This is a genomic window from Nonomuraea sp. 10N515B, assembly GCF_052245915.1.
Taxonomy (GTDB): Bacteria; Actinomycetota; Actinomycetes; order Streptosporangiales; family Streptosporangiaceae; genus Nonomuraea.
The window spans coordinates 1-56,866 of the sequence record NZ_JBQQBQ010000040.1 but is presented as its reverse complement, the minus strand read 5'-3'; the positions used below and the strand labels follow the sequence as shown (position 1 = coordinate 56,866).

Here is a 56,866-nt window from a genome sequence, read left to right as displayed (position 1 = left end):
CGGGTCTTCGACACGACGCTCGTGATCGTGCTCTCCCTCCCGACGGTCGCGGCCGCCATCGCCATGGTCGTCCAGGGGATGGCCGTCCAGGGGGAGGTCCCGTCGCCGCCCCTGATCGTGGCGCTCTACCAGTTGAGCGTCCTGCCCCTGCTCGTGCGGCGCCGGCGGCCCCTCGTGACCGCCGCTCTGGTGACCGTGCTCGACTGCGTGGGCATCGTGGCGCAGTCCGTCCTGTTCGTCACGGCACCCTCGGCCATCGCGTTCTACAGCGTGGGCCGCTACACCACCGGCCGGCCGACCGCGATCGTCTCAGTGGCCGGTTTCGCCGCCTACGCGACGACCATGGAGCTGTTCTGGCGGGCGCAGGGCGGCTGGCTGGCGGCGCTGATCGGGGTGGGCGTCCCGGTCGGTGTCGGGCAGTTGGTCCGGCTCAGGGCCGAGCTGAACGAGCGCAGCAGGCGGGAGGCCACCGAGGCCGCCGTACGCGCGGAGCGGCGGCGCATCGCCAGGGAGCTGCACGACGTGGTCGCCCACCACATCACGGTGATCAACGCCCTGGTCGGCGGCGCGCGGGCCACGCTCCCGCCCGAGCAGGAGGTCACCAGGAACGCGCTGGAGAGCGCGGAGCAGACCGCCCGTCAGGCGATGTCGGAGATGCGCCGCCTGCTGGACGTGCTCAGGGCCGACGGCGGGGACGGCCCCGGCGCCGCGACGGGCGTGGGCGCGGCGCGACTGCCCGTGCTGATCAAGGAGGCGAAGTCGGCGGGCCTGCCGGCCAGCCTGACGGTGGCGGGCGAGCCCGTCGAGCTGCCCGCGACCGTGGACCACGCCGTCTACCGCATCGTGCAGGAGGCGCTGACCAACACCCGCAAGCACGCGGTCAGCGCCAGGGCCAGCGTGCGCTTGGCGTACGAGCCGGGCGCGGTGGAGGTCGAGGTGGTCGACGACGGTCTGGCGAAGCAGGACGGCGCGCCGGGGTTCGGACTCGGCGGCATGGCCGAGCGCGTGGCATTATGCGGCGGCCAGTTGTCCACGGGCCCGCGTCCAGAAGGCGGTTTCCGGGTGCACGCCCGCATCCCACTGGAGGGAGCATGATCAGGATCCTGCTCGTCGACGACCACGAGCTGGTGCGCAAGGGGTTCAGACTCATGCTCGACGCCCAGTCCGACCTGAGCGTGGTCGGCGAGGCCGCCGACGGCGCGGAGGCGGTGGACCTGAGCAGGCGGCTCACCCCCGATGTGGTGCTGATGGACCTCCACATGCCGAATCTGGACGGCGTGCGCGCGACCGAGCTGATCACCGCGGAGCTGCCCGAGGTGCGGGTGCTCGCGCTGAGCACGTTCGACCTGGACGAGAACGTGGTCGCGGCGCTCCGGGCGGGCGCCGACGGGTTCCTGCCCAAGGACGTCTCCCCCGAGGAGCTGATCGAGGGCGTGCGCGTGGTGCACCGCGGCGAGTCGGCCGTCGCGCCGCGCCTGCTGACCCGGCTGATCGGCACCTTCGTCCGCGCCTCCCGGCCGCGGGCGCTGCCCGCCCGGCTGGCCGGGCTGACCGACAGGGAGCGGGAGATCCTCGTCCTGATCGCCCGCGGCCGGTCGAACCAGGAGATCGCCGCCGACCTGTCCGTCTCCCCCTCGACCGTCAAGAACCACGTGACGAGCCTGTTCGCCAAGATCGGTGTCAGGGACCGGGCGCAGGCCGTGATCGTCGCCTACGAGGCGGCGTTGATCCACCCTGGAGAGTAGGACCAGGGTCCTAGAGACCCCCGCCGAGAACGGTCCCCAGGCAGGACGAAACCGGCCGCCCGCGACGGCACCCTGGGATCATGACCGCGATTCGAGCAACGAACCTGAGCAAGCGCTACGGCGGCACCGTCGCGGTGGCGGACCTGTCGTTCGACGTCGAGCCCGGTCAGGTGACCGGCTTCCTCGGGCCCAACGGGGCAGGCAAGTCCACGACCATGCGGATGATCCTGGGCCTCGACCGGCCTTCCGGCGGCTCCGTGCTCGTGGACGGGCGGCCTTACCACGAGCTGCGGCACCCGTTACACAAAGTGGGGGCCCTGCTGGACGCCAAGGCGGTGCACGGCGGGCGCAGCGCCCGCAACCACCTGCTGGCCATCGCGCAGAGCAACGGCATCCCGGCGAGCCGGGTGAGCGAGGTGCTGGAGACGGTGGGACTGGCGGAGGTGGCCAAGCGGCGGGTCGGCGGGTTCTCGCTGGGCATGTCGCAGCGGCTGGGCATCGCCGCGGCGCTGCTCGGCGACCCGGAGATCCTGCTCTTCGACGAGCCCGTCAACGGGCTCGACCCGGACGGCATCCTGTGGATCCGCACGTTCATGCGCAAGCTGGCGGCAGAGGGGCGGACGGTGTTCGTCTCCAGCCACCTCATGAGCGAGATGGCGCAGACCGCCGACCACCTGATCGTGATCGGTAAGGGCGCGCTCATCGCCGACACGAGCGTGGAGGAGTTCATCGGGCGCAGCTCGCAGGGCTACGTACGGGTGCGCTCGCCTCGGCTCGCCGAGGTGGCCGAGCTGATCAAGGTGGGTGAGCTGCATCCCGACCACCTGCGGGTGACCGCGATGACCACGCTCGAGATCGGCACGCTCACGACGCGGGCCGGCATCCCGCTGGAGGAGCTGACGTCTGTGCAGCCCTCACTCGAAGCGGCCTACATGGAGCTCACCAAGGACAGCCTGGAGTTCACGTCATGATCGACATTCTCAGGTCCGAATGGACCAAGATCCGCTCCGTACGCTCGACGGTGTGGACGCTGGCCGTCACTGTCGTGCTGATGGCGGGCCTGTCCGCGCTCGTCACCGCGGCTTCCAAGAACAACTCCGGCGGGCCGCCCTCCGGGGAGGACGCGATCATCATGAGCCTGCTCGGCATCATGTTCGCGCAGCTGTCCATGGCCACGCTGGGCGTGCTGGTGATCTCTAGCGAATACCGCACGGGCGGCATCCGCACCTCGCTGATGGCCGTGCCCAGGCGCATGATGCTGCTGACCGGCAAGATCGTGGTCTTCACCGCGACGTCGCTGATCGTCTCCGCGGTGGCGTCGGCCTCCGCGATCGCCATCGGACTGGCCATCATTCAGCCGCCGACGGTCGGGATGGGCGACGTGGCGCAGGCCGTGCTTGGGGCCACCCTCTACCTCACCGCGTGCGGCGTGTTCGGACTCGGCCTCGGCACGCTCATCAGGCACACGCCGGGTGCGCTCGTGTCGGCCATCGCGCTGATGCTGGTGCTGCCCACGGTGGCGAATCAGCTGCCCGGGCAGTGGGGCAAGACCGTGGCCGAATACTTCACGACCAACGCCGGCATGCTGATCGTGACCGATCAGGGCCAGGGCTCGCTGGGCCCGTGGAGTGGGTTCGGCGTGTACATGGTCTGGGTCGTCGTCGCCATGATCGCGGGCGCCATGCTGATGCAGCGCCGCGACGCGTAGGCCACCCCGACGCGACGGCTCTCGCCCGCTGACCAGGTGCAGCAGCCGGCTCACTCGGCGCGAAGGGCGATGACCGGGTCCAGCCTGCCCGCCCTCCGCGCCGGCGCCACGCCGAAGAACACGCCGACTGCCGCCGACACGCCGAAGGCCAGTGCGATCGACCACCATGTGATCGACGCCGGCACCTCCGTGAACGCGGCGATGGCCAGCGAGCCGCCGACCCCGAGCAGGATCCCGATGAGCCCACCGATCGTGGTCAGCAGCACCGCCTCGATAAGAAACTGGGCCAGGATGTCGCGCTGCCTGGCCCCCAGCGCCTTGCGCAGCCCGATCTCGCGGGTGCGCTCGCGCACGCTGACGAGCATGATGTTCGACACGCCGACCCCGCCGACCAGCAGCGAGATGCCCGCGATGGCGGCCAGCACGCCGGTGAGCATGCCGAGCACGCTGCCGATCGTGCCGAGCAACGCGGTCTGCGTGACTGCGGAAAACTGCTCGCCCGGATAACGGGACCGCAGCGCGGCCGTCACCTTGTCCGACAGCGCGTCGATCTCGTCCGGCCCGGAGGCGCCGACGGCCATCCCGTTGATCCGCTCGAGCCCGAACAACCGCTGCGCCGTGGTCACCGGGATGTGGATCTCCTGGTCGCGGGAGAGCCCGAACGTCTGCCCGACCTCGGCGTACACCCCCACCACCCGGAACCTGGCCCCGGAGATCGTCACCTGCCGGCCGATCGGGTCGAGGTCGCCGAACATGCGGTCGGCCACCTCCGAGCCGAGGACGGCCACCCTGCGGCGGGTGTCGACGTCGGTCTCGCTCAGCGGGCGGCCCTTCTCGACCGGCCGATCGAAGATGTTGACGAGATTCTGGTCGGTGCCGACCACCGTGACGAACGCCTCCGTCCGGCCGACGCGCACGGTCTCGCCCGACTGCAGCGAGACGGTCACCTTCGACGGGTCGCCGACCACGCGCCGCACGTACGCCACGTCGGCCAGGTTGAGCTTGCTCTGCGTCGGCGCCGCGCCCAGGCTGATGCGCCCGGGGACCACCAGGATGATGTTGGTGCCGAGGCCCGAGATCTGCTTCTCGATCTCGTCCTTGGCGCCGGTGCCGATGGCCACGAGGATCACCACGGCGAGCACGCCGATGACGACGCCGAGCATGGTCAGCACGCTACGCAGCCGGTTGACCCGCAGCGCCTCCAGCGCCATCGCCAGCGCTTCACCCGTCCTCACGCGGTGTCCTTCTCGATCAGCCCATCCCGTACGTGGATCTGCCGCCGGGCGTGGGCGGCGACCTCCGGCTCGTGCGTGACCAGCACCACGGCCACGCCCCGGTCGCTGTTGAGCCGGTCGAGTATGCCCATCACCTCCGCGCCGTTGGCGGTGTCGAGGTTGCCGGTGGGCTCGTCGGCCAGCAGCACCTTGGGCTCCCCGACCAGCGCCCTGGCGATGGCGACGCGTTGCTGCTCGCCTCCGGACATCTGGGACGGCCGATGCCCCATGCGGTGCCCGAGCCCGACGGACTCCAGCGCCGCCTTGGCCCTGGCCCGCCGCTCGGACCTGCCGACGCCCCGATAGACCAGCGGCAGGGCCACGTTGTCCAGCGCGGTGGTCCGGCCCAGCAGGTGGAAGGACTGGAAGACGAAGCCGATCGTCTTGTTCCGCAGGTCCGCCAGGGCAGTGTCCGACAAACCCGACATCTCCACCCCGTTGATCCTGAGCGTCCCCGAGGTGGGCCGGTCCAGACAACCGAGCAGGTGCATGAGCGTGGACTTGCCGGATCCCGACGGGCCCAGGATCGCGGCGAACTCGCCCTGCCCGATCGTCAGCGAGACACCGCGGAGCGCCTCCACGGCCACGCCGTCGAGCTGGTATCGCCGGGTGAGGTCCACCGCCTCCATGGCCGGCGTCATGGCAGGCGCTGCCCTTGCCGTACGGAGTCCGCCCCTCTGACCACGATCCGGTCGCCCACGGTCAGCCCGCTCAGCACCTCGACCACCGCGTCGCCCTGCGCGCCGAGCTTGACGACGCGCCGCTCGGCGACACCGTTCCTGATGACCCAGACCACGCTCTCACGCCCGCTGGAGACGATGGCGGAGGCCGGGGCCGAGACCGCGGACGGCGACTCGCGCACGGTCAGCCGGGTGACGGCGCTCATCCCCGGTTTGGGGGTGGGCGCCTGCGAGCCGTCGTCGAACGTGCCGGCGCCGAGCGTGAGCCGTACCGGATAGCTGACGCCGCCCGTGGTGCCCTCCTTAGGGGTGACCCCGATGCCGGTGACCACGGCGGTGTACGTGGCCCCGGGAACGGCGTCCAGCTCGACCGCGGCCTTCACGCCCTTCTTGACCAGCAACACGTCGGTCTCGTCGACATCGGCGTCCAGCAGGAGCGTGGAGACGTCGGTGACGGTGGCGATCGTGTCGCCCGCCGAAACGGGCACCCCCGTCGCCACCGGCGTTCCGCCCGAGGAGCCCCCCGAGGGCATGGACGGCAGCTGCTGCCCGCCTCCGCCGGGGATCTGGCTGAGCAGGCTCTCGACGCCGCCCCCTCCACCGCCGCCCGACACTCGGCCCAGCGTGACGATCCCGCCGAACGGCGCCTTGATCGTGAGCGACTTGACCGTGCTCTCCGCCGCCTTGACCGCGGCCTTGGCCTGGGACGTCGAGGCCGCCTGGAGCGAGGCCATGGAGCTCGACAGGCCGCTGGTCACGCCGGACAGGATGCCGTTGATCGAGCGGTTGAGCTGGACGGTGATCGTGGCCAGGGCCTTGGTCTGCGCCTTGTGCTGGTCCTGGGCCAGGTCGATGGCCTGGAGCAGTTGCTTGCGCGCCCTGGCGTCCTCGACCTTCTTCGCCTCCTTGCGGGCCTTGGCGAAGTGCGCGGCGACCTTGCGGTCGAACGCCCTGGTGTCGAGCGACGGCAGGCGCACGCTCGGCATGGCGACGCCTGCCGGGGCGGCCATCTTGGAGGCCTGGCGGGCCTGTTCGAGCTGGCTCTGGGCCTGAGGCGAGCGGATCTTGGCCAGGATGTCGCCCTTGCGGACGCGGTCGCCCTCGCGGACGTAGAGCTTGGCGATCGTGCCCTGGGCCGGAGAGCGCAGCGTGGCCGAGGCCCGCGCGCCCACCGTGGCGGGAGCCTCGACGACCTCGGTGACCGGGGCCCGCCGGACGTCCCCGACCTGGACGTTCGACGGCTCCTCGGACGTGCAGCCGGTCAGTGTTAAGAGGACGAGCAGCGGCGCGACGCCGCGACGTAACGTCACCCGAGACATCGTATGAGCCGGTGCCGCCGGGCCGCCGACCGGCTCTCAGCGAGCTCTCAGGCTCTCAGCCCTTTCAGCCGGAGCCGAGCTGGCGGCCGCGGTCGCGGGCGGCCTCGATGGCGGCCAGGAAGGCCGCACGCACGCTGTGCCGCTCCAGCTCGGCGATCGCGGCGATCGTCGTGCCGCCCGGCGAGGTGACGGCCTCGCGCAGGATGACCGGGTGCTCGCCCGAGTCGCGCAACATCACGGCCGCGCCGACGATGGACTGGGTGACCATGTCGAGCGCGGCGGCCCGCGGCATGCCGAGCAGGATGCCCGCGTCCACCATGGCCTCCACCAGGTAGAAGAAGTAGGCGGGGCCGCTGCCGGACAGCGCCGTGGCGGCGTCCTGCTGGGACTCCGGGATGCGCAGCACCTTGCCGACGGGCTTGAGCAGGTTTTCCGTCAGCTTCAGGTGCTCCTCCCCCGCGTGCGCGCCCGCCGAGATCACACTCATCGCCTCGTCGAACCTGATGGGCGTGTTGGACATCACCCGCACCACGGGCACGTCGACGCCCAGCCGCTGCTCGACGAAGGACGTCGTGATGCCGGCCGCCGCGCTGATCACCAGGCGGTCCGCAGGGACGTAGGGCGCTATCTCGGCCAGGAGCGTGGCCATGTCCTGCGGCTTGACCGCCAGGATCAGCGTGTCGGCCGCCTTGGCAGCCTCGGAGTTGGAGACGGTGCGCACGCCATAGGTCTCGCGCAGCGCCTGCGCCCGCTCGGCCCGGCGGGAGGTCGCCATGATGTCGCCCGGCTTGAAGCCCGCGCGCAGCAGGCCAGACAGCAGGGCCTCGCCCATCTTGCCCGTGCCCAGAATCGCAATCACGCTGGCAGCCTACTAACACCCCTCCGGTGTTCGGTTGCGGCCGTGGCCTATCCGCGGGAGAGCAGCGACCTGAGAAAGAAGGTCAGGTTGCGGGGGCGCTCGGCGAGGCGGCGCATGAGGTAGGCGTACCAGTCGGAGCCGTACGGGACGTAGACGCGCATCTGGGCGCCGAGGCCGGCCAGACGGGCCTGCTCGTCGGGGCGGACCCCGTACAACATCTGGTATTCGAAGCCCGTCGCGTCGCGCCCGGAGAGCACCGCCAGCGTGGAGGCGATGCGCACCAGCCTGGGGTCGTGCGTGGCGACCATGGGGTAGCCGGTGCCGGCCATGAGGATCTTCAGGCAGCGGACGAACGAGCGGTCGATGTCGGCGGGCCGGGTGTAGGCGCCGGGAGCGGTGTAGGCGCCCTTGCACAGGCGCACCCGGGCGCCGCCCAGCTTCTCGCAGCGTTCCAGCGCCTCCGGCAGGTAGGCCTGCACCACCACGCCCACGTCCGGATGGTCCCTGCGCAGCGCGGTGTGCACGGAGTGCAGTCCCGGGATCGTGTCGTGCTCCTCGGCGTCGAGCGTCACCGTGACCTTCCTGGCCGCGGCGGCCCGGCAGATGGCGGCGGCGTGGTCGAGCGCGAGCTGCTCTGACAGCCGCAGCCCGAGCGCGGTGAGCTTGACCGACACGTCGGCGCCCGCGGGCAGCAGGTCGAGCAGCGACAGGTATTCGCGCACGGTGTCGCCGGCCTGCGCGGGATCCGTCACCTCCTCGCCGAGGTGATCGACCGTGACGAGCAGCCCACTGCGGGTCAGCTCGTCGATCACGGGGCCGACGTCGTCGGCGACATAGCGCCTGACGACGTCCCTGGTCAGCGGGGAGGTGGAGATGACGCGCTCGGCGCGTTCGCTCTTGGAGACGGCGAGCAGAGCCTGACGGAGCACGGGAACCACACTAACTCCGGTATGACGCTGAACCGGGAACGAGCCTTGTCCGTCGTATGAGTATGCGCACAATGACGAAAGCGACTCTTCTGGCCGGGTCCCTGGTGCTCGCGACGAGTTGTGCCACGGCGCCGCCCCCTAATCAGGCCGCGTCCTCCACGCCCGACGCCCCGGTCGCCGTGAGCCCGGTCACCACCGCCCCCACGAAGGGACCGGAGCCGGTCAAGCCGACGGGCAACGCCATCAACGTCCACAAGGTCCGCTGGACCAAGGCCACGCCGGTCGCCAAGGGCAAGAAGATCCAGCTCATCTGGTCGTCCGGCGTCGCGCCGTGCACCGTGCTGCACAAGGTCAAGGTCAAGGAGACGAAGAAGAGGGTCACGATCACCCTGTACGAGGGCACCGCGCCCAAGGCCAGGAACGTGTCCTGCATCATGATCGCGGTGGAGAAGACCACGACCGTGACGCTGAAGAAGGCGCTCGGCAAGCGCAAGATCGTGGACGGCTCCAAAATGTGACATGTCCACATACGTACAACCCCGGTGACGACTGATCGCGGACGACCCGTGCCCCTCTCCGCCGGCAGGCCTCGACGGCGCCCTGAGGCTGAGAGCCGTCATCAATGCGGACCCCCGGCGCACACCCACCGCCGGGGGTCCGCTTTGTCGTGCAGAATCTGGAATACAGCGACGCTCATAAGGGTTGAGTCGAGTAGGCTCAAGTCGTTTGACAAAGACGACAGGCATCCGTAACTTGAGTCCGACCGACTCAACTTTGACTACAAGGACGTACTCATGGCACGTGCGGTAGGTATCGACCTTGGGACGACCAACTCCGTCGTCTCGATCCTCGAGGGCGGTGAGCCCACCGTCATCGCCAACGCGCAGGGCTCGCGGACCACGCCGTCCGTGGTCGCCTTCGCGAAGAACGGCGAGGTCCTGGTCGGTGAGGTCGCCAAGCGGCAGGCCGTCACCAATGTGGACCGGACGATCCGCTCGGTCAAGCGGGAGATGGGCACCAACTGGTCCAAGGAGATCGACGGCAAGAAGTTCTCCCCGCAGCAGATCAGCGCCTTCGTGCTGCAGAAGCTGAAGCAGGACGCGGAGGCCTACCTCGGTGAGAAGATCACCGACGCGGTGGTCACCGTCCCGGCCTACTTCAACGACGCCCAGCGCCAGGCCACCAAGGAGGCCGGCACGGTCGCGGGCCTCAACGTGCTCCGCATCATCAACGAGCCCACCGCGGCGGCCCTCGCCTACGGGCTCGACAAGGAGCAGGACCAGACCATCCTGGTCTTCGACCTCGGTGGCGGCACCTTCGACGTGTCGCTGCTCGACGTCGGCCAGGAGGACGGCCACGGCTTCGTCGAGGTCAAGGCCACCTCCGGTGACAACCACCTCGGTGGTGACGACTGGGACCAGCGCGTCGTGGACGAGCTCGTCAAGCGTTTCCAGAACGCGCACGGCGTCGACCTGGCCAAGGACAAGATGGCGCTCCAGCGCCTGCGCGAGGCCGCCGAGAAGGCGAAGATCGAGCTGTCCAGCCAGTCCGAGACCAACATCAACCTGCCCTACATCACGGCGTCGTCCGAGGGCCCGCTGCACCTGGACGAAAAGCTCACGCGCAGCGAGTTCCAGCGGCTGACGGCCGACCTGCTCGAGCGGACCAAGGGCCCGTTCCACCAGGTCATCAAGGACGCCGGCATCAAGGTCGCCGACATCGCGCACGTGGTGCTCGTCGGCGGCTCGACCCGCATGCCCGCCGTGACCGAGCTGGTCAAGGAGCTGACCGGCGGCAAGGAGCCCAACAAGGGCGTCAACCCGGACGAGGTCGTCGCCATCGGCGCCGCCCTGCAGGCCGGTGTGCTCAAGGGTGAGGTCAAGGACGTCCTGCTGCTCGACGTGACCCCGCTGTCGCTGGGCATCGAGACCAAGGGCGGGATCTTCACCAAGATCATCGAGCGCAACACGACGATCCCGACGAAGCGCTCCGAGGTCTTCACCACGGCCGAGGACAACCAGCCGTCGGTGCAGATCCAGGTCTTCCAGGGCGAGCGCGAGATCGCCGCGTACAACAAGAAGCTCGCCACGTTCGAGCTGACCGGCATCGCGCCGGCGCCGCGCGGCATCCCGCAGATCGAGGTCACCTTCGACATCGACGCCAACGGCATCGTCAACGTCGGCGCCAAGGACCTGGGCACGGGCAAGGAGCAGTCGATGACGATCACCGGCGGCTCCGCGCTGCCGAAGGACGACATCGAGCGCATGATGCGCGAGGCGGAGTCGTACGCCGAGGAGGACAAGAAGCGCCGCGAGGAGGCCGAGGTCCGCAACAACGCGGACGGTCTGGCCTACCAGACGGAGAAGTTCCTCCGCGAGAACGACGACAAGGTCCCCGGCGACATCAAGACCGAGGTCAACGACGCCCTGGCCGAGCTGAAGAAGGCCCTGGAGGGCACGGACACCGACGTCATCCGCACCTCGGCCGAGAAGCTCGCCACCGTGAGCCAGAAGATGGGTTCGGCGATCTACGCCGCGAGCCAGGGCCAGCAGGCCGGTGGCGAGGGCGCCCCGCAGGACGCCTCCGCCGGTGATGGCCAGAAGGCCGACGAGGACGTGGTCGAGGCCGAGATCGTCGACGACGAGCCGAAGAAGGACAAGTGATGCCGGCGCGTGAAAACGGGCATGAGGAGCCAGTGATCCGCGACAAGCGCAAGATCGACCCGGAGACGGGACAGGTCAGGGAGACCGCCGCCGCCGCCGACCAGGCGACCGGGCAGCCGTTCGCCGAGGCGCCGGCTGCGGCCTCCCCCGACGGCGAGCTGGCCGCCCAGCTCGCCGAGCGGACCGCCGACCTGCAGCGACTTCAGGCCGAATACGTGAACTACCGCAGGCGGGTCGAGCGCGACCGGGCCGCGGTCAGGGAGCAGGCGGTCGCGGGTGCGCTGGTGGAGCTCCTGCCCGTGCTCGACGACATCGGCAGGGCCCGCGACCACGGTGAGCTCACCGGGGGCTTCGCGAAGGTGGCGGAGTCGCTGGAGGCGGCCCTCACCAAGCTGGGCCTCACCTCCTTCGGACAGAAGGGCGAGCCCTTCGACCCGACTGTCCACGAGGCGCTGATGCACAGCTACTCCCCGGACGTGACCGAGCCGACCGCGATCGAAGTGCTGCAGCCTGGATACCGCATGGGTGACAGGGTGCTCCGCCCGGCGCGCGTGGCCGTGGCCGAGCCCGAAGACGCGCCCGCGGCGCCCAATGGCGACGCACAATCCGAAGAAGACAACTGATCGAGGACGAAGGGCCCTAGATGAGCACCAAGGACTACTTGGAGAAGGACTACTACGCCGTCCTTGGTGTGCCCAAGACCGCCACCGCCGATGAGATCAAAAAGGCGTACCGCAAGCTCGCCAGGCAATACCACCCCGACAGCAACCAGGGCGACGCGACCAAAGAGGCCAAGTTCAAGGAGGTCTCGGAGGCTTACGACGTCCTATCCGACAGCAAGCGCCGCAAGGAATACGACGAGGCGCGCACGCTGTTCGGCTCCGGGCTGGGCGGCCAGCGGGCCGGCGGTGGCGGTTTCCCGTTCGACTTCGGTGACCTGTTCGGCGGGACCGCACAGCAGGGCCACGGCGGCGCGGGTGAGCGGCTCGGCGACCTGTTCGGCGGGCTGTTCAACCGCGGTGGCTCGACCCGCACCACCACGACGTCCAGGCCGCGCCGCGGCCAGGACGTCGAGTCCGAGGTCACGCTGACGTTCACCGAAGCGGTCGAGGGCACGACGGTGTCGCTCAGGCTGACCAGCTCGGCCGCGTGTGCCGCGTGCACCGGCACCGGCGCCAAGGCGGGCACGACCCCCAGGGTCTGTCCCACCTGTGAGGGCACCGGCGCGGCCAGCCGCAACCTGGGCAACTTCGCCTTCTCCGAGCCCTGCCGCGACTGCAAGGGCCGCGGCCTGATCGTGGACGACCCCTGCCCCGTGTGCGAGGGCAGTGGCCGCGCCAAGAGCACCCGCACCATCCAGGCCCGCATCCCCGCCGGCGTGGCCGACGGCCAGCGGGTCAAGCTCAAGGGCAAGGGCGCCCCGGGCGAGAACGGCGGCCCGGCCGGCGACCTCTACATCCAGACCAATGTGAAGCCGCACGCCGTGTTCGGCAGGTCGGGTGACAACCTGACCGTCACGGTGCCGGTGACGTTCACGGAGGCCGCGCTGGGCGCTGAGATCAAGGTGCCGATCCTCAAGGGCCTGCCGGTCACGCTGCGCATCCCCACGGGCACGCCCAACGGGCGTACGTTCCGGGTGCGTGGCAGGGGCGTGGCCCGCAAGGACGGCACGAAGGGCGACCTGCTCGCCACCGTCGAGGTGACCGTGCCGAAGACGCTCGACGACAAGTCGCGCGAGCTCCTGACCGAGTTCAACACCGCGACCGCGGGAGAGGACCCGCGCGCTGATCTCATTCAGCGAGCCAGAAGCGAGTAGCCGATGGACGCCAATTACTTCGACCTGTCAGACGACACACCCGTCTACGTGATCTCGGTGGCCGCGCAGCTGTCCGGGCTCCACCCGCAGACCCTGCGGCAGTACGACCGGCTGGGGCTGGTCAGCCCCGGCCGGACCGCCGGGCGCGGCCGCCTCTACTCCACAAGAGACATCATCCAGCTCCGCGAGGTGCAGCGGCTCTCCCAGGAGGAGGGCATCAACCTCGCGGGCATCAAGCGGATCCTCGAGCTCGAGAACGAATCGCTGCGGCTTCGTGAGGAGGTTCACCGCCTGCGTGCCGAGATGCGGATGGTCAGGGCGTTGATCCGCTATGAGCTGCCACCGGGGGCTTAGAAGGAATGGAATACAAGCTCACCCAGAAGAGCCAGGAAGCGCTCTCGGGGGCCATGCGGCGTGCCGCCGCTGAGGGCAACCCGGAGATCGCCCCGGCTCACCTGCTGACCACGCTGCTGTCGCAGACGGGCGGCACCGCCGTTCCGCTGCTCGAGGCCGTGGGCGCCGACTGGCGCACGCTGCGGGCGCGAGCCGAGGAGCTGCTCGCGGCGCTGCCGAAGGCGCAGGGCGCGACGGTCGGGGCGCCATCGAGCTCACGCCAGCTGCTCACCGTGATGAACACCGCGGCCCAGCACGCCAACCGCCTCGAGGACCTCTACGTCTCCACCGAGCACCTGCTCGTGGGCCTCGCCGCCGACGGCGGCCAGGCGGCCGAGCTGCTCAGGTCGCAGGGCGCGACGCCGCAGGCGCTGCTCGACGCGTTCGAGAAAGTACGCGGCCACGCCCGCGTCACCAGCGAAACCCCTGAAGACACCTACCAGGCACTGGAGAAGTACGGCGTCGACCTGACCGAGCGCGCCCGCGCCGGCAAGCTCGACCCGGTCATCGGCCGCGACAGCGAGATCCGCCGCGTGGTCCAGGTGCTCAGCCGGCGCACCAAGAACAACCCCGTGCTGATCGGCGAGCCCGGCGTCGGCAAGACCGCCGTCGTCGAGGGCCTGGCGCAGCGCATCGTGGCCGGCGACGTGCCCGAATCGCTGCGCAACAAGCGGCTCATCTCGCTCGACCTGGGCGCGATGGTGGCCGGCGCGAAATACCGCGGCGAGTTCGAGGAGCGGCTCAAGGCCGTGCTCTCCGAGATCAAGGAGAGCAACGGGCAGATCGTGACGTTCATCGACGAGCTGCACACCGTGGTCGGCGCGGGCGCCGCCGAGGGCGCCATGGACGCGGGCAACATGCTCAAGCCCATGCTGGCCCGGGGTGAGCTGCGCATGATCGGCGCGACCACGCTCGACGAATACCGCGAGCGCATCGAGAAGGACCCTGCGCTGGAGCGCCGCTTCCAGCAGGTCTACGTGGGCGAGCCCACGGTCGAGGACACGATCGCGATCCTGCGCGGGCTCAAGGGCCGCTACGAGGCCCACCACCAGGTGCAGATCGCCGACAGCGCGCTGGTGGCCGCCGCCGCGCTGTCCGACCGCTACATCACCAGCCGTTTCCTCCCCGACAAGGCCATCGACCTGGTCGACGAGGCCGCCTCGCGGCTGCGCATGGAGATCGACTCCCGTCCCGTGGAGATCGACCAGCTCCAGCGCAACGTCGACCGCATGAAGATGGAGGAGCTGGCCCTGTCCAAGGAGACCGACGAGGCCTCGGTGCAGCGCCTCGAGCGGCTCCGCAAGGAGCTGGCCGACCGCCAGGAGGAGCTCAACGCCCTCGTCGGCCGCTGGGAGCAGGAGAAGGCCGGGCTCAACAAGGTCGGCGAGCTGAAGAAGCAGCTCGACGAGGCCCGCGGCGCCGCCGAGCGGGCGCAGCGCGACGGCGACTTCGAGGCCGCCTCGCGGCTGATGTACGCCGAGGTGCCGCGGCTGGAGCAGGCGCTGCAGGCCGCCTCCGAGGCCGCGCCGCCGGACAACGCCATGGTCAAGGAGGAGGTCGGCGCCGACGACATCGCCGAGGTGATCTCGTCGTGGACCGGCATCCCCGCGGGGCGCCTGCTGGAGGCTGAGACGGCCAAGCTGCTGCGGATGGAGGATGAGCTGGGCAGGCGGCTCATCGGCCAGCAGCAGGCCGTACAGGCCGTCTCCGACGCCGTACGCCGCAGCCGGGCCGGCATCGCCGACCCCGACCGCCCGACGGGCTCGTTCCTCTTCCTCGGCCCGACCGGTGTGGGCAAGACGGAGCTGGCCAAGGCGCTGGCGGAGTTCCTGTTCGACGACGAGCGGGCCATGACCCGCATCGACATGAGCGAATACTCCGAGAAGCACAGCGTGGCCAGGCTCGTCGGCGCGCCGCCCGGTTACGTCGGCTATGAGGAGGGCGGTCAGCTGACCGAGGCCGTGCGGCGGCGCCCGTACACCGTCGTGCTGCTCGATGAGGTGGAGAAGGCCCACCCCGAGGTCTTCGACATCCTCCTCCAGGTGCTCGACGACGGGCGGCTGACCGACGGACAGGGCCGCACGGTCGACTTCCGCAACACGATCCTGATCCTCACCTCCAACATCGGCTCGCAGTTCCTCATCGACCCCAAACTGGAGAACGGCGCCAAGCGGGACGCCGTCATGGGGGCGGTGCGCACGTCCTTCAAGCCGGAGTTCCTCAACCGTCTCGACGACGTCATCCTGTTCGACGCGCTGGGCACGGAGGAGCTGGCGCAGATCGTCGACCTGCAGGTCGAGCGCCTGGCGCGGCGCCTGTCCGACCGCAGGCTGACGCTTGACGTCACGCCGGCGGCGCGCGAGTGGCTGGCCATGACCGGCTACGACCCGCTGTACGGCGCCCGCCCGCTGCGCCGCCTGGTCCAGTCCGCCATCGGCGACAAACTGGCCAAGTCCGTGCTGTCGGGTGAGGTCGTGGACGGCGACAAGGTCATCGTCGATCTCGGCGACGACGAGTTGCTCATCCAGCGAGCCGCCTGACCCCTGAGGGAGCCCGGAGATCCACCCGCGATCTCCGGGCTTCTGCGTGTCATGGCGCGGTCATCGGGGCCGCACCTTGGTAAGGCTCGGCTCAGTCTTCGGACAAGCCCCACTCGGGCCGCCTCCGCGGTGACTACGTTCGGCGTTCGTCAGATCACCGAAATCGATCAGGGGGCGTGCGGTGCCATCCCGGATGATCCGAAACATCGTCGCGGCGGCAGCCATTGTCGCGGGTGTCACCTGGCCCGTCGTGGGAGCCACGCAGGCGAAGACGTGTGGGAACACAGGGCCCGCCATGACGGCGTCCGACCGAAACTGTAGTGAGGGCCTGGCCGGTCCGGCGGCCGGGAACCCGGCGCCCGGCCTGGGCGACCTCGGCGGGAGCATGGCGACCTGGGCCATGCCCTCGCCGGCCGGCTCGCCCGGACTCTCTCCTGTGAGGACACGTCCGGCCGGGATGAAGGACCTGTCTACGGCAGCTCACATGCCCGCGCTGCCGCTCCTTCCCCTCGCCGGCCCGGCCGAGGGCATCAACCCAAGGTGAGTCTGCGGCCTCCCAGCCCCCTCGTCCGGGCGCGGACCGTGCCTGCCGCGCCCGGCGCCCCCTAGCCGAAGGGGCCGCGTCCATCCAGCGTCGCGGCCCCTTCGGCCCCCCTGCACCCCGGCCAGACGGCGGCCCGCCCCCTCGGGCGCCTCACAGGCCCGGGTCGGGGGACTCGCCCTCGTGGGCGGCACTCACCTTCAACGCACCGAGCGCCCCGCAGCAGATCCCCATGAGAGGGCGGGCGCCCAAAGGCGGACTGGTCTCCCGGCGCCTGCCAGCCCGACGGGCTGTGTGCCGGGGCCTGTGTGCCAGCCCAACGGCCCGTGTGCCAGCCCAACGGCCCGTGTGCCAGCCCAACGGCCCGTGTGCCAGCCCAACGCCCTGTCACCCCGGCGGGGCGCGCCGCGCGCGACCGGGACCGCCGCGCAAGGCGAACGTGCCGATGGGGTGCCCAACGCCGACGAGGGCCCGATTCGTAGACACGACGCGCGCGCCGCCGATGGGCTGGAGCGGGACGTCACACCAGTCCCATACGGCGCAAGTGCCCCTTCGAGGTGCATGCTGACATGGACAGGCGTGCGCGCACACGCCGGCTGCCGGGCGGCCGGGCCGCGGCGTCAGTGGACGAGTGCGTCCAGTTCGTCCTCGGGCAGTCCCAGATCGACCCTGATCCGGTAGCGCGTACGCAACGCCGCCACATGCTCAGGATCGCTCTCGTCGGACCCCAGCGCGGCCTGGGTGGCCCACTCGAGCCCGCCCTGCAGATCCCCGTACGCCACCAGCGTCTCGGCGATCGTGTGTGCGGTTGCCGTGGAAACGCCGCCCTCGGCGCGTATCCTCTCGATGACCTCCCTTGCCTCATCGGCCCTGTCGAGCTCGAAGAGCGTGTCGGCGATTCCGGCACGCGGGTCGAAACCCGCATCGCCACCATCCTCGACCGCGCGCTGGAAACACTCCATCGCGCGCACGGGCTGGCCCGCCGCTCGCCACTCCTCGGCGGCAAGGACAAGGATGGACGCCCTGGAGACGTCGCCGGAGGAGTAGTCGAGCGCGACGTCGTAAAGCCGACTGGCCAGGGAACTGTGGTCGTCGGCCAGCAGGGCCTGCTCAAGCAGACGATCAAGGTGCTCACGGGTCACATGCGCCACACCGCGAGACTACCGAGCCACCCGCGGCTTTGCCCGGTCAATGCACATCGCCGGTCCGTGTGAAATTCGGTAACGTCTCGTCAAACCATGCTTACAGTGCGCGTGTATATGCAGGTAGCAGGGCATATATCGGTTGCTTTGCGCCTTGCGAGCGGAAGGGGCTGTGATGGGCATGTCCAAGCAGATGACCTTCGCGCTGGCCTGTACGGTCGTACTGTCGGCTCTCATTCCGGGCGTGGCCGGCTACCTGTCGGCCCGGCTGGAGGCCATCGAGGCCGCGGAACGTAACCTGCGGGCCCTGGAGGCCAGGCTGGATCTCCGTGAGGCCCGGGACGCGCGCCCGGTGGCGTTCCCCGGGCCGTGCGTGCGCACGCCTCCCACGCCCCGGTTCCAGGAGGTTCCCGCGACCGCGCTCCGTCATCACGCGCATTGGTCCGGTGAGGTGCCGGACTGGCTGCCCGGGCTGCTGAAGGAGGTCGCGGACGCCATTTCCGCGGCGAGGCCCTATGACGGTGGCGACCAGGAATTGAGCTGACGCGACAGGAAGCCGCGGATCAACTGCTTGGCGGCATCGATGATCTCGGGAGCGCCGTCGGGATCGCGGCGGAAGGCCAGCTTCAGCACGGCGTCCCCGGCCTCGACGGCCACCAGCACGGCCAGGTCCAGCTCCGGGCTGTCGGCCAGCCCGAACTCCTTCAGGAACAGCCCGCGCAGCCGTCCCGCGATCACCGTGTTGTTGTCGGAGTCGGAGTCGAGCATGTTGAGGTCGACGGCGTCACCGAAGTGCAGGCTCTTGAAGCCGGCGACGGTCCTGTGCATGTCGACGTATTCGTCGATGATCGCGTCGACCGCCTCCCACCAGCCGCGATGGTCCTCCTCCAGGAACCGGCGGTCCACCCTGCGGACGAACTCCTCGACGTTGCGCCGGGTGACCTCTTGGGTGATGGCCCGCTTGTCGGGAAAGAACTGGTAGACCGATCCGATCGCCACGTCCGCCCGCTCGGCTATGCGGGTGGTGGACAGGGCCTCGTATCCGGTCTCGTCGAGCAGCTCGGCACAGGCGTCGAGCATGCGCTCGACCCGCCGCGCGCTGCGGCGCTGTGCGGGCTGCCGCCTCAGAGTTTGGGGCTGGGCACAATCGTCATCCATCTGCGGCGAAGACACGGATTCATCTTCTCCCCTACGGGCGATCGTTACCTGCAAATTTATGGATTTCTTGCGGCTCAACCGAGCCGCGCAAGCCGACGCATCATCCGCGGCGAAATCCTGGACAGCACGTAGCCTATTTTGCCTTCCAGATTGACCGGCACGACCGCCTGATTCCGGTGTACGGCCCGCAGAATGTGGGCGGCCACCCGCTCGGGCGGGTACCGGCGCCGCGCCAGCCCGCGTACGGCCTCCTCGCGCAGGTCCCGCCCCACGTACGTGGCATGCTGCGCCAGCGGCGTGGACACGAAGCCGGGGCAGATGGCGCTGACGCCGATCCCATGCCCGGAGAGTTCGGCTCTCAGGCAGTCGCTGAGCATCTTCACGGCCGCCTTCGAGACCGAGTACGCGGGCAACATCCTGGACGGCGCGAACGCGGCCAAGGAGGCGACGTTGACGATGTGCCCGCCCTGGCCGCGCTCCACCATGGCGGCGCCGAACAGCCGACAGCCATGCACGACGCCCCAGAGATTGACGTCAATCGTTCTGCGCCAGTCGTCAACGGTGTGATCGAGAATAGGCCCGGCCACGGCGATCCCGGCATTGTTGACCACAATGTCCGGCACCCCAAATTTAGTGAGAATATTTCGCGAAAAGTCCTCCATCTGATCGATATTCGCGACATCTACCTGCATGGCCCACGCCGTGCCCCCGAGGTCCTTGACGATCCCGCGCGCGGCCCGTGCGGCGGCGTCGGCGTCGATGTCCACGCAGACCACCTCGCCCCCATGGGCGGCGAACGCCCGTGCCGTGGCCAGCCCGATCCCCGACCCCGCGCCGGTGACCACCACCAACCGGTCCCCGAACGCCCCGCGGCGCGCGCCCGCCCGCGCCCGCCGCAACTCCCTGGACGCCGGGGCGCCGTCCACATGGGCGGCGAACTCGGCGATCATCCCGGCGACGAGGCCGGGGTGACTGCGCTGCGCCCAGTGGCCGGCCGCGATCTCCCGATGCCACAACCTGGGCACCCACTGCCCGATCGAGGCCAGCAGCGCCGGGGTCACGTACCTGTCGTGGGCGGCCTCGATGAGCTGCACGGGAACGTCTCCGACGGCCGGGCTGAGATCGGGGTCCGCGAGCGTGCCGGTCATGTTCCGCCGGTAGAGCCACAGCCCGTTGCGCCCGTCCCTGACCAGCGTCTCGGCGGGATGCCCGGCCCGCGCCGCGACCCCCTCGCCGAAGCCCCGCGCGATCAGCCGGGGCAGGATCGAGCCCCACACGAGCTCCGGCACCACGGGGACCAGGAACCCGCCGATGTACCAGGACTTGACCAACTGCGCGGCGACCTCGCGCCGCCTGCCGTGCCGCAGGAAGTGCGCCGCCTGCCGCAACCCCGGCCCGCCGACACTGGTGAACGAGGCCACCCGCTCCAGCACCCTGGGCCGTCCCACCGCTTCCCATCCCTGCAGGGACCCCCAGTCGTGCCCGACGAGATGCACGCGGGGTTTCCCCACGGCGTCGAGCACGGCGGACAGATCGTCCATCAGCCGGTCGAACCCGTAGTCGCGGCGGTCGCGCGGCTCGGTGGACGCCCCGGCCCCGCGTACGTCGTACCGCACCACGTGGAAGCGGTCGCGCAACAGCGCGACCACCTCGTCCCAGACCCGATGCGTGTCCGGGTAGCCGTGCAGGAGCAGCAGCGTGGGACGGGCCGGGTCGCCGTCCTCGAAGACCGCCAGCCGCACGTCACCGGACTCGACCCACCGCATCGCGACCTCCTATTGGACGTGATGTCCAAATATAGATCGGTCAGGGCCGCGCGGCCAGCCCGGGCCGTGCGGCCAGCCCGGTGCAGGAACGCAGCGCCTTCCAGTCCGCCACCGCCTGGGTCCTGGCGGCGCCGGTCATCGGGACCGGGACACCGCTCTGGATGGTGGCCGGCGTCCAGCGGTCTTTCAGCACCTTTCGCCCGTTGATCGTCAACGTCAACACCCCGGTCCTGCCGGTGGTCGCCGGGTTGGAGTTGTAGAAGGCGAAGTTGCCCATGCCGTAGTTGACGTACGCCTTACCGAGATATCCGGACCCGAGCAGGATGTGCGCGTGCCCGCCGACGATCACGTCCGCACCGGCCTTGACCAGCTTGGGGGCGAGCGAGAGCTGAGCCGGGTTCGGGCACTTCTGCATCTCGGTGCCCCAGTGCAGATGGACGATCACCGTGTCGGAGTTCTTGCGCGCCTGCCGCACCGCACTCAGCAGGCTCACCTCGTCCTTGGCCGAGGCCAGCCCGCCCTGGTCGGCCGTGGCCGTCCACGACTGGATGAACTCGGCGTCCAGCACCTGCGTGGCCCCGATGATCGCGACTCGGTTGCCGTTCACGGTCTTCCTGAACGGCTTGTAGGCCTCCGCCGCGTTCTTCCCGATCCCCACCACGGGATACTTGCTGCGCTTGATCGCCGCCAGCGAGTCAGCCAGCCCGCTCTCCATGTAGTCCATGCCGTGGTTGTTCGCCATGGACACGACGTCCACTCCCGCGGCCTTCAACGCGGTGAACGCCGTCGCGGGCGCCCGGAAGGTGAACTGCTTGCCGGGCGCGGGTGTCCCCCCGGTGGTGATGGCCGTCTCCAGGTTCACCATCGCCAAGTCGGCCTGGCGCAGCACGCCGGCGATGGGCCCGAGCGCGGTGCGCGGGTTCGACAACCTGGGCCGCAACATCCCTTCGAAGTGCACGTCCCCACCGAAGGAGATCGTGTACGGCCGCCGCTCAGGCGTCGGCTCCTCCTCCGGCGTGGCGGCCGCCTGCTGGTCGACCTGCTTGCTCTGCAACTCCTGCTCAGGCGCCGATGAGCAGGCGGCAAGCGAGACGACGACGGCGAACAACGGGAGGGCACGGGGGAGTCTCATCTGCCGCCATTTCCGCTCGAATCCTGACTTTCAGGGATCGAGCATGCCATGCAGGGCAGATTACCGGGCAGACCCCATCAATTTACTCATTGCGGACCTGGTCGCCGCATCCAGTCGGCCGCGTCCCGCCTGGCCCACAACAGCGGGTGGCCGCGCCCGCCTACCTCGGACTCGGGCTCGCCGCCGCCGGCGGGCTCACGTACGCGCTCATCGGCGCCAGGCTCGATCTTCCTCGTACGCAGCCGTGTGCCGTCACATGCCTAAAGTTGGAGAATTCCTTTACTTGGATGACTCAGGTTAAGGACATAGCGTGGTTGGCATGGGGGACGACGACCTTCTCCGCCAGGCCGGGCTCCGGGTCACCGCGGCCCGGCTGGCGATCATGCAGACCGTTCGCGATGCCGACCACCCGGACGTGGACGACGTCTATCACTGCGTGCGTGAACGACTGGGGCAGGTCTCACTTCAGGCGGTCTACGACTCACTGCACGCGCTGCACGAGGCCGGTCTCGTACGGAAGATCGAGCCCATGGGCAGCCCGGCACGCTACGAGGCACGCGTGGGCGACAACCACCACCACCTCGTCTGCCGGGAGTGCGGGACCGTGACCGACGTCGACTGTGTGGTGGGGATCGCCCCCTGCCTCGAGCCCTGCGACAGGGCCGGCTACATCGTGGACGAAGCCGACGTCACGTTCTGGGGCGTCTGCCCGAACTGTCAAAGCTGATCTTGGCCCGAACGGCCCACTGCTCCTGCAGGATCGCCATCGTCGGCCACGCCTCGGCCCCCGAAGTCACCGCCCCGAAGAGCGGCGCACCCCGGAAAAGGATGCGCCGCACGCGTGTTCAAGCGGAATTCTTCCGGCCGTCCGGGCTTTTCACCGGCAGCTCTCGAAACGGATCCGGTAAGACGGCTTATCGCATCTCGAATTGGCGACGGGCCACGCGAGATCAAATCCCATGGCGCTTGATCATCCGGGGGGATGCTGTGCCATGATGGCTACGTCTTCTACGCTCGCTCGCGAGGCGAGCAGGAGTTGGCCATGGCCCCTTGACGGCCGTGCGGGGAGCGGCCCTGCGATGTTGTGTCCTCAACGTCGCCGGGCCGTTTTCTTTAGGCGCTCGTCGCCGCCAGTGTCGCCAGGTCGAATTCACCCTCGCGAACGCCGGAGGTGAACGCGGCCCACTCCGCAGGAGTGAACACGAGAACGGGACCGTCCTGCTCCTTGCTGTCACGCAGCGCGACGTTGCCGTCGGAGAGCGGGGCGATCTCGACACAGGCGTCTGCGCCATTGCAGAAGGTGCTCTTCCGCCAAGCCGCCTTCGAAGGGTGGTTGTGCATTATCTCCCCAAATAGCTAAAGGGGCTCCATTGCCCCTTGTTGAGGTGGGCGTCTCTACCGACGCCACAGCATGGCTTTGCGCTGGATGAGAACGCGAGACTCGTTCTCGTCGAGCGCCTCCGACTTGACGTGGTCGAAGGCGATTTCGTATCCAGCCACGCGTTGGAGGTCTTCGACGAAGTTGGCAGTATACAGCTGTTCCAGGTAGACAACATCGTCGAATTCCGCAAATTGCAGATGAATAAAGGTGCCGGTGTTCACCGGATGAAGTGAGTCCAGGGTCAGGACGTGCACGCTGACATGCGGGAGAAGGGAGATCTCCAGGAGATGCTCCATCTGCTCACGCATCACCGAGGGTTCGCCGAAGCGGCGCATCAGCGCCGACTCGTCGAGCACGACCGTGAGCCGGCAGGGCTGCGGCCGGTGCAGCACGCGCCGTTGCCGGTCGAGGCGGGCCTCGACGCGGCTGCGGACACCGCTGTGCGTGATGCGCGCGATGCCCCGGGAAGCCAGGATGACCTCCCGCGCGTAGTCCTCGGTTTGCAGGAGGCCCGGCACGATCTGCGGCTCCCAGGATCGCTGAGAGGTCGCCTCAGCCTCTAGCCCGAGGAATCTTGTGTATTCCTCGGGCAGAACGTCTTCGTAATCTTCCCACCACCCCCGCTGCTCCGCATCCCGCAACAGGCCGATGAGTTCATCAAGTTTGTCCCCATCAACGCGATAGAGCTTCACCAGCGCCTTGATGTCGTCGGTGCTGGGCATCGTCCTCGCGGCCTCGATGCGGCTGATCTTGCTGGGCGACCAGCCGAGCTCCATCGCCGCCTTGGCCCCGGTGAGCTTTCGCCGCTCGCGCAGCGAACGCAACTCCTGGCCGAGCCGGAGCCTGCGTACCGTCGGGCTGCCCTGCTGCGTTGGCACCGTCCGCTCTCCTTGTCGGGAAGGAAGGTGTAGCCGGAAGGGATCGTTTGGAAGCTGAGTTTAGGGATCGGTCGCCCAATCTTACACTGCAAGTTGCACGCGCAGTCGCCTCTGGCCTTGCCAGAAGGCTGTCACGGGGAGAGCGTAGGAGCAAGACAAGCTCCATGAAGCCTTCTAGGTCAAAGCGAAGATTCCCGCCTCCCCGCCCCGGCCAGAGGGTCGTCGACACTTCTCGTGCAAGTTGCAGAGCAAGCTCATCAGCAAGAAGCGAAGAAAATGAAATCTTCCTTGCTCAAGGTATTGCAGCAACGCAGACCTCGGAGGACCATCGGTTTCGAGGAGGGTTTCTCGAGTGTGAGGGAGACCGGGCATGACGACATCGCCGCACGCACCGGGCCTTCCCCCTTTGGTCGCGCGCCCCTGCCAGGGCCGCATCGACGGCAACGTCGCCGCCCCGGATACGAATCTCGCCCCCAGGGAGGCCGCTTGCCGAAAGGACCTCGCAACCGACTGAAGCAGCCAGCGCCGACGAATCCGGCGCACGTTGACTCACCAGCGCAAGAAAACACCGATCCGAGACTGACGACCAGTGTCCCCGCATATGGGCTGCCACCCTGCGACGGGCCTGGTCATCAGCCCTCGGACCGGTGAAGAAGCCACCTCTAGAAATGCCGCGAAAGGGGTCTTCTATGTACTCACAAGGTACCAAGGGACTCAGCCGAATCAAGTCCCGGATCCGGGAACTCATCGCATGGGCCGACCGCGAAATCTGCATGGAGCCCGATGAATTCGCGCACCACGTCGGCTGGACCGTGACCAGGACGGGATTCGGGGCCCGTCGCTACCGGGACCCACGCTTCGACCAGCTCCGCCTGCCTCGCCGGGTGCACGAGGAGGTGACCTGATGTCGAGGAACCCGCGCAACCAGATCTACCCCGCCAACGAGGACCTCCCCGGCGCCCGCGGCGGCGGGCCGCTGGCCCGGCTCTGGCGGTCACGGACCGAGTTGTTGCTCGCGACCATGCTGGCGCTGTTCGCGCTGACCTTGCTCAACGCGACGCAGGAGGGCCGATGGGTGCCCTTCCTGCTGCTGACGAGCGCGGTCTCGGCACCGGCCGCCACCAGGATCGGCCGCAATTGGATCGCCGCCCATTTCTGGTGCGTGGTGTCCAGGCACCGCCTGCAGCGGGTCTGCCTGGAGACCACGATGCACACCAGGGCAGGGCGCATCCCGCTGGTGTTGTGGATCACGCCGACGACGACCGGCGAGAAGGCACTGATCCTGACGCGGGCCGGGATCAGCGCCGAGGAGTTCGAGGCGTACAGCGAGGAGATCGCGGCGGCCTGCTGGGCGAGAAGCGTGAACGTCTACCGGAACCGCACGCGGGCGCAGCTGCTGATCGTGGAGATCGTCCGGCGCGACGAGGTGCCGGGCGCCGCCTCACCTGGGCTGGACCGGCTCTACGGCAGGCGCGAGTGGGTCTCGCTCAGACCCGATCTCGAGGAGCCGCCCGATCTGCGCACGCGGGTCATGCTGTCGCAGGTCGGCTGAGAACCCCGGGGTAAAGGGGCCTTCCCCGGGGAGGAAGCCCCGGAGACCGCGGGGGCTCCGGGGCTTCCCCATGCGCGTGACACAGACCAATATGAGTTCATCTGGCGAACTCAGGAGTCGTGATGACCTCGACCGTCCACCGGACATGCCCCCTCTGCGAAGCCGTCTGCGGACTGACGCTCACGCTCGACGAGGGCGGGCACGTGACCAGCGTCCGCGGCGACAAGGACGATCCGTTCAGCAAGGGCTTCATCTGCCCGAAGGGGGCGAGCCTCGGCCGCCTGGACGAGGACCCCGACCGGCTGCGCAAACCGCTGATCCGGGAGGGCGACCTGTGGCGGGAGGTCGGCTGGGACGAGGCGTTCGGCGCCGTGAAGGCCGCGCTCGACCAGGTGAGCGACCGCCAGTCCATCGCGGTCTACCTCGGCAATCCCAACGCCCACAGCATGGCGGGCGCGCTCTACGGCGCCCCGCTGATCAAGGCGCTCGGCACCCGCAACATCTACTCCGCCAGCACCGCCGACCAGATGCCCAAGCACGTGGCCAGCGGCCTGATGTTCGGGCACCCGCTGGCCATCCCGGTTCCTGACCTGGACCGCACGGATTACCTGCTGATGCTGGGCGCCAACCCGCTGGAGTCGAACGGCTCGCTGTGCACCGCGCCGGACTTCCCCGGCAGGTTGAAGGCGCTGCGCCGGCGCGGTGGGCGGCTCGTCGTCGTCGATCCGCGGCGGACCAGGACCGCCGCGCTGGCCGACGAGCACGTCTTCGTCCGCCCGGGAACGGATGCCTACCTGCTGTTCGGGCTCGTCCACACGCTCTTCGCCGAGGAACTGGTTACGGTGTCACACCAGGTCAACGGCCTGGATCAGGTGCGGGAAGCGGCCAAGCACTTCCCGCCGGAGTCGGTGGCCCGCCGTACCGGGGTGCCGGCCGAGGTGATCGTACGGCTGGCCAGGGAGCTGGCGGCGGCGCGTACAGCGGCCGTGTACGCCAGGATCGGCACCTGCACGGCCGAGTTCGGCACGCTGGCCCAATGGCTGGTGGACGTGCTCAATGTGCTCACCGGCAACCTCGACCGGCCGGGCGGCGCCATGTTCCCCAAACCGGCCACGGAGTTCGCCGCGCGTCGCAGGCCATACCAGGTGGGCCGGTGGACCAGCCGGGTGCGCGGCCTGCCCGAGGCCAACGGCGAGCTGCCGGTGGCAACGCTCGCGGACGAGATCGAGACCCCCGGCGACGGCCAGGTCAAATTCCTGATCACGATCGCCGGCAACCCCGTGTTGTCGGCGCCGCACGGGGACAGGCTGGACGCGGCCTTCGAGGGGCTCGAGTTCATGGTGAGCGTGGACCCCTACCTGAACGAGACCACCAAGCACGCCAACGTCATCCTGCCGCCGCCGCGGGTGCTGCAGTCGGGGCATTACGACTTCGCGCTGCTCGGGTTCGCCGTACGCAACTACACGCGGTACTCGCCGCCGTCGCTGCCCCTGGACGGGCAGCCGTCCGAGGCGCAGATCCTGGCGAGGCTGGCCTTGATCGCCTCAGGGCTCGAAGGAGACCTGGACGCGTTCGTCATCGACGAGATGTTGCGCAAGGCCACGCAGACGCCCGGCTCCGGCGTCGAGGGGCGGGACGTGGCCGAGCTGCGCGAGGAGCTGGACGGAGAGACCGGCGGCGAGCGCAGGCTCGACCTCATGCTCAGGCTCGGCCCGTACGGCGAGTGGGCCGGCAAGGGCGACCTGTCGCTGCGCAAGCTGCTCGACCACCCGCACGGCCTGGACCTCGGACCACTGGAGCCGCGGCTCGACGAGGTGCTCAAGACCGCCTCCGGCCAGATCGAGCTGGCGCCGCCGCAGCTCATCGAGGACGTGGAGCGGCTGCGGAGCAAGTTGGACGAGGAGCCGCCGGAGATCGTCCTGATCGGGCGCCGCCACCTGCGCTCCAACAACAGCTGGCTGCACAACGTGGGCTCGCTGGTCGGCGGCAGCAACACCTGCACGCTGCAGATCAACCCGGCCGACGTGGCCAGGCTCGGACTCGACGGCGAGGCCGTGGTCAGCTCGGCGAAGGGCCGGCTCACGGTGCCCCTGGAGCCAACCGACACCATCATGCCGGGCGTGGTCAGCCTGCCGCACGGCTGGGGCCACGCGGGCAGCGCGCAGAGCGTGGCGGCCGAGCACGCGGGCGTCTCCGTGAACACGCTCACGGACGAATCAGCCATTGACGTTCCAAGTGGTAACGCAGTGTTCAACGGAGTTCCGGTCACGATTTCACCAACTGGGGTGATCACCGCGCATTAGGGTGTCGCGCGTGACTATCGCGCCAGAAGAGGACCGCCTGAACGCCCAGATCTCCTTCGCCATCGAAATCGACAAGTTGAAGCGGATCATCCGCCGCAACCATCTGATCGACGGTTCGCGGCGGGAGAACACCGCAGAGCACTCCTGGTACGTGGGCACGCTGGCGATGGTCCTCGGCGAGCATGCCCCGCCGGGGACCGACCTACAACGGGTAGTGGCCATGTTGCTGGTGCACGACCTGGTGGAGATCGACGCCGGCGACACGTTCATCTACGACCCGGTGGAGGTCGCCGCCCAGGCCGACGCCGAGCAGTCCGCCGCCGACCGCATTTTCGGCCTGCTCCCCGCCGACCAGGCGGTGTGGGTACGGGAGTTGTGGGACGAGTTCGAGGCGAGGAAGACGCCGGAGGCGCGCTTCGCCAAGGCGCTCGACCGCTTCGCCCCGATCCTGGCCAACCACCACACCGAAGGCGGCACGTGGCCGCTGTTCAAGGTCAAGGCTTCGCAGGTCAGGGAGAAGGTGCGGATCATCGAGGAAGGCTCGCCCTCGCTCGGCGCGTACGCCCTGGAGCTGGTCGAACTCTCCGTGGCCAGGGGACACCTGTCCGAGTGATCCCCACACGGCGGGGGTAGGGGACTTGTCGTGAAAGAGGAAGTACGAGCGAGACGTCGGCAATTGCGGGGTTTCGCCGGGCCGGTTGCCCTTGCCGATCGGCTCGAGAAGTCGAAGTCCATGGACCGGCCGATCAGGGTGCTCGCCAAGGCGATACGCCGGCGCATCCGCACCGGCTTCGTCCGCGACCTGCTTCACGGCGTGCCCATCGGCGAGCCCCTGCACCCGCCGCTGGCCTCGGTCAGCCTGGGTTGCTGGATCTCGACGGCCGTGCTCGACCTCGCCGGAGCCGACCCGCGGGCCTCGCGGCTGCTGCTGGCCACCGGCGTGGCCAACGCGCTGCCCACCGCCGCCGCCGGGCTGACCGACTGGTCCACGCTCCACCGCGAGCAGCAGCGGGTCGGCTTCGTCCATATGGTGGCAAATTTGACCGCACTCAGTCTGTTCTCCGCGTCGTTGATGGCCCGCCTGCGCGGCCAGGAGCGGGCAGGAAAGATCCTGTCCTTCTCCGGGCTGGGGGTCGGTACGCTCGGCGCCTATTTGGGCGGCCACATGGCCTACCGACAGGCGGCGGGGGCCAACCACGCCCCGCAGGTCTCGCACCTGGTGCCGCTGGGTTGGCACGATCTGTGCCCGATCAAGGACCTGCCGGACGGCCGGCCGGTGGCCCGGCGGCTCGGCTACATCCAGCTCTTCGTGCTGCGCCAGGGCGAGGCCGTGACCGTGCTCGTCGACCATTGCCCCCATCTGGCCGGTCCCCTGCACCAGGGCAGGCTCATCATCGACAACGGCGAGGCGTGCGTGGTCTGCCCGTGGCACGGCAGCACGTTCCGGCTGGTGGACGGCACCGTGCGGCACGGGCCGGCGACCGCTCCGGCGCCCACGTTCGAGACGAGGATCCGGCGGGACGGCACGATCCAGGTACGGCCGGGATTGACCTGAAGTTTGGTTGAGGTTCTACGGTCGAGCCATGGGCAAGATTCTGGTGACCGGCGCGACCGGCAATGTTGGCAGGCATGTGGTTTCCCAGCTCGCGGAGGCCGGACTGGAGGTGCGGGCACTCGTCAGAGACCCGGCGCGGGCGCGGCTGCCCGTCGAGATGGCGCAGGGTGACCTGAACGCGGCAGAGACGCTGGAGCCCGCATTGGAGGACGTGGAGAGCGTGTTCCTGCTGTGGCCGGGCGTCACGGCGGACGGCGCCGACGAGGTGATCGCGGCGATCGCCAAGCAGGCGCGGCGCGTGGTCTACCTGTCGGCGAACGTGGCGGATGAGCCGGTGACGCACTACCACGAGATCGAGCAGCTGATCCGACATTCCGGGCTCGGCTGGACGTTCCTGCGGCCCGGCGGTTTCGCGGCCAACACGCTGGGCTGGGCCGGGCAGATCCGCCAGGGTGTCGTGCGGTGGCCCTACGGGCAGGCGTCGAGGTCGCTGATCCACGAGAAGGACATCGCGGCGGTGGCTGTCCACGTGCTCACCTCCGCCGGCCACAACGGGGCCACGTACATCCTCACCGGGCCGGAGCAGCTCACCCAGGCCGAGCAGGTGCGGGTGATCGGCGAAGCGGTCGGGCGCGAGGTGCGCTGGGAGGAGCAGCCGCCGGAGGAGGCCCGCGACCAGCTCATGGCGGCGTGGGGTGACCCGACGTTCGTGGAGAGCGCGCTGCGGACGTGGGACGGCTTCGTGACCAGCCCGGAGCCGGTCACCGACACGGTGCGGCGGCTGCTCGGCAGGCCGGCGCTGACCTTCCGCCAGTGGGCGCGCGACCACACCGCCGACTTCAGCTGACCTCGTCGGCCGGGTGCTCCACCAGGGCGAGGATGCGGCTGGACATGAACCGAGCCGTGCGTACGGCGGTGCCGCTACGGGTGACCTCGCTCACCTCGACGAGCCCCCGGCCCGTGGTCACCTCCACCCGCCGACCGGCACGGGTGGCCTTGATCTCGTAAGTGCGCGGGGTGCCGCCCGCGTCGATGACGATCTCCACCCGGTCACCCTTCATGTCCGGGTTATACCCACCACACCTATCCGTACACCAGTACGATAATCGCCGCGATCCCCACGCACACGATGACGCCCCGCAAGACGGGCGCAGGGATCCGCCGCCCCACCCGGGCTCCCAGGAATCCACCGACCACCGCGCCTATCCCCACCCCGGCCACGGCCTGCACGTCCACGTCCGCGACCGCCAGGAACAGCGTTGCCGCCACGGCGTTGACGATCAGCGCGAGGACGTTCTTGGCGGCGTTGACCCGCTGGAGGTGGTCGTCGAGAAAGCTGCCCAGCAGGCCGATCAGCAGCACGCCTTGAGCCGCGCCGAAATACCCGCCGTAAACGCCCGCGGCCAGCACGCCCAGCCACAACGCCGGGCCCCCGTGCGGGTGCGCGTGCTCGCGGCGCTCGGCGAGCCAGCGGTTGATCCGCGGCTGCGCCACGACGAGCACGCAGGCCAGCGCGATCAGCGCGACGACGACGATCTCGAAGACGTCGGGGTCCAGGAACAGCAGCAGGATGCCGCCGATCAGCGCGCCGACCGCCGAGGCCGCTCCCAGGCGCAGCAGGCGGTCGCGCTGGCCGAGGAGCTCGGGGCGGTAGCCGTACGCGCCGGTGAAGGAGCCGGGCACCAGGCCGATGGTGTTGGAGACGTTCGCCGTGACGGGATCGACGCCGATGGCCACCAGCGTCGGGAACGTGATCAGCGAGCCCGACCCGACGACCGCGTTGATGGCACCGGCCACCACCCCGGCCGCGCAGACCGCGACCAGCTCCCACCCCGTCACGAACCCTCCTTTTACGTATCTGGGCTCTTGGGGGGTGTGAACAGGCCGCCAAGGCTCTCCAGAACCTTGCCCATCTCCGATGGGACGATCCAGATCTTATTTGCCTCGCCTTTGGCGATCTCCGGCAGGGTCTGCAGATATTGGTAAGCGAGCAGTTGCTGGGTGGGCTTCCCCTCATGGATGGCCTTGAACACCATCCCGATCGCGTCCGCCTGCCCCTTGGCACGCATGGCCTGCGCCTCGGCCTCGGCCTGGGCCCGCAGCACGGCCGCCTCCGCCTCACCGCGCGCCCGCAGCACCGACGCCTGCTTCTCGCCCTCGGCCTGCAGGATCGCCGCCTGCCGCTGGCCCTCTGCGGTCAGCACGGCGGCGCGCTTGTCGCGGTCGGCGCGCATCTGCTTCTCCATCGAATCCTGGATGGAGGCGGGCGGATCGATGGCCTTCAGCTCGACGCGGTTGACGCGGATGCCCCACTTGCCGGTCGCCTCGTCGAGCACGCCACGCAGCGCGGTGTTGATGTCCTCGCGCGAGGTCAGCGTGCGCTCCAGGTCCATGCCGCCGACCACGTTGCGCAGCGTGGTGACCGTGAGCTGCTCGACGCCGATGAGGAAGTTCGCGATCTCGTACGTGGCCTTCTTCGGGTTCGTGACCTGGAAGTAGATCACCGTGTCGATGGAGACCACCAGGTTGTCGGACGTGATCACCGGCTGCGGCGGGAACGACACCACCTGCTCACGCAGGTCGATCATGTCCTTGATGCGGTCGATGAACGGCACCACCAGGTTCAGTCCCGGCGTCAGCGTCCTGTGGTAGCGCCCGAGCCGCTCGACGATGGCCGCCGTGGCCTGCGGGATGATGCGGATGGTGCGGACCATTCCGAAGCCCACCGCCGCGACCACGACGAGGGCGACGATGAGCTGCTCGACGGACATGGCGACGCTCCGAAGTCGAGGGGACCGACTCCGTAGATCCTATTTCGTTTCAGCTGGCGGGGCCTTTTGTGTGCATAAAAGTGATCTACTATCGCGATCTCGCTAGTACGCGCGGGCGTACCAGCGGCCCTCCGCACTGCGATCCAGCGTAAGCGGCACCCCGAACGTCTGGGACAGGTTGTCTGGCGTCATCACGTGCTCGAGCGGCCCCTGGGACACCACGGAGCCGTGCCGCAGCAGCAGCCCGTGCGTGAACCCGGCGGGCACCTCCTCCACGTGGTGCGTCACCAGGACCAGCGTCGGCGAGCGGAAGTCGCCGGCCAGCAACGCCAGGCGGCGCACCAGGTCCTCGCGACCGCCGAGGTCGAGCCCGGCCGCGGGCTCGTCGAGCAGGAGCACCTCGGGATCGGGCATGAGCGCGCGGGCGATCTGCACCCGCTTGCGCTCCCCCTCGGACAACGTGCCGAAGCGCCGCCTGATCAAATGAGCCGCGCCCATCATGTCGATCAGCTCGACCGCCCGGGTCACGTCATTGGAGTCGTACTCCTCGGTCCAGCGGCCCATGATCCCGTAGGAGGCGGTCAGCACCAGGTCGATGACCTTCTCCTCGGGCGGGATGCGCTCGGCCAGCGCGGCGCTCGCCAGTCCGATGCGCGGCCGCAGATCGAACACGTCCGCCTGCCCCAGCCGCTCCCCGAGCACCTCGACCACGCCCTCGCTCGGGTAGAGCAACGTGCTGGCGACCTGCAGCAACGTGGTCTTGCCCGCGCCGTTGGGGCCGATGACGGCCCATCGCTCGTCCGCATTGACCGTCCAGTCGATGCCGCGCAGCAGGGCCGCTCCGTCGCGCCTGACGGCGACGTCCTGGAGCCGCAGCACCTGACCACCCATCCCCGAACCTCCCTTTGGAGTCACCCTGGGGACAAACCTATTGCAGGCTGAGCGCTTATCGTGGATCGGTGCGCCCTGAATCGCCTGTCTGTCCGTCCCTGGTCGCCTGGGGCAACGCGTGGCTTGCCGGCCACGTCGGCCTCGACGAGGCGGCTGACCACGTAGAATCCGCCGGCGGGCCCGTCATCGCGGGCGAGGTCCCGTTGCGTAAATACCTCGCAAACCTGCGCGCGAGCGGGCTGCGCGAGGTGCGCCTCGCCCTGCCCGCGCCGGGCGACCCGCTCGGGCTGTCGGGTCCTGCGACGTTCAACTCGGCCGCGGTCGACGCCGGGCAGGCCGTGATCGCCGTGCTCGACGACCACAACCTCGGACTGGTGCCGGCGCCGGACCTGCGCGGATCGTCCTATGTCGGCGTACGGCTGGACGTGCACGAATCCGGGCCGGTACGCCATGACCTGCCCTCGCTGTCCGAGGCCGAGCGCGAGCTGTCGGACGCGATCCGCTCGGCCACCGAGGCACTGGCCTCCGTCGACGGACCCGCGCAGGGCCGTCCCGAGCTCGGGCCGCGGGGCGGCGATCTGGCGCCGGGCTATCCCGCGCGGGCGCATCGCGTCTCGGCGCTGGCCGCGCGGCTGGCCGCCGTACTGAACCTGGCCGACGACCGAGGGCTCACTTCCGGGCAGATCGCCGCCCGCGGCGCCGCACTGCGCGAGCTCGACCGTGCGGTACGCCGTGCGCTCGTGGCCGCCCACCACGCGATCTTCGAGCCGCTCAGGAACCCGTAGGCGCGTCCCCGGCCTTCCACAGCCTGACCAGCTTGTCCTTGCCGGCCGAGACGAGGGTGACGCGGTCGTCGAGGCGGACGATGCCTACGGCGTACACGCCGCTCTTGTGCGCTTTGACCGGCTTGCCGAGCGGCTTGCGGGTGCCGAGGTCCCACAGCCTGATCGTGCCGTCGGTGCTTCCGGACAGCAGGACCGGCCGGTCGGCCACGGTGCCGAAGGACAGCGAGTAGATGATCTTCTTGTGGCCGGACATGGTGCCGATGGTTTTGCCGTTTGTCGGGTCCCAAATCCGGATTTTTCCGTCTTTGCCGCCCGATGCCACGACTGTCTCGTCGTCGACCTTGCCCACCGTGACCGCGTACACGCCCTTCGAGTGGCCCTTGTACGTCTTCCCGTACGACTTGCGCTTGGACATGTCCCACAGGCGGAGCGACTCGTCCTCGCTGGCCGAGATCGCGATCGCGCGGTCGCCGATGTGGGTGGCGCTGAGCCAGTTCACTGGCTTGCGGTGGGCCCTGATGCTCTTGCCCGTGGCCTTGCGCTTGCCCAGGTCCCAGAATCTCAGGTAGCCGTCGGCGTCGCCGGTGACCGCCATCCACTTGTCTTTGACCTTGGTCACGGCCACCGAGTAGACGGCGTCGCCGTGCCAGCCGAGGACCTTGCCCTTGCGGGTCTTGAGGTTCCACAGGCGGACGCTGCCGTCGTAGCCGCCGGAGACCGCGACGGGCGTCTTGCCCATCATCGCGCCGGCCACGGCGTACACCTCCTGGCTGTGGCCCTTCATGGTGGCCAGGGACTTGTGCTTGGCCAGGTCCCACAGGCGTACCCGGCCGTCCTGTCCGCCGGTGACCAGCCAGGTCGTCTTGTCACTCACGGAGACGGCGGAGAACGTCTGGACGCCCTTGGTATGGCCCTTGAGCGACGTGCCGTCCTGCTTGCCCACCACGGGGACCGTCTGCTCCTGGGGCTGGTCCTGGGTGGGTGTGGGGGTCGGGGTCACCGCTGTGGGGGTCGGTGTCGGCGCCGTCGGCGTGGGGGTGGGGGCCGTCGGCGTGGCAGCCGTGGGTGTGGCGGCCGTCGGGCTGAGGGACGTGGTCACCTGGGCGACATTCTCGCCCTCGGCGGCGGGTCCGAACATCTTCGGCCCGAAGTACAGCACGCCGCCGGCCAGGGCGAGCGCCACGACCAGGGTGCCCGCGACCAGGGCAGCGCGTCTCCGCCTGGCGTCGGACACGTCGGGCCGCTCGTCGAGGGGCGTGTGCTTGAAGAACGCGTCGTTGTCCCCTCGTGCCCGCGCCTCCCCGTGCCCTGGGCCGGCGGGCCGGCCCGGGCCGCCACGCCCATGATCGCCCGCCGCCCCTTGCACCCCGGGGTGCTGCCGCATTCCGGGCTGCCCCTGCACACCAGGCTGCCCCTGCACACCGGCGTGCCCCTGCACCCCGGCCTGCCCGTGAGCGTCGGTGCGCCCTTGCACACCCGCCTGCCCGGCCGAGCCCATGTGACCGGCTGCCGGGTCCTGCGCGGGCGTGCCCGCCGCTCTCATCGGATACGGCGGCGGCATGTGCTGCTGGCCTTGCGCCGGCACGAAGGAGCCCGCCGACGGCCTGCTGGAAGCGCCCTGCCCGCCAGCCGGCTGCTGCGACGGCGAAACCGGCGGATGCCCAGCGGGCGGGTGACGGTCAACCGACTCGGCACCGGGCGCCTGGGGCTGCGCGTGGGCCTCCCCAGAGGGACTGGCCCACGCGGAGGCCGCACGCCCTTGCCCATCGGGACTGACCCACCCTGATTCGGCAGCCGACCGCCCTTCCGGACTCACCCACCCGGAGTCCGCAGGCACCCCTCCCGCTCCGCCACTCTGCGCGCCGCCGCCCTGCGGACCGCCGCCCTGCGGACCGGCGCCCTGCGGCCCAGCGCCATGCGGACCGGTGCCCTGCGAGCCGACGCCATGCGGACCGGCGCCATGCGGGCCAGCGCCTAGCGGCCCAGCGCCATGCGGGCCAGCGCCCAGCGGGCCAGCGCCATGCGGCCCAGCGCCATACGGACCGGCGCCCTGCGCCCCAGCGCCATACGGACCGGCGCCCAGCGGGCCAGCGCCCAGCGGGCCAGCGCCAAGCGGCCCGACGCCCTGCGGCCCAGCGCCATGCGAGCCGACGCCCTGCGGCCCAGCGCCATGCGAGCCGACGCCCTGCGGCCCAGCGCCCAGCGGACCGACGCCCTGCGGCCCAGCGCCCAGCGGCCCAGCGCCATGCGGGCCAGCGCCATGCGGGCCAGCGCCATGCGGGCCGGACGTTTCGGCCGGGTGGCCTTCTGGGCTCGCCCAGCCGGGAGTGGGTGCCCACCCGTGGGTGAATGCGGAGCCTGGGGTGGGTGCGAGGCCAGGGGTAGCGGCGGAGCCCGCAGTCGAGCCGGGGATGCCCGCGGGGCCGGGGGCGGGGGGAGTTTGTTCGGCGGCCAGTTGGGAGCCGGTGGTGAGGGCGACCTCGTCGTCGAGCCGAGGCGACTCCCCCTGGTTCTCCAGCAACGCGAACAGCGCCTCGGCCGCCGTAGGCCGCTCCTCGGCCCGCTTGCTGAGGCACGCCTGCACGATCGGCCGCAGATCGTCGGGCAGCACCGACAGATCCGGCTCTTCGTTCATCACCCGGTAGATGACCGCCGGCAGGCTGTCCTGCCCGAACGCGGGCCGTCCCGTGGCGGCGTACACCATGGTCAGGCCCCAGCTGAACATGTCGCTGGCGGATCCGACCCGTTCGGCGGAGATCTGCTCGGGCGACATGTACGCCGGCGTCCCCACCACCCCGCTGCTGATCGTCATCGCCGAGTCCAGCGCCCTGGCGATGCCGAAGTCGATGACCCGGGGCCCGTCGCTGCCGATCAGCACGTTGCTCGGCTTGAAGTCCCGGTGCACGATGCCCGCCCGGTGGATGGCGGCCAGCGCGGTCACTGTCCCGACGGCCAGCCGGTAGAGCGCACCGCCCGCGCGCGGCCCGTCCCGCTGCACCACGAGCTGGAGCGACACGCCGTCGACCAGCTCACTCACGATGTACGCCTGCTCGCCGTCCATGTTGGCGTCCAGCACCTGGGCGGTGCAGAACTGGGCGACCCGGCGCGCCGCGGCCACCTCGCGCATGAAGCGCTCACCGTCGATCCCCGGCTTATCGAGCCGGGTCTTCAGCAGCTTGATCGCCACGAGCCGCCCATCGGGCGCCTCCCCCTCGAAGACGACCCCCTGCGCCCCTTTGCCCAGGCGGCCGAGCAGCCGATAGGTGCCCAGCGTCTGTGGATCACCCGCCTGTAAGGGGTGCGTGTCCGGCACCTGGTCCTCCCCCTTGTGCGAATCCCCCGATCACAAGCGTGATGGGCCCACGCGAACCCCCGCAAGCCATCCCAGGTCACGAAAGATCATCGCTCTTTGCGAAATATTTCCCCTCCGCAATAATCGTGGAGATGATCGGGGATTTCCAGCACCGTACGGGGAGCCGTCACATGCGCAGAAGCTTCAGCCTGTTCTTAGCCGGAGGTCTCGCCGCCGGCACCCTGGCCGCGCCCGGCCAGGTCAGCGCCGCCACCACGGCCACGTCCGCCACGACCGCGGCGGCGCCCACGAAGACGACGGCGCGGCTGGCGCCGTACTCGAGTTTCAAGATCTCGGTCAAGCACACCACGCGCACCAAGCGCGGCGGCAAGATCACGTACTACGTGAAGGCGAAAAACCTCGGCCCGCACTACGCCGACTACTACTGGATGGGCGGCGAGGTGCCGAAGGGCGTCGTGCCGACCCTGCGCTGGGGCGGCCCCAAGGGCACGAAGTGCACCTGGGAGGACCGCTGGTTCTGGTGCTGGGGACCGATACGCCTGGAGAAGGGCAAGACCGACTGGCTCAACTTCCAGGTGACGCTGAAGAAGGGCACCACGGGCACCGCCAAGGCCCGCGTCGGCGTGTTGTCGTTCGACGTGGACCAGGGCATGGAGAACATGAGCGAGGCCGAGCTGAAGCGCCTCGGCATCAAGGGTTACCACTGGCTCAAGACGGTCAAGACGACGATCGTCAGCCCGTCGCGGCCCGGGCGGGGCTACACGCCGCCGCCCCCGGTCCAGGAGTACAACCCGCCGTCCAGCCACGTCGAGACCAACAACAAGAAGGACACCTGACCCTCAGCCCAGGCCGTGCCGTACCGCGTACAGTGCGGCCTGGGTGCGGTCCTGCACGCCCAGCTTCATCAGCACGTTGGAGACGTGGGTCTTGACCGTCTTCTCCGCGACGGCCAGGCTCCGCGCGATCTCCCTGTTGGACCGGCCGGCCGCGATGAGCGCGAGCACCTCGCGCTCGCGGTCGGTCAGCGGGACCGGCGCCGGCACGTCCGGGGCGCCTGCCGTGGACAACATCGCCTCGGCCGCTTCGGGCGCGAGCAGCACCTGGCCGCCGTGCACGGCGCGGACCGCCTGGACCAGCGCGGACGGGTCGACGTCCTTGTAGAGGAACCCGGACGCACCGGCGCGCATCGCCGGGCCCACGTCCCCACGATCGCTCACCGACGTCAGCACGACCACCTTGGTCGTCGTCCCGGCCAGGCGCTCCAGCGCGCCGAGGCCGTCGAGCACCGGCATCTTCAGATCCAGCAGCAGCACGTCGGGGGCCAGCTCCGCGACCCGCTCGACGGCCTGCGCCCCGTCGCCGGCCTCGCCGACGACCGTGATGTCGTCCTGCAGGTCGAGGAACGTCCGCAGCCCCTGCCGCACCACTGGATGATCGTCGGCGATCAGCACCCGGATCAAACGCCCACCTCCACGCGTACCGTGGTCCCCTGGCCGGGGGCCGACTCGACGGTCATCATGCCGCCGACCGCCTCGGCCCTGTCCCGCATCGACACCAGCCCGAGACCGCGCGAGTCCGCCTGCTCGAACCCGCTGCCGTCGTCGCTGACGGTCAGCGCCAGCTTGCCGTCCTCAGAGACCAGGCGTACGAGGACCCGGGAGGCTCCGGAGTGCCTGAGCGCGTTGTGCAGCGCCTCCTGGGCCACCCGCAGCACGGCCACCTCGACCGTCGAATCCAGCGGCGGCAGCTCGCCGCACTCGAACGCGACCAGGGACGGATGGAGCCTGTCGAGCATGCGTACGTGCTTGCGCAGCGTCTCGGTCAGCCCGTGCCGGTCGAGCTCGGCCGGGCGCAGCTCCACGATCACGGCACGCAGCTCCGCCAGGGCCTCGCCGGCCAGGCGCTGGACGCGTTCGAGCTCCACGGCCGCCTTGCCGGGGTCCCGCGTCAGCATCGCGCCCGCGGCCTGGGCGGTGAGCCGGAGCGAGAAGAGCTTCTGCGTGACGGCGTCGTGCAACTCCCTGGCCACGCGGTTACGCTCCTCCAACATGGCCAGCTCGCGACCGCGCTCGTAGAGCCGGGCGTTGGTCAGCGCGATCGCCGCGTGCGCCGCGAACAACGTGAGCAGGTCCTGGTCGTCCTGTGTGAAGCCGCCGCCGGGCGTGCGCTTGTTGGCCAGGAAGATGATGCCGAGCACGTCCTCGCCGTCGCGGATGGGGACGCCCAGGAAGTCCTTCATCACCGGATGGGCCTTCGGCCACCACTCGAACCTGGGGTCCTTGCGCAGGTCGGGCAGCCTGACGGGGGCGCCTTCGCGGAGCATCGCGCCGAGCATGCCATGCTGCCGGGGCAGCGGCCCGATCGCGTCCCACTGCTTGTCGGTGAGGCCCTCGGCGACGAACTCGCCGAACGACCCCTCTTCGTCGGGCACGCCCAGCGCGGCGTAGCGGGCGTCCAGCAGCCGCTGCGCCGAGCGTACGATCACCTGCAGCACCTCGCGGACCGACAGATGGCGGGTGACCGCGAGCACGGCGGAGCTCACCGCCTGCAGGATCTCGTCTCGGTCGGCCATCACGCAACCACTCTATGATCCCCGGCCACCCCGGGTCCTAGGACGATGTGCCCAGGCCCGGACCGGTCCTCAGCCCGATGTCCGCCGGCCGTCACGTTCCTAGCGTCGAGACATGACGAACACCGCACTCATCACCGGCGCCTCCCGCGGTCTCGGCCTCGCGCTGGCGCGCTCGCTGACAGGCTCTGGCTGGAACCTCGTCCTCACCGCCCGCGGGGCGGACGACCTGGAGCGGGTCGCGGCCGAGCTGGGCGCGACCGCGATCCCGGGCGACGTGGCCGACCCGGCGCACGTCGAGCGGCTGGCCCGGGCGGCCCCCGAGCTGGACCTGCTGGTCAACAACGCCAGCGACCTGGGCGTGACCCCGCTGCCGCCGCTGGCGGGCTATCCGCTGGAGGCGTTCAGGGCGCTGCTGGAGACGAACGTGACCGCTCCCCTCGCCCTCATCCAGGCCGCGCTTCCGGCGCTGCGCTCGTCCTCCTCCGGCGCCATCGTGAACGTCACCTCCGACGCCGCCACCGGCGCGTACGAAGGCTGGGGCGGCTACGGCGCCGGCAAGGCCGCGCTGGAGCAGCTGTCGAACGTGCTGGCCGCCGAGGAGCCCAGGGTCCGCGTGTGGTGGGTGGATCCGGGCGAGATGAACACCAGCATGCTGGCCGACGCCGTGGGCGCCGAGGAGGCCGCCGCCGCGGCCGACCCGGCGAAGGTGGCCGCGGCGCTGCACGACCTGATCAGCTCCCGGCCGGCCAGCGGACGAGTGAGCCTGCAATGACGACGTCGGCACTCGACTTCGTGCTGCCGCCCTGCCTGACGGCCCACGAGCCGCCCGAGGCCAGGGGGATGTCCAGGGACGCGGTTCGCCTGATGGTCTCGCGTGGCGACACCGAGCCCGAGCACCACCGGTTCGTGGACCTGCCGGGGCTGCTCGACCCCGGGGACCTGATCGTGGTGAACAACTCGGCCACCCTGCCCGCGGCCGTCAGGCTCGACCGGCTGGCGGTGCACTTCTCCACCGCGCGGGAGGACGGCACGTGGCTGGTCGAGTTGCGCAGGCGTACCGCGAAGGCCACCGAGCCGTACGGCGGGGGCGAGGCCGGGGAGTGGCTGCCGCTGCCGGGGCGGGCCACGCTGCGGCTGATCGAACGGGAGACGCCGCGGTTGTGGCGGGCGGCGCTGGATCGGGATGTGGAGGCCTACCTGCGCGCGTACGGGGTCCCGATCCGCTACTCCTACGTGGATCGGGACTGGCCGATCGACGCCTACCAGACCGCGTTCGCGACCGTGCCGGGCAGCGCGGAGATGCCGAGCGCGGCGCGGCCGTTCACCGCCGATCTCGTGACGGCGCTGGTGGCACGCGGGGTCGGGATCGCGCCGGTCACCCTGCACACGGGGGTGGCCTCGCCGGAAAAGGACGAGCCGCCGTACGCGGAGCGGTATGAGGTGCCGGCCTCGACCGCGCGCCTGGTCAACCTGGCCCGCCGGAGCGGCAACCGGGTGGTGGCGGCGGGCACGACCGTCGTACGGGCTCTCGAGACGGCCGCGGGCGCGGACGGGCGGGTGAGCGCGGCCGCGGGCTGGACCGAGCACGTCGTCACCCCGGAACGCGGCGTGCGGGCCGTCACGGGGCTGATCACGGGACTGCACGAGCCGCGCTCCAGTCACCTGCTGATGCTGACCGCGATCGCGGGCGAGCAGGCCCTGGCCCGGGCGTATGACGAGGCGCTACGGGAGGGGTACTTGTGGCACGAGTTCGGCGACACACACCTGATACTGAAGAAATAGGCTTTACATAGATTTTGCCATTGTGATAGGAACAGCCGACATTTACGGGGGCTTGGCGTCTGTGCGTCCCCGTGCCCTATTCCTCACCGGAGACGTTTGATGCGCAACTCCCTTCCCAAGGCCGCCACGCTGGCATTGCTGGCCGGTGCCCTGCTCATCCCGGCTGTTCCTGCCTCCGCCACCACCACGGTCACCGCGGCCGCCACCGCGACCAAGGCAGCCGACCCGTATTCCGCCTTCTCCGTCAAGGTCAAGGCGCCGAAGACCGTCAAGGCCGGTGGGAAGATCAAGTACACCATCGTGGCCACCAACAAGGGCCCGCACTACGCGGACTCCTGGTTCCTCGGCGGCCAGTTCCCCAAGGGCGTCGACCGCAACAAGGTCAGGTTCGGCACAAGCGTCAAGGGCACCCAGTGCTTCGCCGAGGGTGACCGGGCGTTCTTCTGCTTCCTGCCGCAGGTGGTCGAGGTGGGCGACTCCGTCGCCATGGTGTTCGAGGCGCCGGTGAAGAAGAGCGCCAAGGGCACCCAGACGGCGACGCTCGGCGTGGTCAGCTACAACCTCGACACCGGTATGGAGGACATGAGCAAGGAGGAGCTGGACCGGCTCGGCGTCCCCGAGTTCGGCTTCTCGAAGACGGTCAAGACCAAGATCGTTCGCTGACCGGTGCCCGGTCCGAAGGGCGTACCTGCTGCACGACCATCGGACCGGGCGCAGTACCGTGGCTGGATGTGGACCAGCGCACCCTCCTGATCACCCTGACCGGCCCCGACCGGCCCGGTGTCACGTCGCGTCTCTTCTCCGTCCTTTCCGGCTTCCCGGTGACGGTCTCCGACATTGAGCAGGTCGTCATCCGGGGCCGGCTCACGCTCGGCGTGCTCGTCGCGTACGCGGGCGGCCCCTCGACCGGCACCGGCACCACACTCGGCGCCATGTGGACCGCCGTCGAGCGAGTGGCCGAGGACCTCGGCATGGAGGTCGAGCTCTCCACCGGATCCCAGACCAGGGACCAGCGCCGCCGCGGCCGCCTGTCGGTCAGCGTGCTCGGCGCCACACTTCAGCCCGCCGCGATCGCGGGCATCGCCGGGCGCATCGCCGCCGCCGGCGCCAACATCGACCGCATCGAACGCCTGGCCCAGTGGCCCGTCACCTGCATCGAGCTGTCCGTCTCCGGGGCCAACCCGGACGCGCTGCGGGTCGAGCTGGCCGCCGAGGCCGCCGCCCAGGAAGTCGACGTGGCCGTGCAGCGCACGGGCCTGTCCCGGCGGGCCAAGCGGCTGATCGTCATGGACGTCGACTCGACCCTCATCCAGGGCGAGGTCATCGAGCTGCTGGCCGCTCACGCCGGCTGCCTCGACGAGGTCGCCAAGGTCACCGAGCAGGCCATGCGCGGCGAGCTCGACTTCGCCGAGTCGTTGCGCAAGCGGGTCGCGTTGCTCGAGGGGCTGCCTGCCGAGGTGTTCGAGCAGGTGCGCAAGCAGGTCGTGCTCACGCCCGGCGCCCGTACGCTGGTGCGGACGCTCAAGCGGCTCGACTACCGCTTCGCCATCGTCAGCGGCGGCTTCACCCAGATCACCGACGGGCTGGTCGAGGAGCTGGGCATCGACTACTCCGCCGCGAACGTCCTGGAGGTCGTGGACGGGCGGCTGACCGGACGGGTCGTGGGTGAGATCGTCGACCGGCCGGGCAAGGCCCGGGCGCTGGAGCGCTTCGCGCGCGAGGCCCACCTGCCGATCTCCCAGACCGTGGCCATCGGCGACGGGGCCAACGACCTGGACATGATCGCGGTGGCCGGGCTGGGGATCGCGTTCAACGCCAAGCCGGTGGTCCGCCAGGCCGCCGACACCGCGGTCAACACGCCCTACCTGGACTCGATCCTCTACCTGCTGGGGATCTCGCGGGACGAGGTGGAGGCGGCCGACGCCGAGGACGGCGTGCTCACGGCCGGCTAGTTTTCCTTCGGATCCCAGAGCGTCATCAGCCGGCTCTCTCCTGGGTAGAGGTCCGCCCACGCCGACTCCACCCGGATCACCGCGAACGCGCCCGGCCGGAACACGTAGTCGCCTCCGGCCAGGCCCAAGGCCAATTCGTGCACGCCGGGGTTGTGGCCGCACAACACCACGGTGCCCAGGTCCGGATCGGACCGGCGGACCAGCTCCAGCAGCTCCTCGGGGTAGGCCTCGTAGATGTCGCGCTCGTAGCTGATCTCCATCTCGGGGAAGGCGATCTCGGCGGTGCGCTTGGTCCTGAGCGCCGGCGAGCAGAGCACCGCGTCCGGCTCCAGCCCGGCGGCCCTGATCTCATCGCCCGCCCGCTTCGCGTCCCGCTCCCCGCGGTCGGTCAGCGGCCGCTCCCGGTCGGCCAGGCCGGGGATGTGGGCGGCTTTCGCATGCCGCAGTACGATCAACGTCCGCACCGGATCACCCTGTCTTCGAAGCCCAGTTGGCCAGCGCGACGAGCGCGGCCAGGATGACGAGCATCGCCAGCAGAATGAGGCCCAGGGTCTTTCCGCCGCTGGGCGGCTTGTCATCTTCCACGTGCCTAGTTTCCCACCGGGGCCCTCCGGTGCCACGCCCGCCTGTCGCAACCGCCCCCACACCCCGGACAGCGGGACGCCCGCCCCCACGCGGGAGCGGGCGTCTCTGGTGTGGGTGCCGGGCTATGACGCGACCGGCTCCTGCTCACGATTGTTGTTGTCGCTGGCCGGCTCACTGGTCGCCGACCGCCGCTTGGACACCACGATGGCGCCGACCACCACGGCCACCGCCACCACGGTGATGCCGATCCGCAGGGCCGCGTTGCCGGCGAGGAGCACCACCGCGGGCGCGATCAGCAGCGCCACCAGGTTCATCACCTTGATGAGCGGGTTGATGGCAGGCCCGGCCGTGTCCTTGAACGGGTCGCCGACCGTGTCGCCGATGACCGTGGCGGCGTGCGCCTCCGAGCCCTTGCCGCCGTGGTGCCCGTCCTCGACCAGCTTCTTGGCGTTGTCCCAGGCGCCACCGGAGTTGGCCAGGAACACGGCCATCAGCGTGCCGCAGGCGATCGCCCCCGCCAGGAACGCGCCCAGCGGCGCGTACCCGAGAGCGAACCCGACCGCGATCGGGGTCATGACCGCCAGCAGACCGGGCGTGGCCAGTTCGCGCAGCGAGTCACGGGTGCAGATGTCGACGACGCGCCCGTACTCCGGCTTCTCCGTGCCGTCCATGATGCCGGGCTTGGTGCGGAACTGGTCCCGCACCTCGAAGACGACCCGCATCGCGGCCCGCCCGACGGCCGAGATCGCCAGGCCGGAGAACAGGAACACGACCGCCGCCCCGATGATGAGGCCGACGAGGACGTTGGGATTGTCGATGCTCAGGCTGAAGTTCTGGAAGATGCCCAGGGCGTCCTTGATCGACGCGTCAGCCCTGGCGAGCTCGAGTTCCACCGCGGTGCGGAAGGCGCCGAACAGCGCGGTCGCCGCCAGCACGGCCGTGGCGATCGCGATGCCCTTGGTGATCGCCTTCGTCGTGTTGCCGACGGCGTCCAGGCTGGTGAGCACCTGGGCGCCCTCGCCATGGACGTCGCCCGACATCTCGGCGATGCCCTGCGCGTTGTCAGAGACCGGGCCAAAGGTGTCCATGGACACGATGACGCCGACCGTGGTCAGCAGGCCCGTGCCGGCCAGGGCCACCGCGAACAGCGCGAGCGTCACGTTGCCGAAGCCCAGCAGGAACGCGCCGTAGACCGCGCCGCCGATGATCAGGGCGGAGTAGACCGCCGACTCCAGGCCGACGCTGATGCCGGACAGGATGACCGTGGCGGCGCCGGTGCGGGAGCTCTCGCCGATCTCGCGTACGGGACGCCGGGTGGTCTCGGTGAAGTAGCCGGTCAGCAGCTGGATGGCGCTGGCCAGCACCAGGCCGATGAGGACCGCGCCGATGGCGATGAGCCGCGGGTCGGCGTCGGACTGGACGACCGAGCCGGTCAGGCCGCTGAAGTCAGCGGGCAGGTACAGGAAGGCCGCCACGGCGACCAGCACTGCGGAGATCGCGGCCGAGATGAAGAAGCTGCGGTTGATCGCGGCCATGCCGTTGCGGTCGCCGTCGCGCATCCCGGTGACGAAAATGCCGATGATCGCCGTGATGACACCGATCATCGGGACGATCAGGGGGAAGATCAGCCCCTGCTCACCGAAGGCCGCGCTGCCCAGGATGAGGCTGGCGACCAGCATGACCGCGTACGACTCGAACAGGTCGGCGGCCATGCCCGCGCAGTCGCCGACGTTGTCGCCCACGTTGTCGGCGATGGTGGCGGCGTTGCGCGGGTCGTCTTCGGGGATGCCCTGCTCGACCTTGCCGACCAGGTCGGCGCCGACGTCGGCGGCCTTGGTGAAGATGCCGCCGCCGACTCGCATGAACATCGCCAGCAGCGCCGCCCCGAAGCCGAACCCTTCGAGCACGTGGGGCGCCTCGCCCCGGTAGATGAACACGACCACGGCCGCGCCCAGCAGGCCGAGGCCGACGGTGAACATCCCGGCCACGCCGCCGGTGCGGAACGCGATGCGCATGGCGCGCTTCTCGCCCGAGTCGTTGGCCGCGGCGGCGACGCGGACGTTCCCGCGCACGGCCAGCCACATGCCTATGAACCCGGTCAGAGCGGAGAATACCGCCCCGACCACGAAGAAGATCGATCGCCCGATGCGGACGTCCATCTCTCCAGGTAGCAGGAGCAGCAGGAAGGGAATCACGACGACGAAGATCGCCAACGTGCGGAATTGACGCGTGAGATAGGCGGCGGCGCCTTCTTGTACGGCACGGGCGATGTTTTGCATGCGCTCGGTGCCCTGGCCGGCGGACAGCACTTCGCGCACCAGGCCGCCGGCGACGGCTAGTGCGATCAGTGCGACCGCGGCGACCACGATCACGATGGTGAGATTGTTTGCGCTCAGGGCCAGATTGGACGCTGGCTCCGATGCCAGCATGTGCCTGCTCATCGTTCTCCTCGGCAAGACCGGTCGTCCTGCCCGGACGGTGCTGCAGATTTCCTCGGCGGGTGTAGCGGCACCTTCCGGGTTGTGGGTGCCGCTTCCGGTTGAATCCGCGTTCCGCCGGATCACCTTGGCCGGTGCCGGGAGTCTACGCAGGCGGTGAACGGATATGAAGGCTCGGAAGGTCACTAATTATGCAGACGTCCAGCAAGGCCCTGCCCGTGCCCCGGTTTGCACCCTGACAACCGTAATTTCCCTCTGTTTACGGGCATGGCAAGGTATCGTTCCGGTCAGCCGAAACCCGGGATCGGCAAGCGCGTGCATGCACGGCGTGACCGTGGACGATCCAGGTCCACGGTCACGCCTGACGGAGAGAAGGCGCCCGCGGCCCACGCCTGTACGGAGGCGATGGTGCCCGTAGCGCCGTAACGGCGGCCTGCCACTGAACAAGTCAGCAGCGTCTCCCTGGACAGGCCTCAGCCCCGTGCGGGGATGGGGCCGGGGTGGGCCACCGTAAAGAAAGAAAGGAAAAGACTATGAGGTAGGGATACCAGCGGCGGGCCAGCTCATGCGGATGTCGGTGCCCTTGGGAGTGGGCAGGACCTCGACGTCGTCGGCCAGCCCCGCGATGACCGCGAGCCCGAAACCCGTCATGAACGAGTCAGAGAGCATGCCTAGGTCAAGCGGCTTCTCCTGCTGGAGCTCATCGCTGGGGGCGTGATCGCTCACCGTGACCTCGAAGCGCCCGGCGTCGTCACGCAGCTCGATGCGAATGGGCTCGCCCGGACAGTGAGCGCGATGTGCCTCCACTGCCCGGGAACACGCCTCACCCACAGCGAGCCTGACCTCGTCCAGCAGGGACTCCTCCACACCGGTGCGGCGCGCTATCGCCGTCGCGACCAGCCGGGCGGTCCGCACATGCGCGGGGAGGGCGCTGAACGTCAGCTCGACGGTAGGCATGCTACTTGTCTTTGCCGTGAGCTTCCTTGGCTTCGTCGACCGAAGCGTAGATCCCGAAGACCTTGGTCAGACCGGTGATCCGGAAGATCTTGAGGATGCGCTCCTGCGTGCAGACCAGCTCGAGGGAGCCGTCGTGCGCCCGTACACGCTTGAGCCCGCCGACCAGGACACCCAGGCCCGTGGAGTCGAGGAAGTCGACCTTCTCCATGTTGACGAGAAGGTGGAAGTTACCCTTGTTCACAAGGTCGATCAGAAGCTCACGCAATCTCGGCGCGGTGTAGACATCGATCTCACCCTCGACCTCGACGATGGTGAGTCGGTCCTCGTTGTGGTGATCCAACTTCAGATCCACAGATCCTCCAGCGCCTCGCCTGCGAAAGTACTGTTGCCGGCCTGGCAATCTGGAGTCTCGGCTCCAGACTGTCCGACCTTGACGCGTGGGCATTCAACCACGCGTGTGGCTTGTGTCTATACGAAATCACGATTCCCGGCGACTTTGCCCATCGATGCAAGACTGGAAACAGTGACTTCCTCGGCATCCTCCCCAGAACAAGCAGGTCCACTCCTCCGCCACCTGCTTAGTGTTCCCGCACGTCATGAGCGTGTCACCCATGTGGAGCATGTTCCAGCACGTCAGGCCGGTCAAGGCCGCTGGCCCAAATGGACGCCAGAAGTGCTTGTTACGCGCTTGGCGAACCGCGGGGTGACTGGACTCTGGCCTCACCAATATGAGGCCGCCGACCTGGCATTTCGTGGCCGAAACGTGATCATCTCCACAGGGACGGCGTCGGGGAAGTCGCTGGCGTACCTCACTCCGGCCGTCGCCTCGTGTCTGGACGGCGGCACGGTGCTGTACCTGACGCCGACCAAGGCCCTGGCCGCCGACCAGCTGCGCGGGCTGCGGGAGCTGCGCATCACCCAGGTACGCGCGGCCTGCTTCGACGGGGACACACCGTTCGAGGAGCGGACGTGGGTCCGCCAGCACGCGAACTACGTCCTGACAAATCCAGACATGCTCCATCGGGGGATTTTGCCGCGACACGCCCAGTGGTCCGCGTTCTTCCGCCGGCTCCGCCTGATCGTCGTGGACGAGTGCCACGGCTACCGCGGCGTCTTCGGCTCCCACGTCGCCCAGATCCTGCGCCGCCTGCGCCGCGTCTGCGCCCGGTACGGCTCGCGACCCACGTTCTTGCTCGCTTCGGCGACGGCCAGCGAGCCGGGGGCGTTCGCAATGAGGCTGACGGGGCTTGAGATGGACGAGGTGACTGTGGACGCCTCTCCCAAGGGGTCTAACACCATCGCCCTGTGGGAGCCGCCTCTGACGGAGCTACGGGGCGAGGGAGGGGCTCCTGTGCGGCGCACGGCGACGGCGGAGGCGGCGGATCTGCTCGCGGACCTCGTTCTGGCGAACGTCCGCACACTCGCCTTCGTCCGCTCCCGGCGCGGCGCGGAGACGGTCGCGCTGTCGGCCCGCGCCAAACTCGCCGACGTCGCCTTCTCCATGCCCTTCGCCGGTACGGGCATATCCCCCACACCCCATGGACCCACCGCCGCACCTGCCGCGCCGGCTCCGGGCCCTACACCGTCAACCCCTGGCCCAGGCCCCGCACCTGCGACGTCTGCCCACGACCGCAGCGCCACGCCCCCTGCCCAAGACCGCGGCGCCACGCCAGCCGCCCAAGACCACGGCACCACGCCACCCGCCCAAAACCACGGCACCACGCCACCCGCCCAAAACCACGGCACCACGCCACCCGCCTCCAGCCGCGCGGATCGCCAGACAGCCCCCGAGCGACCGGCGCACCTCGATCGGCCCAATGGCACCTTGCCCTCAGCGGACACCTGGACGCCGGCGGACCTCCCCGACCTGGCGGACCTCCCGAACAAGATCGCCGCCTATCGAGCCGGCTACCTCGCGGAAGACCGCCGCATCCTGGAGAAGGCGCTCCGTGAAGGCACCATCATGGGCCTGGCCACCACGAACGCCCTCGAGCTAGGCGTCGACGTCTCCGGCCTGGACGCCGTGCTGATCGCGGGCTGGCCCGGCACCCGGGCCTCCCTGTGGCAGCAGGCAGGCCGGGCGGGCCGCGACGGCCGGGACGCCCTCGCCGTGCTGATCGCCAGAGACGACCCACTGGACACCTACCTCGTCCACCACCCGCAGGCCCTGTTCGGCCAGCCCGTGGAGGCCATCGTCCTGGACCCCGGCAACCCGTACGTCCTGGGCCCTCATCTCTGCGCCGCGGCCGCCGAGATCCCCCTGACCGAGGACGACCTGCCCATCTTCGGCCCCACCACCCCCGATGTCCTGGACGACCTGGTCGGCGAGGGCTTGCTGCGGAAGCGCCCGGCGGGCTGGTTCTGGACCAGGCGCGAGCGGGCCACCGACCTCGCCGACATCAGAGGCGGCGGAGGCGCCCCGATCCAGGTCGTCGAGTCGTCCACGGGCCGCCTCCTGGGCAGCGTGGACGAGCCGTCCGCGCACACCACCGTCCACACCGGCGCTGTCTACATCCACCAGGGCGAGACCTTCCTGGTGGAGCTCCTCGACCTGGACGCCGGCGTGGCCCTGGTCTCCAGCGCCAACCCCGACTACTCGACGTTCGCACGGGACATAACCGACATCTCCATCCTCGCCACCGAGCGTTCCCAGCCACTGGGCCCCGGCACGCTGCATTTCGGCCAGGTGGAGGTGACCAGGCAGGTGGTCTCGTACCTCATGAGGCGTCTCCACTCCGGCGAGATGCTCGGCGACGAGCCGCTCGACCTGCCGCCCCGTACGCTCCGTACCCGCGCGGTCTGGTGGACGCTGCCCGCCTCGGCCGTGGCGCCCCTCGCGGAAGCGGGCATCGACCTCGGAGGCGCAGCCCATGCCGCCGAGCACGCCTCGATCGGCCTGCTGCCGCTGTTCGCCACCTGCGACCGCTGGGACATCGGCGGCGTCTCCACGGAGTTGCACGCCGATACGGGCCTGCTCACGGTGTTCGTGTACGACGGCCACGAAGGCGGCGCCGGTTTCGCCGAACGCGGCTACGCCCGCGCGACGGACTGGCTGACGGCCACCCGCGAAGCCATCGCGTCCTGCGAATGCGAACGCGGCTGCCCTTCCTGCATCCAGTCCCCCAAATGCGGCAATGGCAACGAACCCCTGCACAAACGCGGCGCCATCCGTCTCCTGAACACACTCTTGGCCGCCGAATGACCGACACCAGAGCACGACCGGCATGACGGGAACCCGCCCGCGATCAGGCCCTTGACCAGGTGAACCGCACGACTTCGCCCGCTGCGCGATGGCTCCACGCCGGATCGGGGGCGGCACTGCGTCGGGTCGATGATGGCTCAGCCCCGGATCGGGGTGGCACTGCGCCGGACGGGGGGTGGCACTGCGATGATGGCTCAGCCTCAGATCGGGGGAGGCACTGCGCCGGACCGATGATGGCTCAGCGTCGGCAGCACTGACGCAGGACCTGGCGGTCCTTCAGGCGCGCCGGCGTGCCGCAAAGGCGCGCTTGTCCTCATCCCCTTCATCCCCGGCGTTGTCGTCGTCGTCATCGTCGTCCGTGGCCCAGAAATCCGCGGCCCCAGGCTGTGGCCGCTCCCAGAACCCACTGTCCTCCATGGACCTGGGCGACGGCGGCAGGTAGTCGTCCCAGCGATCCTCAATCCGCACGCCGGGGCGCAGAACGGAAGCCGACGACTCAGGCACATCCGTAACAGCCGAACTGGGCAGGGCGATCCGCACCGGCTCCTGACGAACCACGCGCACTTCGTCGACCACGGGCGCTTCGTCGGCACCACCCGCATCCCCGGCCATGCCCTCGACCGCCCGCGCCTCGCCACCATCTGACGGCGCCACGGCGGGCATTTCCTTGTGTGCCTGGTCGGGCAGAGCCGCCTTGGGGAGCTCCTGAAGCCGCGCACGGGGGCCGGCACCGGATACCTGATGCAACCGCCGACTGTCGCCGGAGGACGTCCCTGTCTCCCGAACCTCCAGAAGATCGACGGAGGACGCCCCCTGAGCCGGCACCCGGCCAACCGACGACAGACCCTCGCCCACTGAACCCTCGGCCGAGGACGCGTCCTCAGTATGTGGCCGATCGGCCGACGACGCCTTCGAAGCAGGTGAACGATCGGGAACGCGTGTCTTGGCCACGGCAAGGATCACAGCTGGCCTGCGCCGAGGGGGTGTCGAGGTCACCGGGACGCCGCCGTCATCAGCTCGCACCGCCGCCGCCACCTCGCCTCCCTCCGAATCGGCAACCGCCCTCGAAGCCATGACGGCCGGGGCTTGGGGGTGCCGTACACCCTCGGCGGCGAGCGCGCGTCTCCGGGCCCAAGCCCCTGCGTGGGCGCCGAGCAGCAACAGGAGCAGGCCGCCCGCGATGTAGAGCCCATACTGGCCGAAGTTCCCGATCGGGGACTCGTCCGATTGCGCCTTCACGTCACCCGCCTGGACAGGCGCGGAGTCCGTGCCGTCTTCCTTGGTGCCCGCGGGGTTCAGGCCGCCCGTGTCACCCTGGCTGTCGGCGGTCGGGATCGGGAGGTTGCCGTCCGAGTCGGTATCGGGGATGGCCGGCAACTTGGAGGTCGTCGGCTTGCGGGTGGTCGGCTTGCTCGTGGGCACGGTCTGCTTCTTGGCCGGCAGGGTCGGCAGCGGATCGACCTTCCGGGTGTCCTTCGGCGTCTGCCGGGTCTTGGCCGTTTCCTTCTTCGGCTGGGCGGCGGGCGGGGCGGGGATCGTGACGTAGGCGGCACCCGATTCGTCCGACCCGATCGACCCGCCGTCGCCGTCACCCCGGAACGCCTTGACCGTGAATCCCACATTCTGCCCCGCCGCATTGGCCGGCACGGCGAGCGCCGCCTCGCAGGTGCCGCCGGCGCACGCGCTGTCCACAGGCACCCGCCCCACGACGCCGGAGTGGGTGTTGGCCACCTCATACGACTGCAAGTCAGGCTCTGATCCCTTGCTCCAGGTCACCAAGATCTTTTTGGTGCCCTGGAGGCTGGCGTTCACGTTGCCTGGGGTCTGGGCGGGCCGCCGTAGCTTGAACGTGCTGTTCGCGTAGGCGGTCCCGGTGATCTCGCCTTTGAGTGTCACGGTGAACGTGCCGTTGGGGGCGTTCCCGGCGTCGAACGTACCGGAAATCGTCTGGTTCGCTCCGCCATCGGCCACCTTCTGCGTGGGCGTCGATGGCCCATCCACGTACAGGCCCATGCGGAGTTGCATCAGCCCCGTACGCGCGGAAACCGTGACGGAGGAACTCGAGACGACCTGACCGTCGGAGGGTGAGGTGATCTGCCCGGAGGAGCCGGCCCGCGTCACCCCGGTCACCGTGGCCGCCGTCGCCGGCTGGGCAGAACCGCCGAGCACAATGGATGCCACCGCGACGATCCCCGCGGTCACCACTCTGCCAACTACCGTCACGACGCTTCCCTCCATCGAGAGCCTCGCGCCGTCCGGATGGGGGCATTCGGACGACGATCGGAAGTGCAGTCCGCCCGGCGATACGGTCACCGACCGCCCCCGGACCCGCACCTTAGCGACTCCGTCCCGGCTCTCCCAGACCCTTTGTCGTAGACGGCATGGACCGAGGGTAAGCGGAACGTTACGCGAGATATCCAACTCTTGGACACGCTGTCCAAGAAGTCGTGACTTGATTGCGACCTTGCCTCACAAACCCCAAAAGCCCCGTTTGATCCGCCCCTCCCAACCGCGCCCACCAGTCCTGCAAGAGGCGCCTGTGATCTCAGAAACCACCCTTCGACAGGCCCGCCCTTTCGGAGGGAGGCCAAGCGGCGTCCGGCCTGTGCTGCAGGGATCCTGCAGCACCGCCCAGAGCAGCCCACCAATGGCCCGACCATCGCTGCGCAGCGATGGCTTCTAACGATCGTCACTGCCGAGTGGCGTCCGCTCTGCCGGGCCCGCCCGCGCTCTGCCGCTCACGGTGCGAGTGCCGACAATGGGCAACGAGATCGGTAACGAGGTCCAGACATCGGCCACCTCATCGTTGATCTCGCATCGGGTCAGCTCGACGCCGTTCTCGGCGGCCAATGCGGCGGCTCTGGCGCAGGCGCCTTCGGGATCGAAGAGGGCCAACCTGGCGGCGGCAAGGGCGCTCATGTCGGCGGCGTTGTTGACGCGATGGCGGGCCACGCGCGCGGCGCCCACGGTGGCGAACGCCGTAGCGACGGCCATCAGGAGCCCCATGAGGGCAACGCCCCATATCGTGGCTGACCCTCGTTCCCTGGGATTGATTGCTACCTCTCCTTACGTGCCACCTTGCTGGTGGGTCGTGGGTTGCAGGTCGCCGGTCGCGGGCCACGGGCCGCGCGTGTGCGGCATGGTCGGGGTCTCGGGTGTGGGCAACGGGTCGACGGTGTGGACACGGGCCGCGCGAGTGGGCACAGGTCGCGGTGTGGGCACAGGTCGCGGTGTGGGCCGCGGGTCCTGGAGGCTGCCATACAGCCGTTGCCAGCAAGATGCGGCAAGCCGTCATACATCCGCTCTCACCCTCTCTAGATGGCGAACGGTGGATGGACTCCACGACTCCACGGCCCCCTCTTCTACGTCATGGCGGTCGTCATGATTCGGTATCGGCGGTGGCCGAAGCTGATACGCGAACTGCTGGCAGCGAGGAACCCCATGCTGGTCGTACTTGCACTGTGATCTGCACTTTTGTGGTCTCTGTGTCGCGCGTTACGTCTACGTGAGCATCTGGGTGTGTGGCCGAGCGGGCGACGTCGCGGACCTGGTCCAGCGGCTCGCCCCGAGCGGCGGCTCGGGCCGCCGCGCGGGCCGCGTCCACGCATTCCAATTGCGCGCCTACGGCTTGGATGGCCCATAGCGCGGCTGCCAGGACGAGCATGAGCGCGGGCAGCATCGCGGCGGTCTCGGCCGTCACCGAGCCGCGCGATGCCATCCGCTGGCCGTCCATCGGAGCTCGCGCCCCCGCAGTCGTGGTCCGGCCGCGCCTAGTGGTCCACGCGAGAGGCGTAGTCTGCGCGGGGCGTAGGGTCACCCGTTCGTGTTGAGCGCTCGGTCGATGAGGGACGACAACATTTCCTGGACCTCCGGACTGCTGACCACCTTGAAGAGAAGTGCGGCGAAAGCGCAGGCTGCGATGGTTCCGACGGCGTACTCAGCCGTGGACATGCCTCGTTCCCGGTTGGCGGCCGCGTAGTGAAGCCACCTGTTGGACCGCTGTCGCGAGCCTCGGCGTGCTCTGGGCTCATCGGGAGCGGCGGTCGATGGCATATGCGGGGAGGTGTGAGGCGCTGATGAGTGCTTGGACTCCGGCTCGATGTCCCTTGGGAACTCGCGAGCTGTGTGCACGGCCTCTGCGGCCTCGTGAATTGCGCCTCTAGCTGCAACGGAGTGGGTCGGGTTGTGAGTGATCACGGCCATGCCGGCCGTCTTGCCAGATGAGGGCGTATCGGTGGAGTGGGTGAGCGCGGGAACGTTCGTCTTGCTGAGATTCACCTTGCTGGCTGGGCTTTTCGGCGATGCGGCGAGGAGGGCTACTGGGATGGCGCTGATGTTGCCTGGCGTGGTGGCGGGACTATGCATCGTGCCTCCAGGTGCTCGGTGGAGCCGGGCTCTTGTCCGGCGGGAGACCTAGGTTCGCCGAGACGAGGTCGGGTTCGATGGGCCGAGTGGCGTTCTGTGGAGGACGTTGGGTTTTCCACAATCAGGGGGTTGACCTGGGGTTTTAGGGCTAGGCTGCTCCGTGTTCGCCCGCTTGGCCCGTGAGTGGCCCGTCGTTTCCGTTTTCGCAGGTCAGGGCACTATCGGTGATCGTTCCGCCGGACAGGGCCGCCTCGATCTTCGCGTTCGCGGCGTCTTCGCCGCCCTTGATCCAATGGGCCACCCCGGAGGAGGTACCGGCACCTGGCCCCTCCCTCGGGGGGTGTCTCGCATCCGATAAATGGGTCCCGGTCGTCGGCGTCACCGCACCATTCGACGCGACAAACCGGGACCCCACCCCCGGCTGAATACCAAGGCGGCAGCGTTCGGCATCAGCCAGGGTCATCCCCGGAAGCAAAGCCCAGGACCTCACCCTGGGCATCCGCGAGTCGTGCTTCCGGAGGCTCACGCAGTGGGCCACCCGTCCAGTAGGGGCCCACATTCGCCAGGTCCAATCGGCCGACCGCATCGACGAACCGATCCCACACCGTCCGAGGCACGTCCAGCACCTTCGGCCGCCACGCAACCGGCCTTTCACGCTCGGCAAACCCCTCGTCAATCGCGAAACGCACCCATCCCCGTTTGCCGTTCACCTTTTCCAACGGTGTCGGCAGGTAATGGCCGCGCTTAACCTCATCCACGAAGGTAAGCCAACCGTTCTCACGCACCACCATTTCCATGTGCCACCAACGGACCTTGATGAAAGGACCGAACCTATCCCGGCGTGCTTCCAGATAGCCGGGGTCTTCCTCGCTCATGGCCTACTCCGCGAGATCCGCCGGACTGGTGAGTTGGTGATGTGTCCCCTCTGGAGCCGCCCCGTACATCCGCCAGTACCGCTCGGTGTACAAGCGCATGATCCGCCCCACGGCCGTCTCCATCGCCGAGCACGGGCAGGAGGTGTAGCGCCATGGCCCCGGTGCGCTGGTATCGCTCAGCGACCAGCGGAAACGCCATCCGTCCGGCCCCCACTCACACCACACCGTCAACCCCACCGACCACACGCCCACCAACGCGATCCCCTCGCATTCGGAGATCTGCGAGCTGATACCGCGACGCCCCAGGTGACCCGCCAACTCCCGCGCCAGCCGTCCGGCGGGACTCCACACACGTGTAGCCGTCCTCACCGCTCTTTCCTCCCGACCCCACCCAGGAAATCGACCAGTTCGGCATCCTCCTCCGCCAGCCGGGGATCCATCTCCGGGCGCCACAGCGGCACCCGAACCAGCCCCGGATCCACCAGCTCAACATCCGCCACCGTGATGAACTCCCGGATTGCCTCTTCACTGCGCGGGGTCACGGACGCCGATGCCGTGTCATAGACAGCAGCGGCGGCGATCGTGTTCGGTGCCTCCAGCACATGCGTCAGCCCCAGATAGCTCCCCGGCTCCATGTGCTCCATCAGCGTCCGCACGATCGACCAGGGATCCTCCCCATCCCTGATGAAGTGCATGGTCGTTACCAGCAGCACCCCAACGGGAAGGCCGTAGTCCAGCAGCTCCAGCGCCTTGTGCAGGATGAACTCGGGGTAACGCACATCCAGTTGCACCATCATCGTGCGCTCATCGGTGGCCAGCAGCGCCCGCCCATGCTGGGCAACGATGGGGTCGTAGTCCACATAGACCGTCCGCGCGTCCGCGTGGATCGCTTGGGCGATCTCATGCACGTTGCCCTGAGAGGGCGTTACGCGAGGCGAAGTCCATGATGTCGCAGTGTGATCGGATGGATTTGTAGCGTTACCGCCCGTCGGCGGGCTGCCCTGTGCTGGGATAGCCGGGTGAGCGAGCGCAAGCCGTACCCGA

General features: G+C 69.4%; 52 protein-coding genes and 1 pseudogene (1 of these 53 cut by a window edge). 25 read left to right on the top strand and 28 right to left on the bottom strand.

Translation table 11 applies throughout. The features are described 5' to 3' along the window. The 4 genes from ACTWQA_RS40500 to ACTWQA_RS40485 form a co-directional block, all read left to right on the top strand. A protein-coding gene (locus ACTWQA_RS40500) for a sensor histidine kinase (protein ID WP_443164206.1) crosses the window boundary here: on the top strand, positions 1-1,095 show its 3' portion. The gene continues 51 nt to the left of window position 1, outside the view; 1,095 of the gene's 1,146 nt are visible here — the last part of the coding sequence; the start codon falls outside the window, past its left edge; the stop codon is at positions 1,093-1,095. Continuing rightward, positions 1,092-1,745 carry a response regulator gene (locus ACTWQA_RS40495; protein ID WP_443164205.1) on the top strand — a complete coding sequence of 218 codons (654 nt, stop codon included), beginning with the start codon at positions 1,092-1,094 and terminating at the stop codon, positions 1,743-1,745. Before ACTWQA_RS40500 ends, ACTWQA_RS40495 begins: the two co-directional genes overlap by 4 nt. 80 nt (positions 1,746-1,825) lie before the next feature. After that, positions 1,826-2,716 (top strand): ABC transporter ATP-binding protein, encoded by an 891-nt coding sequence (locus ACTWQA_RS40490; RefSeq protein ID WP_443164204.1) that lies wholly within the window; start codon positions 1,826-1,828, stop codon positions 2,714-2,716. Then, a complete protein-coding gene (locus ACTWQA_RS40485; protein WP_443164203.1) occupies positions 2,713-3,453 on the top strand; it encodes an ABC transporter permease subunit in 741 nt (246 codons plus the stop codon). The genes ACTWQA_RS40490 and ACTWQA_RS40485 overlap by 4 nt, the downstream gene beginning before the upstream one ends. A 50-nt stretch (positions 3,454-3,503) precedes the next feature. Here the strand turns inward: ACTWQA_RS40485 and ACTWQA_RS40480 are convergent, their stop codons facing one another. From ACTWQA_RS40480 to ACTWQA_RS40460, 5 genes are all read right to left on the bottom strand, one after another. Next, positions 3,504-4,688, bottom strand: a complete 1,185-nt coding sequence (locus tag ACTWQA_RS40480) for an ABC transporter permease (RefSeq protein ID WP_443164202.1) — start codon at positions 4,686-4,688, stop codon at positions 3,504-3,506. Next, positions 4,685-5,368, bottom strand: coding sequence for an ABC transporter ATP-binding protein (locus ACTWQA_RS40475; protein WP_443164201.1), 684 nt, complete (start codon positions 5,366-5,368; stop codon positions 4,685-4,687). The genes ACTWQA_RS40480 and ACTWQA_RS40475 overlap by 4 nt, the downstream gene beginning before the upstream one ends. Beyond that, positions 5,365-6,717 (bottom strand): efflux RND transporter periplasmic adaptor subunit, encoded by a 1,353-nt coding sequence (locus ACTWQA_RS40470; RefSeq protein ID WP_443164200.1) that lies wholly within the window; start codon positions 6,715-6,717, stop codon positions 5,365-5,367. The genes ACTWQA_RS40475 and ACTWQA_RS40470 overlap by 4 nt, the downstream gene beginning before the upstream one ends. Before the next feature lie 73 nt (positions 6,718-6,790). After that, entirely contained in the window at positions 6,791-7,585 is a 795-nt protein-coding gene (proC, locus tag ACTWQA_RS40465) for a pyrroline-5-carboxylate reductase (protein ID WP_305914382.1), read from the bottom strand. A 47-nt stretch (positions 7,586-7,632) separates the two neighbouring features. Then, entirely contained in the window at positions 7,633-8,514 is an 882-nt protein-coding gene (locus ACTWQA_RS40460) for a proline dehydrogenase family protein (protein WP_443164199.1), read from the bottom strand. Between the two features lie 71 nt (positions 8,515-8,585). On the opposite strand from ACTWQA_RS40460, the gene ACTWQA_RS40455 reads away from it, so the two are divergent. The 6 genes and pseudogenes from ACTWQA_RS40455 (at position 8,586) to clpB (ending at position 15,926) form a co-directional block, all read left to right on the top strand. Next, positions 8,586-9,032 carry a hypothetical protein gene (locus ACTWQA_RS40455; RefSeq protein ID WP_443164198.1) on the top strand — a complete coding sequence of 149 codons (447 nt, stop codon included), beginning with the start codon at positions 8,586-8,588 and terminating at the stop codon, positions 9,030-9,032. A 276-nt stretch (positions 9,033-9,308) separates the two neighbouring features. After that, the gene (gene dnaK / locus ACTWQA_RS40450; protein ID WP_305914379.1) at positions 9,309-11,177 is read left to right on the top strand and encodes a molecular chaperone DnaK; all 1,869 of its coding nucleotides are present in this window, start codon (positions 9,309-9,311) and stop codon (positions 11,175-11,177) included. Beyond that, positions 11,177-11,800 carry a nucleotide exchange factor GrpE gene (gene grpE, locus ACTWQA_RS40445; protein ID WP_443164197.1) on the top strand — a complete coding sequence of 208 codons (624 nt, stop codon included), beginning with the start codon at positions 11,177-11,179 and terminating at the stop codon, positions 11,798-11,800. Before dnaK ends, grpE begins: the two co-directional genes overlap by 1 nt. Positions 11,801-11,820: 20 nt before the next feature. Next, a complete protein-coding gene (gene dnaJ, locus ACTWQA_RS40440) occupies positions 11,821-12,993 on the top strand; it encodes a molecular chaperone DnaJ (protein ID WP_443164196.1) in 1,173 nt (390 codons plus the stop codon). A 3-nt stretch (positions 12,994-12,996) separates the two neighbouring features. Beyond that, positions 12,997-13,320 (top strand): annotated as a pseudogene (locus ACTWQA_RS40435) (heat shock protein transcriptional repressor HspR); the annotation flags it as partial. A 32-nt stretch (positions 13,321-13,352) separates the two neighbouring features. Continuing rightward, complete coding sequence (clpB, locus tag ACTWQA_RS40430; RefSeq protein ID WP_443164195.1) at positions 13,353-15,926, top strand: ATP-dependent chaperone ClpB; 2,574 nt, start codon at positions 13,353-13,355, stop codon at positions 15,924-15,926. 1,161 nt (positions 15,927-17,087) lie between these two features. Here clpB and ACTWQA_RS40425 read toward each other — a convergent pair. Further along, a complete protein-coding gene (locus ACTWQA_RS40425) occupies positions 17,088-17,618 on the bottom strand; it encodes a hypothetical protein (RefSeq protein ID WP_305914374.1) in 531 nt (176 codons plus the stop codon). Positions 17,619-17,790: 172 nt separating this feature from the next. Between ACTWQA_RS40425 and ACTWQA_RS40420 the strand changes: the two genes are divergently transcribed. Continuing rightward, entirely contained in the window at positions 17,791-18,153 is a 363-nt protein-coding gene (locus ACTWQA_RS40420; protein ID WP_443164194.1) for a hypothetical protein, read from the top strand. Here the strand turns inward: ACTWQA_RS40420 and ACTWQA_RS40415 are convergent. The 3 genes from ACTWQA_RS40415 to ACTWQA_RS40405 all read right to left on the bottom strand — a co-directional run bounded on the left by ACTWQA_RS40415 (position 18,123) and on the right by ACTWQA_RS40405 (position 21,665). Next, on the bottom strand, positions 18,123-18,767 hold the full coding sequence (locus ACTWQA_RS40415; RefSeq protein ID WP_443164193.1) for a TetR family transcriptional regulator: 645 nt from the start codon (positions 18,765-18,767) through the stop codon (positions 18,123-18,125). The genes ACTWQA_RS40420 and ACTWQA_RS40415 overlap by 31 nt on opposite strands. Positions 18,768-18,841: 74 nt before the next feature. Then, on the bottom strand, positions 18,842-20,533 hold the full coding sequence (locus tag ACTWQA_RS40410; protein WP_443164192.1) for an SDR family oxidoreductase: 1,692 nt from the start codon (positions 20,531-20,533) through the stop codon (positions 18,842-18,844). Positions 20,534-20,573: 40 nt separating this feature from the next. Next, the gene (locus ACTWQA_RS40405; protein ID WP_443164191.1) at positions 20,574-21,665 is read right to left on the bottom strand and encodes a CapA family protein; all 1,092 of its coding nucleotides are present in this window, start codon (positions 21,663-21,665) and stop codon (positions 20,574-20,576) included. 319 nt (positions 21,666-21,984) lie between these two features. Between ACTWQA_RS40405 and ACTWQA_RS40400 the strand changes: the two genes are divergently transcribed. Next, on the top strand, positions 21,985-22,392 hold the full coding sequence (locus ACTWQA_RS40400; RefSeq protein WP_327586352.1) for a Fur family transcriptional regulator: 408 nt from the start codon (positions 21,985-21,987) through the stop codon (positions 22,390-22,392). A 386-nt stretch (positions 22,393-22,778) separates the two neighbouring features. Here the strand turns inward: ACTWQA_RS40400 and ACTWQA_RS40395 are convergent, their stop codons facing one another. After that, a complete protein-coding gene (locus ACTWQA_RS40395; RefSeq protein WP_327586353.1) occupies positions 22,779-23,006 on the bottom strand; it encodes a DUF397 domain-containing protein in 228 nt (75 codons plus the stop codon). 54 nt (positions 23,007-23,060) lie between these two features. Further along, the gene (locus ACTWQA_RS40390; protein ID WP_443164190.1) at positions 23,061-23,924 is read right to left on the bottom strand and encodes a helix-turn-helix domain-containing protein; all 864 of its coding nucleotides are present in this window, start codon (positions 23,922-23,924) and stop codon (positions 23,061-23,063) included. A 773-nt stretch (positions 23,925-24,697) separates the two neighbouring features. On the opposite strand from ACTWQA_RS40390, the gene ACTWQA_RS40385 reads away from it, so the two are divergent. The 6 genes from ACTWQA_RS40385 to ACTWQA_RS40360 all read left to right on the top strand — a co-directional run bounded on the left by ACTWQA_RS40385 (position 24,698) and on the right by ACTWQA_RS40360 (position 30,181). Then, on the top strand, positions 24,698-24,829 hold the full coding sequence (locus ACTWQA_RS40385) for a hypothetical protein (protein ID WP_305914366.1): 132 nt from the start codon (positions 24,698-24,700) through the stop codon (positions 24,827-24,829). Then, positions 24,829-25,476 (top strand): hypothetical protein, encoded by a 648-nt coding sequence (locus ACTWQA_RS40380; RefSeq protein ID WP_443164189.1) that lies wholly within the window; start codon positions 24,829-24,831, stop codon positions 25,474-25,476. Before ACTWQA_RS40385 ends, ACTWQA_RS40380 begins: the two co-directional genes overlap by 1 nt. Positions 25,477-25,598: 122 nt before the next feature. After that, entirely contained in the window at positions 25,599-27,779 is a 2,181-nt protein-coding gene (locus ACTWQA_RS40375; RefSeq protein WP_443164188.1) for a molybdopterin-dependent oxidoreductase, read from the top strand. Position 27,780: 1 nt separating this feature from the next. Then, complete coding sequence (locus tag ACTWQA_RS40370) at positions 27,781-28,392, top strand: HD domain-containing protein (RefSeq protein WP_443164187.1); 612 nt, start codon at positions 27,781-27,783, stop codon at positions 28,390-28,392. Positions 28,393-28,512: 120 nt separating this feature from the next. After that, positions 28,513-29,334, top strand: coding sequence for a Rieske 2Fe-2S domain-containing protein (locus tag ACTWQA_RS40365; RefSeq protein WP_443164186.1), 822 nt, complete (start codon positions 28,513-28,515; stop codon positions 29,332-29,334). A 28-nt stretch (positions 29,335-29,362) separates the two neighbouring features. Beyond that, positions 29,363-30,181, top strand: a complete 819-nt coding sequence (locus ACTWQA_RS40360) for an NAD(P)H-binding protein (protein ID WP_443164185.1) — start codon at positions 29,363-29,365, stop codon at positions 30,179-30,181. Here ACTWQA_RS40360 and ACTWQA_RS40355 read toward each other — a convergent pair. From ACTWQA_RS40355 to ACTWQA_RS40340, 4 genes are all read right to left on the bottom strand, one after another. Beyond that, the gene (locus ACTWQA_RS40355; RefSeq protein WP_305914360.1) at positions 30,174-30,395 is read right to left on the bottom strand and encodes a hypothetical protein; all 222 of its coding nucleotides are present in this window, start codon (positions 30,393-30,395) and stop codon (positions 30,174-30,176) included. The two genes, ACTWQA_RS40360 and ACTWQA_RS40355, sit on opposite strands and share 8 nt — an antisense overlap. Before the next feature lie 22 nt (positions 30,396-30,417). Further along, on the bottom strand, positions 30,418-31,173 hold the full coding sequence (locus ACTWQA_RS40350; RefSeq protein ID WP_327586359.1) for a sulfite exporter TauE/SafE family protein: 756 nt from the start codon (positions 31,171-31,173) through the stop codon (positions 30,418-30,420). Positions 31,174-31,184: 11 nt separating this feature from the next. Further along, on the bottom strand, positions 31,185-32,105 hold the full coding sequence (locus ACTWQA_RS40345; RefSeq protein ID WP_371825714.1) for an SPFH domain-containing protein: 921 nt from the start codon (positions 32,103-32,105) through the stop codon (positions 31,185-31,187). 102 nt (positions 32,106-32,207) lie between these two features. After that, positions 32,208-32,996 carry an ABC transporter ATP-binding protein gene (locus tag ACTWQA_RS40340; RefSeq protein ID WP_443164184.1) on the bottom strand — a complete coding sequence of 263 codons (789 nt, stop codon included), beginning with the start codon at positions 32,994-32,996 and terminating at the stop codon, positions 32,208-32,210. Positions 32,997-33,064: 68 nt separating this feature from the next. Here ACTWQA_RS40340 and ACTWQA_RS40335 point away from each other — a divergent pair, with 68 nt between their 5' ends. Continuing rightward, on the top strand, positions 33,065-33,781 hold the full coding sequence (locus ACTWQA_RS40335; RefSeq protein WP_443164183.1) for a hypothetical protein: 717 nt from the start codon (positions 33,065-33,067) through the stop codon (positions 33,779-33,781). Here ACTWQA_RS40335 and ACTWQA_RS40330 read toward each other — a convergent pair. Then, the gene (locus tag ACTWQA_RS40330) at positions 33,768-37,094 is read right to left on the bottom strand and encodes a protein kinase domain-containing protein (RefSeq protein ID WP_443164182.1); all 3,327 of its coding nucleotides are present in this window, start codon (positions 37,092-37,094) and stop codon (positions 33,768-33,770) included. The genes ACTWQA_RS40335 and ACTWQA_RS40330 overlap by 14 nt on opposite strands. A 170-nt stretch (positions 37,095-37,264) precedes the next feature. Between ACTWQA_RS40330 and ACTWQA_RS40325 the strand changes: the two genes are divergently transcribed. After that, entirely contained in the window at positions 37,265-37,930 is a 666-nt protein-coding gene (locus ACTWQA_RS40325) for a hypothetical protein (RefSeq protein WP_443164181.1), read from the top strand. Positions 37,931-37,933: 3 nt separating this feature from the next. Here ACTWQA_RS40325 and ACTWQA_RS40320 read toward each other — a convergent pair whose 3' ends face one another. After that, on the bottom strand, positions 37,934-38,554 hold the full coding sequence (locus ACTWQA_RS40320; protein WP_443164180.1) for a response regulator: 621 nt from the start codon (positions 38,552-38,554) through the stop codon (positions 37,934-37,936). Continuing rightward, entirely contained in the window at positions 38,551-39,666 is a 1,116-nt protein-coding gene (locus tag ACTWQA_RS40315) for a GAF domain-containing protein (protein WP_443164241.1), read from the bottom strand. The genes ACTWQA_RS40320 and ACTWQA_RS40315 overlap by 4 nt, the downstream gene beginning before the upstream one ends. 112 nt (positions 39,667-39,778) lie before the next feature. Here ACTWQA_RS40315 and ACTWQA_RS40310 point away from each other — a divergent pair, with 112 nt between their 5' ends. The 4 genes from ACTWQA_RS40310 to serB all read left to right on the top strand — a co-directional run bounded on the left by ACTWQA_RS40310 (position 39,779) and on the right by serB (position 43,400). After that, the gene (locus ACTWQA_RS40310) at positions 39,779-40,438 is read left to right on the top strand and encodes an SDR family oxidoreductase (RefSeq protein WP_443164179.1); all 660 of its coding nucleotides are present in this window, start codon (positions 39,779-39,781) and stop codon (positions 40,436-40,438) included. Beyond that, on the top strand, positions 40,435-41,448 hold the full coding sequence (locus ACTWQA_RS40305; RefSeq protein WP_443164178.1) for an S-adenosylmethionine:tRNA ribosyltransferase-isomerase: 1,014 nt from the start codon (positions 40,435-40,437) through the stop codon (positions 41,446-41,448). The genes ACTWQA_RS40310 and ACTWQA_RS40305 overlap by 4 nt, the downstream gene beginning before the upstream one ends. 99 nt (positions 41,449-41,547) lie before the next feature. Beyond that, positions 41,548-42,111 carry a hypothetical protein gene (locus tag ACTWQA_RS40300; protein ID WP_443164177.1) on the top strand — a complete coding sequence of 188 codons (564 nt, stop codon included), beginning with the start codon at positions 41,548-41,550 and terminating at the stop codon, positions 42,109-42,111. Between the two features lie 68 nt (positions 42,112-42,179). Next, positions 42,180-43,400 carry a phosphoserine phosphatase SerB gene (serB, locus tag ACTWQA_RS40295; RefSeq protein WP_443164176.1) on the top strand — a complete coding sequence of 407 codons (1,221 nt, stop codon included), beginning with the start codon at positions 42,180-42,182 and terminating at the stop codon, positions 43,398-43,400. Here serB and ACTWQA_RS40290 read toward each other — a convergent pair. The 4 genes from ACTWQA_RS40290 to ACTWQA_RS40275 form a co-directional block, all read right to left on the bottom strand. Then, positions 43,397-43,864: a SixA phosphatase family protein gene (locus tag ACTWQA_RS40290; protein WP_443164175.1), complete on the bottom strand. Its 468-nt coding sequence runs from the start codon at positions 43,862-43,864 to the stop codon at positions 43,397-43,399. The genes serB and ACTWQA_RS40290 overlap by 4 nt on opposite strands. A 243-nt stretch (positions 43,865-44,107) precedes the next feature. Continuing rightward, positions 44,108-46,426 carry a sodium-translocating pyrophosphatase gene (locus ACTWQA_RS40285; RefSeq protein WP_443164174.1) on the bottom strand — a complete coding sequence of 773 codons (2,319 nt, stop codon included), beginning with the start codon at positions 46,424-46,426 and terminating at the stop codon, positions 44,108-44,110. A 528-nt stretch (positions 46,427-46,954) separates the two neighbouring features. Next, positions 46,955-47,380, bottom strand: a complete 426-nt coding sequence (locus ACTWQA_RS40280) for an ATP-binding protein (protein WP_443164173.1) — start codon at positions 47,378-47,380, stop codon at positions 46,955-46,957. Between the two features lies 1 nt (position 47,381). After that, positions 47,382-47,732 (bottom strand): STAS domain-containing protein, encoded by a 351-nt coding sequence (locus ACTWQA_RS40275; protein ID WP_020542579.1) that lies wholly within the window; start codon positions 47,730-47,732, stop codon positions 47,382-47,384. 411 nt (positions 47,733-48,143) lie between these two features. Here ACTWQA_RS40275 and ACTWQA_RS40270 point away from each other — a divergent pair, with 411 nt between their 5' ends. Beyond that, positions 48,144-50,582: a DEAD/DEAH box helicase gene (locus ACTWQA_RS40270; RefSeq protein WP_443164172.1), complete on the top strand. Its 2,439-nt coding sequence runs from the start codon at positions 48,144-48,146 to the stop codon at positions 50,580-50,582. Between the two features lie 276 nt (positions 50,583-50,858). Here the strand turns inward: ACTWQA_RS40270 and ACTWQA_RS40265 are convergent, their stop codons facing one another. The 6 genes from ACTWQA_RS40265 to ACTWQA_RS40240 all read right to left on the bottom strand — a co-directional run bounded on the left by ACTWQA_RS40265 (position 50,859) and on the right by ACTWQA_RS40240 (position 56,835). Next, positions 50,859-52,595, bottom strand: coding sequence for a hypothetical protein (locus ACTWQA_RS40265; protein WP_443164171.1), 1,737 nt, complete (start codon positions 52,593-52,595; stop codon positions 50,859-50,861). A gap of 666 nt (positions 52,596-53,261) precedes the next feature. Beyond that, a complete protein-coding gene (locus ACTWQA_RS40260; protein WP_327590926.1) occupies positions 53,262-53,636 on the bottom strand; it encodes an Rv3654c family TadE-like protein in 375 nt (124 codons plus the stop codon). A 325-nt stretch (positions 53,637-53,961) separates the two neighbouring features. Continuing rightward, positions 53,962-54,246 (bottom strand): TadE family type IV pilus minor pilin, encoded by a 285-nt coding sequence (locus ACTWQA_RS40255; protein ID WP_443164240.1) that lies wholly within the window; start codon positions 54,244-54,246, stop codon positions 53,962-53,964. A gap of 149 nt (positions 54,247-54,395) precedes the next feature. Then, positions 54,396-54,533, bottom strand: a complete 138-nt coding sequence (locus ACTWQA_RS40250; RefSeq protein ID WP_127938717.1) for a DUF4244 domain-containing protein — start codon at positions 54,531-54,533, stop codon at positions 54,396-54,398. A gap of 863 nt (positions 54,534-55,396) precedes the next feature. After that, positions 55,397-55,822, bottom strand: coding sequence for a hypothetical protein (locus tag ACTWQA_RS40245; RefSeq protein ID WP_443164170.1), 426 nt, complete (start codon positions 55,820-55,822; stop codon positions 55,397-55,399). Between the two features lie 365 nt (positions 55,823-56,187). After that, positions 56,188-56,835: an SAM-dependent methyltransferase gene (locus tag ACTWQA_RS40240; RefSeq protein WP_443164239.1), complete on the bottom strand. Its 648-nt coding sequence runs from the start codon at positions 56,833-56,835 to the stop codon at positions 56,188-56,190. Between the last annotated feature and the right edge of the window lie 31 nt (positions 56,836-56,866).

Bases quoted from the DNA above. Each gene is read 5' to 3' on its own strand.
- ACTWQA_RS40245 (WP_443164170.1), bottom strand. From the start codon at position 55,822: ATGAGCGAGGAAGACCCCGGCTATCTGGAAGCACGCCGGGATAGGTTC.
- ACTWQA_RS40495 (WP_443164205.1), top strand. From the start codon at position 1,092: ATGATCAGGATCCTGCTCGTCGACGACCACGAGCTGGTGCGCAAGGGG.
- ACTWQA_RS40300 (WP_443164177.1), top strand. From the start codon at position 41,548: ATGCGCAACTCCCTTCCCAAGGCCGCCACGCTGGCATTGCTGGCCGGT.
- ACTWQA_RS40355 (WP_305914360.1), bottom strand. From the start codon at position 30,395: ATGAAGGGTGACCGGGTGGAGATCGTCATCGACGCGGGCGGCACCCCG.
- ACTWQA_RS40405 (WP_443164191.1), bottom strand. From the start codon at position 21,665: ATGAGACTCCCCCGTGCCCTCCCGTTGTTCGCCGTCGTCGTCTCGCTT.
- ACTWQA_RS40385 (WP_305914366.1), top strand. From the start codon at position 24,698: ATGGAGCCCGATGAATTCGCGCACCACGTCGGCTGGACCGTGACCAGG.
- ACTWQA_RS40265 (WP_443164171.1), bottom strand. From the start codon at position 52,595: ATGGGCCTGTACGTGGATGGGCCATCGACGCCCACGCAGAAGGTGGCC.
- ACTWQA_RS40280 (WP_443164173.1), bottom strand. From the start codon at position 47,380: ATGCCTACCGTCGAGCTGACGTTCAGCGCCCTCCCCGCGCATGTGCGG.
- ACTWQA_RS40455 (WP_443164198.1), top strand. From the start codon at position 8,586: ATGACGAAAGCGACTCTTCTGGCCGGGTCCCTGGTGCTCGCGACGAGT.
- ACTWQA_RS40305 (WP_443164178.1), top strand. From the start codon at position 40,435: ATGACGACGTCGGCACTCGACTTCGTGCTGCCGCCCTGCCTGACGGCC.
- ACTWQA_RS40340 (WP_443164184.1), bottom strand. From the start codon at position 32,996: ATGGGTGGTCAGGTGCTGCGGCTCCAGGACGTCGCCGTCAGGCGCGAC.
- ACTWQA_RS40375 (WP_443164188.1), top strand. From the start codon at position 25,599: ATGACCTCGACCGTCCACCGGACATGCCCCCTCTGCGAAGCCGTCTGC.
- ACTWQA_RS40410 (WP_443164192.1), bottom strand. From the start codon at position 20,533: ATGCGGTGGGTCGAGTCCGGTGACGTGCGGCTGGCGGTCTTCGAGGAC.
- ACTWQA_RS40360 (WP_443164185.1), top strand. From the start codon at position 29,363: ATGGGCAAGATTCTGGTGACCGGCGCGACCGGCAATGTTGGCAGGCAT.
- ACTWQA_RS40490 (WP_443164204.1), top strand. From the start codon at position 1,826: ATGACCGCGATTCGAGCAACGAACCTGAGCAAGCGCTACGGCGGCACC.
- grpE (WP_443164197.1), top strand. From the start codon at position 11,177: ATGCCGGCGCGTGAAAACGGGCATGAGGAGCCAGTGATCCGCGACAAG.
- ACTWQA_RS40255 (WP_443164240.1), bottom strand. From the start codon at position 54,246: ATGCTCGTCCTGGCAGCCGCGCTATGGGCCATCCAAGCCGTAGGCGCG.
- ACTWQA_RS40285 (WP_443164174.1), bottom strand. From the start codon at position 46,426: ATGAGCAGGCACATGCTGGCATCGGAGCCAGCGTCCAATCTGGCCCTG.
- dnaK (WP_305914379.1), top strand. From the start codon at position 9,309: ATGGCACGTGCGGTAGGTATCGACCTTGGGACGACCAACTCCGTCGTC.
- ACTWQA_RS40420 (WP_443164194.1), top strand. From the start codon at position 17,791: ATGTCCAAGCAGATGACCTTCGCGCTGGCCTGTACGGTCGTACTGTCG.
- ACTWQA_RS40475 (WP_443164201.1), bottom strand. From the start codon at position 5,368: ATGACGCCGGCCATGGAGGCGGTGGACCTCACCCGGCGATACCAGCTC.
- ACTWQA_RS40380 (WP_443164189.1), top strand. From the start codon at position 24,829: ATGTCGAGGAACCCGCGCAACCAGATCTACCCCGCCAACGAGGACCTC.
- ACTWQA_RS40325 (WP_443164181.1), top strand. From the start codon at position 37,265: ATGCGCAGAAGCTTCAGCCTGTTCTTAGCCGGAGGTCTCGCCGCCGGC.
- ACTWQA_RS40415 (WP_443164193.1), bottom strand. From the start codon at position 18,767: ATGGATGACGATTGTGCCCAGCCCCAAACTCTGAGGCGGCAGCCCGCA.
- ACTWQA_RS40395 (WP_327586353.1), bottom strand. From the start codon at position 23,006: ATGCACAACCACCCTTCGAAGGCGGCTTGGCGGAAGAGCACCTTCTGC.
- ACTWQA_RS40250 (WP_127938717.1), bottom strand. From the start codon at position 54,533: ATGTCCACGGCTGAGTACGCCGTCGGAACCATCGCAGCCTGCGCTTTC.
- clpB (WP_443164195.1), top strand. From the start codon at position 13,353: ATGGAATACAAGCTCACCCAGAAGAGCCAGGAAGCGCTCTCGGGGGCC.
- ACTWQA_RS40310 (WP_443164179.1), top strand. From the start codon at position 39,779: ATGACGAACACCGCACTCATCACCGGCGCCTCCCGCGGTCTCGGCCTC.
- dnaJ (WP_443164196.1), top strand. From the start codon at position 11,821: ATGAGCACCAAGGACTACTTGGAGAAGGACTACTACGCCGTCCTTGGT.
- ACTWQA_RS40315 (WP_443164241.1), bottom strand. From the start codon at position 39,666: ATGGCCGACCGAGACGAGATCCTGCAGGCGGTGAGCTCCGCCGTGCTC.
- ACTWQA_RS40365 (WP_443164186.1), top strand. From the start codon at position 28,513: ATGGACCGGCCGATCAGGGTGCTCGCCAAGGCGATACGCCGGCGCATC.
- ACTWQA_RS40345 (WP_371825714.1), bottom strand. From the start codon at position 32,105: ATGTCCGTCGAGCAGCTCATCGTCGCCCTCGTCGTGGTCGCGGCGGTG.
- ACTWQA_RS40400 (WP_327586352.1), top strand. From the start codon at position 21,985: ATGGGGGACGACGACCTTCTCCGCCAGGCCGGGCTCCGGGTCACCGCG.
- ACTWQA_RS40485 (WP_443164203.1), top strand. From the start codon at position 2,713: ATGATCGACATTCTCAGGTCCGAATGGACCAAGATCCGCTCCGTACGC.